At 59.0% G+C, this 56268-nt stretch carries 54 protein-coding genes and 6 tRNA genes (2 of these 60 cut by a window edge); 22 read left to right on the top strand and 38 right to left on the bottom strand.

Translation table 11 applies throughout. From position 1 onward, the window contains the following. Positions 1–436, bottom strand: the beginning of a protein-coding gene (locus BUA41_RS08515) for a LysR family transcriptional regulator (RefSeq protein ID WP_072821745.1). It extends 476 nt beyond the left edge of the window; only the first 436 of its 912 coding nucleotides appear in the window; it begins with the start codon at positions 434–436; its stop codon lies beyond the left edge, outside the window. A 105-nt stretch (positions 437–541) separates the two neighbouring features. On the opposite strand from BUA41_RS08515, the gene BUA41_RS08510 reads away from it, so the two are divergent. From BUA41_RS08510 to nhaC, 6 genes are read left to right on the top strand one after another with little or no spacing between them, the layout of a single operon-like run. Continuing rightward, the gene (locus tag BUA41_RS08510; protein WP_072821743.1) at positions 542–1909 is read left to right on the top strand and encodes an aminotransferase family protein; all 1368 of its coding nucleotides are present in this window, start codon (positions 542–544) and stop codon (positions 1907–1909) included. 14 nt (positions 1910–1923) lie between these two features. Next, entirely contained in the window at positions 1924–2625 is a 702-nt protein-coding gene (locus BUA41_RS08505) for a CoA transferase subunit A (protein ID WP_072821741.1), read from the top strand. Further along, a complete protein-coding gene (locus tag BUA41_RS08500; protein WP_072821739.1) occupies positions 2615–3268 on the top strand; it encodes a 3-oxoacid CoA-transferase subunit B in 654 nt (217 codons plus the stop codon). The genes BUA41_RS08505 and BUA41_RS08500 overlap by 11 nt, the downstream gene beginning before the upstream one ends. Then, on the top strand, positions 3268–4548 hold the full coding sequence (locus BUA41_RS08495; RefSeq protein ID WP_072821737.1) for an ArgE/DapE family deacylase: 1281 nt from the start codon (positions 3268–3270) through the stop codon (positions 4546–4548). Before BUA41_RS08500 ends, BUA41_RS08495 begins: the two co-directional genes overlap by 1 nt. Further along, complete coding sequence (locus BUA41_RS08490) at positions 4545–5723, top strand: acetyl-CoA C-acyltransferase (RefSeq protein WP_072821735.1); 1179 nt, start codon at positions 4545–4547, stop codon at positions 5721–5723. The genes BUA41_RS08495 and BUA41_RS08490 overlap by 4 nt, the downstream gene beginning before the upstream one ends. Before the next feature lie 35 nt (positions 5724–5758). After that, the gene (gene nhaC / locus BUA41_RS08485; protein ID WP_072821733.1) at positions 5759–7207 is read left to right on the top strand and encodes a Na+/H+ antiporter NhaC; all 1449 of its coding nucleotides are present in this window, start codon (positions 5759–5761) and stop codon (positions 7205–7207) included. 85 nt (positions 7208–7292) lie between these two features. On the opposite strand, the gene BUA41_RS08480 is transcribed toward nhaC, so the two are convergent. The 3 genes from BUA41_RS08480 to BUA41_RS19725 form a co-directional block, all read right to left on the bottom strand. Continuing rightward, entirely contained in the window at positions 7293–7874 is a 582-nt protein-coding gene (locus BUA41_RS08480) for a histidine phosphatase family protein (protein ID WP_084671314.1), read from the bottom strand. A gap of 114 nt (positions 7875–7988) precedes the next feature. After that, positions 7989–10115 (bottom strand): TonB-dependent copper receptor, encoded by a 2127-nt coding sequence (locus tag BUA41_RS08475; protein ID WP_072821731.1) that lies wholly within the window; start codon positions 10113–10115, stop codon positions 7989–7991. 92 nt (positions 10116–10207) lie between these two features. Beyond that, positions 10208–10600: a DUF2946 family protein gene (locus BUA41_RS19725; RefSeq protein ID WP_072821729.1), complete on the bottom strand. Its 393-nt coding sequence runs from the start codon at positions 10598–10600 to the stop codon at positions 10208–10210. Positions 10601–11230: 630 nt separating this feature from the next. On the opposite strand from BUA41_RS19725, the gene BUA41_RS08465 reads away from it, so the two are divergent. Continuing rightward, positions 11231–12421 carry a tyrosine-type recombinase/integrase gene (locus BUA41_RS08465; protein ID WP_072821727.1) on the top strand — a complete coding sequence of 397 codons (1191 nt, stop codon included), beginning with the start codon at positions 11231–11233 and terminating at the stop codon, positions 12419–12421. A 99-nt stretch (positions 12422–12520) separates the two neighbouring features. On the opposite strand, the gene BUA41_RS08460 is transcribed toward BUA41_RS08465, so the two are convergent. The 13 genes from BUA41_RS08460 to BUA41_RS19230 form a co-directional block, all read right to left on the bottom strand. Beyond that, positions 12521–13072 (bottom strand): hypothetical protein, encoded by a 552-nt coding sequence (locus BUA41_RS08460; RefSeq protein WP_072821725.1) that lies wholly within the window; start codon positions 13070–13072, stop codon positions 12521–12523. A 520-nt stretch (positions 13073–13592) separates the two neighbouring features. Further along, entirely contained in the window at positions 13593–13742 is a 150-nt protein-coding gene (locus BUA41_RS19235) for a hypothetical protein (protein ID WP_175546950.1), read from the bottom strand. A gap of 213 nt (positions 13743–13955) precedes the next feature. Then, a complete protein-coding gene (locus BUA41_RS08450) occupies positions 13956–14285 on the bottom strand; it encodes a hypothetical protein (protein ID WP_072821721.1) in 330 nt (109 codons plus the stop codon). Positions 14286–14309: 24 nt separating this feature from the next. Next, a complete protein-coding gene (locus BUA41_RS08445) occupies positions 14310–15281 on the bottom strand; it encodes a restriction endonuclease (RefSeq protein WP_072821719.1) in 972 nt (323 codons plus the stop codon). A gap of 63 nt (positions 15282–15344) precedes the next feature. Continuing rightward, positions 15345–18392 carry a type III restriction-modification system endonuclease gene (locus BUA41_RS08440; protein ID WP_072821717.1) on the bottom strand — a complete coding sequence of 1016 codons (3048 nt, stop codon included), beginning with the start codon at positions 18390–18392 and terminating at the stop codon, positions 15345–15347. Next, the gene (locus BUA41_RS08435) at positions 18392–20281 is read right to left on the bottom strand and encodes a site-specific DNA-methyltransferase (protein WP_072821715.1); all 1890 of its coding nucleotides are present in this window, start codon (positions 20279–20281) and stop codon (positions 18392–18394) included. The genes BUA41_RS08440 and BUA41_RS08435 overlap by 1 nt, the downstream gene beginning before the upstream one ends. A 34-nt stretch (positions 20282–20315) precedes the next feature. Further along, positions 20316–20984 (bottom strand): DUF4391 domain-containing protein, encoded by a 669-nt coding sequence (locus BUA41_RS08430; protein WP_072821713.1) that lies wholly within the window; start codon positions 20982–20984, stop codon positions 20316–20318. Beyond that, entirely contained in the window at positions 20981–24346 is a 3366-nt protein-coding gene (locus BUA41_RS08425) for a helicase-related protein (protein WP_084671305.1), read from the bottom strand. Before BUA41_RS08425 ends, BUA41_RS08430 begins: the two co-directional genes overlap by 4 nt. A 269-nt stretch (positions 24347–24615) precedes the next feature. Next, positions 24616–25629, bottom strand: coding sequence for a hypothetical protein (locus BUA41_RS08420; RefSeq protein ID WP_139249089.1), 1014 nt, complete (start codon positions 25627–25629; stop codon positions 24616–24618). 102 nt (positions 25630–25731) lie between these two features. Beyond that, entirely contained in the window at positions 25732–27195 is a 1464-nt protein-coding gene (locus tag BUA41_RS08415) for a YfjI family protein (RefSeq protein ID WP_084671302.1), read from the bottom strand. A 159-nt stretch (positions 27196–27354) separates the two neighbouring features. Then, positions 27355–27486: a helix-turn-helix transcriptional regulator gene (locus tag BUA41_RS19485; RefSeq protein ID WP_371829240.1), complete on the bottom strand. Its 132-nt coding sequence runs from the start codon at positions 27484–27486 to the stop codon at positions 27355–27357. A gap of 967 nt (positions 27487–28453) precedes the next feature. Continuing rightward, positions 28454–29590 (bottom strand): YagK/YfjJ domain-containing protein, encoded by a 1137-nt coding sequence (locus BUA41_RS08405; RefSeq protein WP_072821705.1) that lies wholly within the window; start codon positions 29588–29590, stop codon positions 28454–28456. 474 nt (positions 29591–30064) lie between these two features. After that, positions 30065–30379 carry a hypothetical protein gene (locus BUA41_RS19230; RefSeq protein ID WP_175546949.1) on the bottom strand — a complete coding sequence of 105 codons (315 nt, stop codon included), beginning with the start codon at positions 30377–30379 and terminating at the stop codon, positions 30065–30067. 145 nt (positions 30380–30524) lie between these two features. On the opposite strand from BUA41_RS19230, the gene BUA41_RS08390 reads away from it, so the two are divergent. From BUA41_RS08390 to BUA41_RS08360, 8 genes are all read left to right on the top strand, one after another. After that, on the top strand, positions 30525–31493 hold the full coding sequence (locus tag BUA41_RS08390) for a DUF932 domain-containing protein (protein ID WP_072821699.1): 969 nt from the start codon (positions 30525–30527) through the stop codon (positions 31491–31493). 89 nt (positions 31494–31582) lie between these two features. Continuing rightward, the gene (locus BUA41_RS08385; protein ID WP_072821697.1) at positions 31583–31768 is read left to right on the top strand and encodes a hypothetical protein; all 186 of its coding nucleotides are present in this window, start codon (positions 31583–31585) and stop codon (positions 31766–31768) included. An 11-nt stretch (positions 31769–31779) separates the two neighbouring features. Next, on the top strand, positions 31780–32517 hold the full coding sequence (locus BUA41_RS08380; protein WP_072821695.1) for an ERF family protein: 738 nt from the start codon (positions 31780–31782) through the stop codon (positions 32515–32517). 60 nt (positions 32518–32577) lie between these two features. Next, positions 32578–33189, top strand: coding sequence for a lambda exonuclease family protein (locus BUA41_RS08375; RefSeq protein ID WP_072821693.1), 612 nt, complete (start codon positions 32578–32580; stop codon positions 33187–33189). Between the two features lie 11 nt (positions 33190–33200). Next, a complete protein-coding gene (gene radC, locus BUA41_RS08370) occupies positions 33201–33698 on the top strand; it encodes a RadC family protein (protein WP_072821691.1) in 498 nt (165 codons plus the stop codon). Between the two features lie 142 nt (positions 33699–33840). Then, complete coding sequence (locus tag BUA41_RS19225) at positions 33841–34005, top strand: hypothetical protein (protein WP_175546948.1); 165 nt, start codon at positions 33841–33843, stop codon at positions 34003–34005. A 200-nt stretch (positions 34006–34205) separates the two neighbouring features. After that, positions 34206–34646, top strand: a complete 441-nt coding sequence (locus tag BUA41_RS08365) for a LexA family protein (RefSeq protein ID WP_072821689.1) — start codon at positions 34206–34208, stop codon at positions 34644–34646. Then, on the top strand, positions 34643–35938 hold the full coding sequence (locus BUA41_RS08360; RefSeq protein ID WP_072821687.1) for a Y-family DNA polymerase: 1296 nt from the start codon (positions 34643–34645) through the stop codon (positions 35936–35938). The genes BUA41_RS08365 and BUA41_RS08360 overlap by 4 nt, the downstream gene beginning before the upstream one ends. Positions 35939–35972: 34 nt before the next feature. Here the strand turns inward: BUA41_RS08360 and BUA41_RS08355 are convergent, their stop codons facing one another. From BUA41_RS08355 to BUA41_RS08300, 12 genes are all read right to left on the bottom strand, one after another. Continuing rightward, positions 35973–36344: an ASCH domain-containing protein gene (locus tag BUA41_RS08355; protein ID WP_072821685.1), complete on the bottom strand. Its 372-nt coding sequence runs from the start codon at positions 36342–36344 to the stop codon at positions 35973–35975. Then, positions 36322–37377 (bottom strand): N-acetyltransferase, encoded by a 1056-nt coding sequence (locus tag BUA41_RS08350; protein ID WP_072821683.1) that lies wholly within the window; start codon positions 37375–37377, stop codon positions 36322–36324. Before BUA41_RS08350 ends, BUA41_RS08355 begins: the two co-directional genes overlap by 23 nt. A 153-nt stretch (positions 37378–37530) precedes the next feature. Beyond that, complete coding sequence (locus tag BUA41_RS08345) at positions 37531–38184, bottom strand: SOS response-associated peptidase (protein ID WP_072821681.1); 654 nt, start codon at positions 38182–38184, stop codon at positions 37531–37533. Positions 38185–38289: 105 nt separating this feature from the next. After that, complete coding sequence (locus BUA41_RS08340) at positions 38290–38811, bottom strand: hypothetical protein (RefSeq protein ID WP_217652787.1); 522 nt, start codon at positions 38809–38811, stop codon at positions 38290–38292. Continuing rightward, on the bottom strand, positions 38808–39848 hold the full coding sequence (locus BUA41_RS18925) for a hypothetical protein (RefSeq protein ID WP_139249088.1): 1041 nt from the start codon (positions 39846–39848) through the stop codon (positions 38808–38810). Before BUA41_RS18925 ends, BUA41_RS08340 begins: the two co-directional genes overlap by 4 nt. A gap of 633 nt (positions 39849–40481) precedes the next feature. Further along, positions 40482–40569, bottom strand: a tRNA-Ser gene (locus BUA41_RS08330). Positions 40570–40662: 93 nt separating this feature from the next. Next, a complete protein-coding gene (locus BUA41_RS08325) occupies positions 40663–41178 on the bottom strand; it encodes a YiiD C-terminal domain-containing protein (protein WP_072821677.1) in 516 nt (171 codons plus the stop codon). Positions 41179–41180: 2 nt separating this feature from the next. Next, positions 41181–41741 carry a nitroreductase family protein gene (locus BUA41_RS08320; protein ID WP_072821675.1) on the bottom strand — a complete coding sequence of 187 codons (561 nt, stop codon included), beginning with the start codon at positions 41739–41741 and terminating at the stop codon, positions 41181–41183. 64 nt (positions 41742–41805) lie between these two features. After that, the gene (gene queF, locus BUA41_RS08315; RefSeq protein WP_072821673.1) at positions 41806–42642 is read right to left on the bottom strand and encodes an NADPH-dependent 7-cyano-7-deazaguanine reductase QueF; all 837 of its coding nucleotides are present in this window, start codon (positions 42640–42642) and stop codon (positions 41806–41808) included. A gap of 66 nt (positions 42643–42708) precedes the next feature. Beyond that, positions 42709–43482 carry an ABC transporter permease gene (locus tag BUA41_RS08310; protein ID WP_072821671.1) on the bottom strand — a complete coding sequence of 258 codons (774 nt, stop codon included), beginning with the start codon at positions 43480–43482 and terminating at the stop codon, positions 42709–42711. Continuing rightward, positions 43479–44441, bottom strand: coding sequence for an ABC transporter ATP-binding protein (locus tag BUA41_RS08305; RefSeq protein WP_072821669.1), 963 nt, complete (start codon positions 44439–44441; stop codon positions 43479–43481). Before BUA41_RS08305 ends, BUA41_RS08310 begins: the two co-directional genes overlap by 4 nt. 76 nt (positions 44442–44517) lie before the next feature. Further along, entirely contained in the window at positions 44518–44946 is a 429-nt protein-coding gene (locus BUA41_RS08300; protein ID WP_084671299.1) for a MarR family transcriptional regulator, read from the bottom strand. Positions 44947–45022: 76 nt separating this feature from the next. On the opposite strand from BUA41_RS08300, the gene BUA41_RS08295 reads away from it, so the two are divergent. After that, on the top strand, positions 45023–45583 hold the full coding sequence (locus tag BUA41_RS08295; protein ID WP_072821667.1) for a Yip1 family protein: 561 nt from the start codon (positions 45023–45025) through the stop codon (positions 45581–45583). Between the two features lie 43 nt (positions 45584–45626). Here the strand turns inward: BUA41_RS08295 and BUA41_RS08290 are convergent. The 5 genes from BUA41_RS08290 to BUA41_RS08270 form a co-directional block, all read right to left on the bottom strand. Continuing rightward, positions 45627–45702: transfer RNA gene (locus BUA41_RS08290), tRNA-Glu, on the bottom strand. Positions 45703–45806: 104 nt separating this feature from the next. Then, a tRNA-Gly gene (locus BUA41_RS08285) sits at positions 45807–45881 on the bottom strand. A gap of 39 nt (positions 45882–45920) precedes the next feature. Then, positions 45921–45996, bottom strand: a tRNA-Glu gene (locus tag BUA41_RS08280). 12 nt (positions 45997–46008) lie between these two features. Continuing rightward, positions 46009–46083, bottom strand: a tRNA-Gly gene (locus BUA41_RS08275). Between the two features lie 35 nt (positions 46084–46118). Beyond that, positions 46119–46194: transfer RNA gene (locus BUA41_RS08270), tRNA-Glu, on the bottom strand. Between the two features lie 156 nt (positions 46195–46350). Between BUA41_RS08270 and msrB the strand changes: the two genes are divergently transcribed. The 5 genes from msrB to BUA41_RS08245 all read left to right on the top strand — a co-directional run bounded on the left by msrB (position 46351) and on the right by BUA41_RS08245 (position 51945). Then, positions 46351–46752: a peptide-methionine (R)-S-oxide reductase MsrB gene (gene msrB, locus BUA41_RS08265; RefSeq protein WP_072821665.1), complete on the top strand. Its 402-nt coding sequence runs from the start codon at positions 46351–46353 to the stop codon at positions 46750–46752. 78 nt (positions 46753–46830) lie between these two features. Beyond that, positions 46831–47769 carry a ribosome biogenesis GTPase YlqF gene (ylqF, locus tag BUA41_RS08260; protein WP_072821663.1) on the top strand — a complete coding sequence of 313 codons (939 nt, stop codon included), beginning with the start codon at positions 46831–46833 and terminating at the stop codon, positions 47767–47769. A gap of 97 nt (positions 47770–47866) precedes the next feature. After that, complete coding sequence (locus tag BUA41_RS08255) at positions 47867–49099, top strand: pyridoxal phosphate-dependent aminotransferase (protein ID WP_072821661.1); 1233 nt, start codon at positions 47867–47869, stop codon at positions 49097–49099. A gap of 123 nt (positions 49100–49222) precedes the next feature. Then, positions 49223–50122, top strand: coding sequence for a protease HtpX (gene htpX / locus BUA41_RS08250; protein ID WP_072821659.1), 900 nt, complete (start codon positions 49223–49225; stop codon positions 50120–50122). A 212-nt stretch (positions 50123–50334) separates the two neighbouring features. Continuing rightward, positions 50335–51945 (top strand): BCCT family transporter, encoded by a 1611-nt coding sequence (locus BUA41_RS08245; protein WP_072821887.1) that lies wholly within the window; start codon positions 50335–50337, stop codon positions 51943–51945. Positions 51946–51985: 40 nt separating this feature from the next. Here BUA41_RS08245 and BUA41_RS08240 read toward each other — a convergent pair whose 3' ends face one another. Together BUA41_RS08240 and pdxB are read right to left on the bottom strand one after the other, a co-directional pair. Further along, positions 51986–52789: an MOSC domain-containing protein gene (locus tag BUA41_RS08240; protein WP_072821657.1), complete on the bottom strand. Its 804-nt coding sequence runs from the start codon at positions 52787–52789 to the stop codon at positions 51986–51988. Positions 52790–52847: 58 nt separating this feature from the next. Next, positions 52848–53999: a 4-phosphoerythronate dehydrogenase PdxB gene (gene pdxB, locus BUA41_RS08235; RefSeq protein ID WP_072821655.1), complete on the bottom strand. Its 1152-nt coding sequence runs from the start codon at positions 53997–53999 to the stop codon at positions 52848–52850. Positions 54000–54108: 109 nt separating this feature from the next. Between pdxB and BUA41_RS08230 the strand changes: the two genes are divergently transcribed. Continuing rightward, positions 54109–54387 (top strand): hypothetical protein, encoded by a 279-nt coding sequence (locus BUA41_RS08230; RefSeq protein ID WP_072821653.1) that lies wholly within the window; start codon positions 54109–54111, stop codon positions 54385–54387. Positions 54388–54407: 20 nt separating this feature from the next. Here BUA41_RS08230 and BUA41_RS08225 read toward each other — a convergent pair whose 3' ends face one another. Continuing rightward, positions 54408–54737: a glutaredoxin family protein gene (locus BUA41_RS08225; RefSeq protein WP_072821651.1), complete on the bottom strand. Its 330-nt coding sequence runs from the start codon at positions 54735–54737 to the stop codon at positions 54408–54410. Continuing rightward, a protein-coding gene (rlmKL, locus tag BUA41_RS08220) for a bifunctional 23S rRNA (guanine(2069)-N(7))-methyltransferase RlmK/23S rRNA (guanine(2445)-N(2))-methyltransferase RlmL (RefSeq protein WP_072821649.1) crosses the window boundary here: on the bottom strand, positions 54734–56268 show its 3' portion. It continues 658 nt past the right edge of the window; the window shows 1535 of its 2193 coding nt (coding positions 659–2193); its start codon lies off the right edge, out of view — the gene reads right to left on this strand; the stop codon is at positions 54734–54736. Before rlmKL ends, BUA41_RS08225 begins: the two co-directional genes overlap by 4 nt.

The raw sequence follows: 56268 nt of genomic DNA, 5'->3' as shown, positions 1-56268 counted from the left end.
GACTGGACTCCACCTCCCGGAGCACATCGTGGCTCGACATCATGTCGAAGCTGATGCTGAAGCCGCGACTGTCCTCGAGCAAGGCGCCTATCAGACGCGGCACCAGCCCGAAGGCCAGACCGGGAATGGCGGCGATCCTCAAACGCGAGGTGCCGAACTCCTTGAGTGCCAGCACGCTGTGTCGCAGCTCTTCGATGTTTCCCATCAGCCGCAGGATCTCCTCGTAGAGCTCTCGCGCTTCCGGCGTCGCCACGAGCCGGTTCTTCTCCCTCAAAAACAGCTCCAGCCCAAGGTTCTGCTCCAGTTGCGCGAGGGAACGACTGACTCCTGACTGTGTGATGCCAAGGGTTCTCGCTGCCTGAGAAGCCGTTCCCGCCTCGAACAGGGTCTTGAAGATGGCCAGCGCCTTCAGGGAGTGGATATTGACTTCAGGCATGACTAAAAATCATCGAATAAGGTAAAAACATCATATATTGAAATAGCTTGTAAAAGCTACCTAGACTGAGGGCACGCCAGAATACAACGACAACAGGATCACAAGATGACGACCTCACCCCTGTTCTACCAGGCGGGTCCCGAGATGCCAGAAGTCAGTCATGGACGTGGCGTCTTCCTGTGGGACACGAATGGCAAGGAATATCTCGATGGCTGCTCCGGCGCCATCTCCTGCAACCTCGGCCATGGGCGACAGGACATCCGCGACGCCATGCTGGCCCAGCTCGACCGCGTCGCCTTCACCTACCGAACCCAGTTCGAGAACGCGCCCGCCCTCGCGCTTGCCCGCCAGCTGGTCGGCATGACCGACGACGCGCTCGAGAAGGTCTTCTTCGTCTCCAGCGGCTCGGAGGCCGTGGAGTCAGCCCTCAAGCTGGCCCGCCAGTATTTCGTGGCCTCGGGCGAGTCGCAACGTCGCCGCTTCGTATCGCTGCGCCCCTCCTATCATGGCAGCACGCTCGGCGCCCTGGGCATGACCGGCTACCAGCCCCTGGAAGCACCGTTCAGCGACATCACGATGAGCTCTCTCAAGGTGTCCGGCCCGGACTTCTATCGGCAGCGAGACGCCGACCGCGAGACCCATGTTCGCCGCGTCCTCGAGGAGACTCGCAACCAGATCAAGGCAGTCGGGGACGAGACCATCATCGCCGTCGTGCTCGAACCGGTGGGCGGTGCCAGCACTGGGGCGCGCCTGGTCGACAAGGCCTACCTGGAAGGCATTCGCCGGCTCTGTGACGAGATCGGTTGCCTGCTGATCTTCGACGAGGTGCTGTGCGGGGTGGGCCGGACCGGCACCTGGTTCGCCTACCAGCAGTGGGGGGTCACCCCTGACCTGCTGGTCACGGCCAAGGGGCTCGGGGCCGGCTACTACCCGGTGGGCGCCATGCTGTGTCGCGAGGAGATCGTCGAGGCGGTCATGGCCAGCGGCGGGTTTCAACACGGCCACACCTATGCCGGCAACCCGCTCGCCTGCGCGACCGGCCTTGCCGCTATCGAGGCCATCCGCGACGAGCACCTGCTGGACAACGTCGATGCCCGCGGCCGCCAGCTCCAGCGGGGGCTCGAAACGCTGCAGTGCCGTTACCCGTGGGTCGGGGACGTGCGTGGCCTTGGCCTGCTGTGGGGCGTGGAGCTGGTCATGGACCCGACGGAAAAGACGCCCTTTCCCGCCCAGGCCAACCTCTTCGCCAGGGTCACGGCGCTGGCCAAGGAAGAAGGGCTGCTGATCTACCCCCGCCGGCCTCTCGACGGTCTGGCCGGCGATCATTTCCTGGTCACCCCGCCTTTCACCATCAGTGAAAGCGAGGTCGTGCTACTGCTCGAGCGCCTCGAGCGCACATTCGCACGGCTTGACCGGGAGGTCGTGTCGCCGCTGCTCGAGGACAGCGCCCCTTCCACCACCATCGGCATATGACAGGCTGAAGCTCCATGACACTGATCAATCAGAAATACACCTCCATCGAGCAGGCCATCGCCAACATTCCTTCCGGAGCCTCGATCATGATCGGCGGTTTCGGCTCTCCCGGAACCCCCTTCGCCCTGCTCGACGAACTCCTGGCCCAGGGGCAATCGGGTCTGACCCTGATCAAGAACGATGCCAACGAACCGGACATCGGCATCGGTCGTCTGATCCGCGCCGGCCGTGTCGACCGGCTGATCACCTCGCACATCGGGCTCAACCGGGTGGCCATCGACGAGATGAATCAGGGCCGCCTGGCCGTCGAGATGTATCCCCAGGGGCTGCTGGCCGAGAAGATTCGCTGTGCCGGTGCCGGTCACTACGGTTTCCTGACCGACATCGGCCTGGGCACCGAGATCGCCGGTGCACGACGCGAGATCGAATGCGAAGGCAAGACCTGGGCCATCGAACCCGCCATCCATGCCGAGTTCGCCCTGGTCCATGCCGACCTGGCCGATGAATACGGCAACCTCGTCTACCGAGGCACCGCAATAAACTTCAATCCCCTGATGGCCATGGCCGCCGATCATACTATTGCCCAGGCCTTCCAGGTCCAGCCACCCGGCAACTTGCCACCGGAGACCATTCATACGCCTTGCGCCTTCGTGAGCCAGGTCGTGCAGGTGGAACTTGCCAGCAGCGAACAGGGGAGGCGCGCCCATGCCGTCTGATCAGGAGAGAATTCTTGCCCGTGCCGCCCGGGAAATAGACCCCGGGCAGATCGTCAACCTCGGCATCGGCCTGCCGACCCGGCTGTTCCATTATCTGCCAAAAGAGATGGAGGTTCTCGTCCACTCCGAAAATGGCGTGCTGGGCTGTCAACTCTTGACCGAGGGCAGCGAACCCGACCTCGAGATGATCGATTCGGGTGGCGCTTACATCAGTACACGCCCTGGCGCCAGCGTCTTCGACAGCGCCCTTTCTTTCGCCATGATCCGGCGCAGCCGGGTGGATGTCACCTTCATGGGTGCCTTCGAGGTCGATCAGCAAGGCAATCTGGCCAACTGGAAGATTCCGGGCAAGTTCTCGCCGGGTATCGGCGGTGCCATGGAGCTGGCCCAGAAGGTCAAGAAACTGGTGGTGCTCTGTTCGCACAACGACAAGCACGGCAATCCCAAGATTCTCAAGCAGTGCCGCCTGCCGCTCACGGCCCCTCGCTGCGTCTCTCGCATCATCACCGAGAAGGCGGTGATGGAGGTCACCGAGACCGGTCTGCAGGTCGTGGACATCGCCGAGGGCCTCGACGTGGACGCCCTGCGCGATGCCACCGAGGCCGATCTGATCATCGACGAACATCGTCTGGGGAGGTTCTGATGCTCGACGCTACCGAAAAGACCATTCTCGAGCGTTGCGAGGCGCTGATGGACGACACCCTCGCGCTGACCCGAGATCTCGTGCGTGGCTACAGTGTGCTCGGCCAGGAGCAGGGTGCCCTGAGCACCATGGAGCATTGGTTCGAGCGGCTGAACCTGCCGGTCGAACGTGTCCCGCTGGATGCCCCGGGCTTTGACCGCCACCCGCACCGTGCACCTGTGCCGTGGAGCAGCAAGGAGCGCTACAACCTCGTCTCGCGCCTCAACCCGAACGCCGACAAGCCCCATCTGGTGCTCAACGGCCACCTGGATGTGGTGCCCGCCGAGCCGACCGACATGTGGACGCGATCTCCCTGGGAGCCCTGGGAACAGGACGGCTGGCTGTATGGCCGCGGCGCCGGGGACATGAAAGCCGGAATCGCTGCCATGGTCATGGCCGTGCAGGCGGTGCGCGAGGCGGGTGTCGACATCGACTTTCCGCTGACCCTGCAGACGGTGATCGAGGAGGAGTGCAGCGGCAATGGCGCCCTCGCCTGCCTGCATCAAGGCTATGGCGGTGACTTCGTGCTGATCCCCGAACCCTTCGGTGCGCAGATCTACACGGGGCAGATCGGGGTGCTCTGGTTCCGGATCCGGGTCAATGGCGTGCCGGCCCATGTGCTGGACACCACGTCCGGTAACAATGCCATCGAGACGTTGCACTCCTATCTGCCGGCGCTGAAGGCGCTGGAGGAAGCGCTCAATGCCCCACCCCGCCCGTCGCCCTACGACACTCACGATCATCCGTTCAATCTCAGCATCGGCAAGATCGAGGGCGGCAACTGGGCATCGAGCGTGCCGGCCCATGCCATCCTCGAAGGGCGGATCGGCTTTCCCCCCGGGCTGCCCCCCGAGGAGGTCATGACCCGCCTTCGCCGGGTCGTCGCCGAGCATCACGGGACCATGAACGACGGCACACCGGCCCCGACGATCGACTTCCATGGTTTCCGCTCGGAGGGCCATCTGGTCGATCTCGAGACCTCGGGGATACGCCTCTTGTCACGCTGCCACGAGGACCTGGTCGGCGCACCGCCGGCGCATTACCTATCTACCTGTACCACCGATCTGCGGGCCTTCCATGTCGAGGGTGGCATCAATGGCACCTGTTACGGTCCGGTGGCCCAGCGCATCCATGGTGTCGACGAGTGCGTCGAGATCGACTCCATCCGACAGGTGCTGACCACCTATGCGCTCTTCATCAGCCGCTGGGCAACCGACGCGACCAAGGAGATCGCATCATGAACACTGCCTATATCGTCGATTACGCGCGCTCGGCCTTCACTCGCGCCCATCCCCGCAAGCCAGAGGTCGACGCCTGGTCGGGGCAGCGCGGCGATGTCCTGCTGGGCCAGGTCATCGAGGCGCTGCTGACTCGCAGTGGGATCGACGGCAACGCCGTGGAGGACCTGAGCGTCGGCTGTGCACTGCCGGTCAAGGAACAGTGGAGCTTCGGAGGCCGCTACCCCCAATGGCTTTCGAGGTTGGGCGTCGGCTGTGCCTCTCGCCAGATCGATCAGCAGTGCGGCTCCAGCCTGGCGGCCCTGCGCGGCACGCTACGCGAGATCCAGGCCGGGGTCATACAAGCCGGCCTGGCGGGCGGTTTCGAGAACATGTCCCGGGTCCCGATGGGGCCCAGCCTGTTCCAGGAAGGGGTACTGACGGTCCCCGAGGCCCTGAAGCGGGTGGACTGGCTCGACCTGGACGTGGCCATGAACATGGGCCTGACCGCCGAGCGCCTGGCCCGGGAGGCGAACATCGCCCGGGAGTCCATGGACGCCTTCGCCCTGCGTTCCCATCAGCGCGCCGCCCGGGCCGAACACGCCGGCTGGTTCGATGGCGAACGCCTGGCTCTGAGCAATTCCGCCGGCGAGGTCGTCGCGGAGGATGCCAACATTCGCCCCGACACCAGTCTCGAACGACTGGCCGGGCTCGATCCCGCCTTCATCGAGGATGGCCGGATAACCGCTGGCAACAGTTCGCCGCTCACCTCGGGTGCCGGGGCGGCACTGCTGATGTCTGAACGGGCCCTGCGCGACCACGGCCTCACCCCACTGGCACGGGTGGTCCAGGTGGCCGACTGCGGTGTGGCTCCCGAACGCATGGGCGCCGGTGCCGAGGCGGCCATCGAGCGTGTACTGAGCGCTGCCGACCTGCGGGTCGAGGATATCGACGCCTGGGAGATCAATGAGGCATTCAGTGTCGTCCCGCTCTACGCCATGCACTCGCTGGGCATCGATCCCGAGCGGGTAAACGTCTTCGGTGGCGCCCTGGCGCTTGGACACCCGCTGGGTGCCACCGGCATCCGTCTGGCCGGCACCCTGGCCCGCGTTCTGCAAGACAGGCAGGGACGCTATGGGTGTGCGGCCGCCTGCATTGGTGGCGGCCAGGGGATCGCCCTGATCCTGGAGCGCTGCTGAACGACATCCCTCGCAAACTCCCGAAGGAGATAAACATGACAACTACAACAACCAACGACTCGACAGTACGCCCCTCGTTCCTGGGGGCAGCCAGCGGCATCGGATTTCTTTGCTTCATGATGTTCGCCCAGATCTTCATCCTCGGTGAAGACTGGGTAACGCATATTTCGCTGATCTTCGCCATCGTGGTCTGCGCCACCATCGCTCTGGCGTCAGGCTTCACCTGGCGCGACATACAAAGGGGCATCCTCTACGGCTGCGAAATCGCCATGCTGCCGATGCTGATCCTGATGATGGTGGGGGTGCTCGTCGCCAGCTGGATCGCCTCGGGCACCATACCCTCGCTCGTGTATTACGGCCTGCAGCTCATCTCCCCTGCCTACTTCCTGTTCACTGCCATTCTCGTATGCGCCATCGCTTCCCTGGTCACGGGCAGCTCCTGGACCACCGCCGCGACCTTCGGCATCGCCTTCATGGGTATCGGCAGTGGCCTGGACATCCCCGCCCCAATGACGGCCGGGGCGGTCATTTCCGGGGCGATCTTCGGCGACAAGATATCCCCCGTCTCCGACTCGACCAACCTGGCAGCGGGGGTTGCCGAAGCCGATCTCTTCGACCACATCCGTTCCATGCTCTATACTACCGGCCCCGCGCTTGTCATTTCAGCGGCCTTGTTCTTCTTCCTCGGCACTGGATACAGCAGCGGCGATATCGACACCACGAGAACCGACCAACTGCTTCAGGGCATCCAGGAGAATTACTGGGTCAGCCTGCTGGCCTTCATACCTCCACTCATCGTGGTGGTGCTGGCCTATCGCCGGGTCAGCGCGCTTGCCGTCATGGTGATCGGCAGTCTGCTGGGCGCCGGCATGGCGGTCGTCACCCAGGGGGTGGGGATCGGCGACATGATGAACTACATGAACTACGGCTATGTGTCGGAGACCGGCATCGAAGCGGTGGACGAGCTGCTCAGCCGTGGCGGCCTGCAGGAAATGATGTGGACCATCTCCCTGGGCTTCATCGGCCTCAGCCTCGGCGGACTGCTGGAAGAGACCCGCATGCTGGAAGTCCTGCTCGGCAAGATGAACAAGCTGGTGGGCAGCTCGCGAGGGCTGATCACGACCCATGTCGTGGCGTCGCTGGCCACCAACCTCTTCTCCGCGAGTCAGTACATCGCCATCATCATTCCCGGTCGAATGCTGGTGCCAGCCTATCGTAAGCTCAAGATCCTGCCTTCCGTCTGCTCACGCACCTGCGAGGATTCCGCCACCGTGACCTCTCCTCTCGTGCCCTGGGGCCTGGGCGGGGCCTATTACATGGGCGTATTGGACGTGTCGGCCTGGGACTACATGGGCTGGACCTTCCTTGCCATCATCACGCCCCTCATCGCCGTGGCGTACGCCATGTTCAATCTCTTCATCTGGAGAGAGGGAGAGCGCAACGACATCTATACCTATAACCAGCAGGGGGCGCAGCCCGGCTGATCGCGCCTCGCTGCCGGCAGATGCTTGCAGGGGTCGCCGGGACATGCCGGCGACCCCTGTCCGAACCGCCATCAAAAACAAGCACTCATCGGGGCGATATACGCCCCACCACGCGCAAGTCACTGCCTGAAGGCTGTACCACGACGATCTCCCCGGAGCCGGGGTAGACGCCGGTCAGGGCGGTGATGTTGACCTGATGCGTGACGAGTACCGACACTCCCCCGCCCGCTTTCTCGGCAAGCATGCTGCGTACCTCGTCGCTCTGCCGGGGCCCTCGCTCGCGTCGGGTGAAGAAGGAGTTCAGCCCAGGCGTGGGGACTACCTCGCCCAGGTCGAGCAGCCGGGCCGTTTCCAGACAGCGGCACCATTGGCTGGAATAGACATTCGCCCCGACGATACCGTTTTCACGAAACCGTTCGCCGATAGCGTGCGCCTGCTCCCGCCCCCGAGGGGACAGGTTCCGCTGGGTCGAACAGTCATCGAACCGGAAGTCGGCGGGGTCGCCGGTGCCCGGCGCCATGGCATGGCGCATCAGCGCCGCGTGGCTGCCATTCGCCAATAGGGCCCACAAGGCCTCCTCGTCCGGCTCTTGCTGGGCATGAGCACCGGCGGCAAGTGCGAAGGCAATACAGAAACATCGCAACAGCGAGAAAATTCGAAGCGCCATGTGGCCCTCCTCGCTCGATCCTGGCCCGGACCGGTTACACCACCATCGTTTGCGTGGTTTTACTAGGCTTCTGCAGAACTCCAATTGCGCCCACCTGACGGTGGGCGCACGAGGCTAGAAATGAAAGTCCAGTTTAGCCCAGAGCATGCGACCGGGCTCATTGATACCACTGTCCAGATCGGCGGGATAACCGAAGGCGGCATTGCCGGCAAGGTTCAAGTGCTCGGTATATGTATTGTCGAACACGTTGTCCACGCCTGCGCTGACCGTCACATTCGCGCTGAACTCGTAGGCACCATTGAGTGAGAACACGCCAAAACCGGCTGACTCTTCCAGATCCTGGCCGACGACATTGCCCTTGTTCAGCGCCACCCGTGTTTGCGGTGCCACCAATCGCCATAACGCACCCACGGAGTAGGAGTCTCGCGCATAAGTCACACTCAACCGCGACTCGAGAGGAGGAATCTGCGGGAGCGGCTCATCGTCCGTTGCGTTGCGTCCCCAGGCATAAGCCAGCGTCGCCTGCGCCGTCCAGTTTTCCGTGAAGTCATGGGCAGCGCCGAGTTCGGCCCCGGCGATCTGGGCATCCACATTGCCGACGCGAGTCGTCCCGGTGCCGCCTGCCGCATAGTCAAACAGGATGAAGTCTTCGATATACCCCAGGTAACCAGAAACCCAGGCGCGTGTTTGGGCAGCATGATACTGTGCGCCGATGTCGAGCTGAGAGGTTTTCTCGGGCTCGAGGCCGTCGAAAGCATTCAGGCTGCCGGAGGGGCCGGCGAGACCGGGCTTGAGTTCCCAGTAATCGGGGAACCTTTGAACATGACCGATGCCCGCGTACCAGGTAGCCGGAGCCGCCTCAAGATCCTGCTCGTAGCGAACGAAACCACTCGGCAGGGTGTCATGGCGCGTATCACCGGCCGTCGCCGTGTCGTCGCTTTCGTCCGTGACCCGATAGCGATCCAGTCGCGCACCGCCAATGACTCGCTCACGATCCCCCGCATACCAGGTCAGCTCGCTGAACAGCCCATACTGTGTCTGCTCGTAGTCCTTTTTCCAGGCGAAGTTTTCCGGAGCGACATACTCGCCTGCCATGTCGTAGGACGACTTTCTGCCCCGATGCTCCTGATGCTCCTGATGCTCGGCATCGACGCCGGCCACCCAGGAGACATCGTCCCAGTCCCAGGTAGAGGCAAGACGAGTACTGCGCGTACGACGATCCAGCTCCGACGCCATCTTGCTGCCACCCATGCTCATGCCTCCGCCCATGTTCATGGAACTCGGCTCTCTGAGGGTGAAGTTGTCCATGACGTGGTCGGCATAGGCATAGTTCGCCTGGAACTCGAGCTTGCTCCAGTGATCACCGAGGTTCTGTTTTTCGAACCGCAGACCGGCTGTTTCCCGCAGGAACCGGCTACCGTCCATTCCTCGCCCGGCATATCGTGCTTCGCCGTCGCCGCGCCCCGCCGTCACTTCAAGCCAGGTGTCTTCATCGGGGGTCACGCCGACCGCGAGATCGCCATTCCATTTGTCCCAGGCTGACGGCACGGTATTACCATCCCCATCCTTGTAGTCATTGGCCTCGGACTGGCTGCCTATGGCGCGAACATAGCCGTCCCTGTTCCCGGCGGCGGCATCCACTCGCCGATCGAATCGCCCGTAAGTCCCTGCCATGACACTGCCATCGACACGCACGCCGGGGTCGTCGAAAGCCTCGGGGCCACGGTCGAAGCGCACCGTCGCGGCAGAAGCGCCGGGGCCCCAGAGCACCGATTGCGGCCCTTTCACGACGATCAGGCTGTCATAGCTCTCCGGGGAAATATACGAAGTCGGGGCATCCATCCGCGAGGGGCACGCCCCCAGCATCTGGCTGCCATTGGTCAGGATTCGCAAGCGCGAGCCGAACATGCCTCGGAAAACGGGGTCACCGTTGGTACCGCCATTGCGAATAGCTGAAAATCCTGGAATGGTCTTCAGATAGTCGGCGCCATCACTTGCCGGCGCAGGCTGCCTGGGCTGTCGCGGGTCGGTCTCGACCGTGATCGGAGAACTGAGCGGCACGGCTGTAACGATCATGGGCTCAAGTTCACCGATCGGGACCTCCGTGATTGCCGCCAAGGCCGGAAAGGCCATTACTGCCGAGGCAAGCGCTACGCCAAGCGCCAGCGGTCTAATCATCAATTGTCTGGATTCATTTGAGACACGCGCAGATGCCTTGTGTCCATTTTTCTCAGTGGACATGCTATTCCCCTTGAACTCCTTCACTTCATCCGGTCATGCGTCGCCGAATCGATCGATGACCGAGAACCGGAATGTGCTGTAGATGATGACGTTCAAAGAGAAATGGGCGGAGCCCTGGCCAGAGCGCTGGGAAAGCTTGGGGAGCAAACCGCCGATGGCCGAGGACAAGCAACTTCTCCATCAGAAGGCTTGAAGGCGTCTCGAGCAACCTTGGGTGTCACTACATGCGCAGTGGGAAAGTGCTGCCAGAACGAGCAATAGCCACATTGGTCGAACCAGGTAAGCGCGACTTCGGCTTGGGGGTTTACCGGTGCAGCATGATCAGGCATGCCCGCATGGGACATGCCTGCCATGGAACTGTCATGACGATCTCCAGCTTGAACTTGGGAGATCAAGGGTCCCAGAAAAACGATCGCCATCGCTGCAAGTGCTAGATAGGCAGCAAAGTAGTGGTGCAGCGATTTCCTGGAACTGAGTCGTAGCATTACCATCATCTGGGTGAGCGAGGAACATGGCCGCGGGTTGCTACGGCTCGGCGAGCGCAGATGATAAACAAAAAGTTTCCTGGCAGCCTGCGATATGCTGGACGAATTGTCGCAACATGGGGAGAGCCCCGAGCTGGCAGCTTTCCAGCAGCATCTGGCTAATCCCGACTATGCGGGATGGGTTTGGGTAACGATTGAGGCCGAAACGACCTTTAACCCAAGGGAAGAAAACCGGCCATTAAGCCGGTTGATTCTAGATTCGTGGCGGGGTCGGGATGAACGGCTCGCTACGCGAGGCCGTTTGTCGGCGCTCGAAAAATCGAGCGCCTCGGTGCGAACCGGAGGGTTCTCATCTGCCTCCCCCTCACCGTGTCTTTTTCCAGCCATGAAAAAACCGGCCATTAAGCCGGTTGATTCCAGATTCGTGGCGGAGGGGGAGTCCGCATACATTGCATCCAGCAAGCTCCAGCTAAGACCACCAACATACTGATTATTTTGCATTATTCTCCTTTTTCTGTCCAGAGACGTCTAATTCAGTCACGTTGAAGCCAGCCCATGAGTGTGGGTCAAAGTGTGGGTCATGTTGTGGTAGGCTGCTATGCATCACGCAGCAGGGTAATGAGGGAGCGCATGGGCAAGCTCACCAGCAAGGCGGTTCAGAAGCTCGCAAAGGAAGGCAAGAAAGGCATGACCGGCGATGGTCAGGGGCTATACCTGCAGATCACCGCCGGCGGCTCGGTCAGCTGGATCTATCGCTTCAAGCTACAGGGCAAGCAGCGTTACATGGGGCTCGGCAGCTATCCGGACGTCAGCTTGGCTTTGGCACGTGAGCGTGCTGGGGATCACCGCAAACTGGTCAAGAACGGCCAAGACCCCATGGAAGTCAGCGTCGAGCAGGAGCAACCAGGCGAGACGACGCCCACCTTCACCAGCTGTGCCGCTCGCTACATCAAATCTCACCGCCGCAGCTGGCGGAACGCCAAGCACGCGCGGCAGTGGGTCAGCACGCTCAAGGCTTATGCCCGCCCGGTGATCGGTTCCATGCCGGTCGATGAGGTCACCACCCAGGACGTCCTGAAGATCTTGTCGCCGATCTGGACCAGCAAGACCGAGACGGCCAAGCGTGTGCAAGGCCGTATTGAGAACATTCTCGACTACGCCGCAGCGCACAGCTTCCGGGACCCCGTAAATCCTGCCCGCTGGCGTGGTCACCTCGACAAGCTGCTGGCCAAGCCGGCAAGGGTCAAGAAGGTGACACACCACCCCGCCATGCCCTACGAGGATGTCGCTAGCTTCATGGCCGAGCTTCAAGGCTTAGCCAGCATCTCCTCCAAGGCACTGCAATTCCTGATCTTCACAGCTACACGCACTTCAGAGGTCCTGCGCGCTGATTGGATGGAGATCGACCTCGACAATGAAACCTGGACGATCCCAGCTGACCGGATGAAGGCACGCCGCGAACACCGTGTGCCGCTGTCACGGCAAGCAGTGGAGCTGTTGGCCCAGCTGCCGAAGGTACAGGGCAATACACACGTATTCCCCGGCGCTCGCTATGGTCGCCCTCTCTCCAACATGGCCATGCTGCAGCTGATGCGCGGCATTGGGTATGGCGTCGGTGGCGAGCGTGGCGACTACGTACCCCACGGCTTCCGCTCGAGCTTTCGCGACTGGACGGGCGAAGTCACCAGCTATCCCCGCGATGTGGCCGAAATGGCGCTGGCTCACACCATCGAGAACAAGGTGGAGGCCGCCTATCGCCGAGGCGATTTGTTTGAGAAGCGCCGGGCGATGATGCAGGAATGGGCAGACTATATTGCCTGAACTAGCGACTCCAGCATTTGCTCTTCCCGCATGCAGGCAAATCATAGGGCTGCTCAAGCAACTTTGAGAAGCGAAGGACAAATTTTTCGGCATCGAGTGTTATTCGTCTGGATCGCTTGACTGGATAGAGAAGCTATTTATCCAGCGTTCTTTCTCGACGATGTGCTCGTGGATGTAGATATACCGCGCTGCCTTGGCACTCAGCACGGACAAGCAATCACTGATATAGCCTTCAGGCACTTGCATCCAAGCGTTCCAAGCAGCGGCGCGACGCTCACGCCTGAGCCTTGCCACTCCCTTCGGGCACTCAAAGACTGGCACAGGGTAGCCACGATACGTGCGGTACCGCGGAGAACCATGTGAGTCACGTTGCTGAATATCTTCCACTGTGTCCGTAAAGCCGGGGGGGCTTGGAGTCGCAATCAGCGTGAACACGAACTTCTCTCCCTTCCGTTCCTCGGGGTAAAAGCACTTTCCTCTCACTTCCAGCTCGGTACGGGCTTCCATCACGCGAGAATTGAGATCACTCCATAGAGGGTTCATTCTTAACCGATGATTTATCCCCAGCTCGACCTGAAAGTCGTACCCAGTCAACCAAAGGTAGAGGATATCGAAAGTATCCTGACGCTGACGTCGTGCCTTCCCCGACATTACACCACCCTCCTCGACTCCACTGGTGAAGCAGGTTCCCCCAAATCACCGTTATATCTCGGCAGCACAGGTGAGGCGGACCATGCGAGCGTCATGAGCAATAACAGAGCAGTGGGTCAGAAAGGAAGAAAAAGATTATCGTTGACGGCCCACCTCCGGTGAGATTCTAGCCAACCCTGGTATTGGTGGGCCCGAACGACATGCTTAACTAGTATGGCATTCCCGGCTGCAGTAGAAGCAGCCATTAGACTGCCTATAATGACTCCGCCGAGCCTCCGCGACCGCAGAGGCACAGTTTGAAAACTCTCCTAAATACCGCCGATTAGCCGTATCTGGGAGAAAACTGCACTCCAGCTTGTGCACTTCGTGATCTCCATTGGGTTGGGCGTTAGAATTCACGTAGTATCGTGCCATAAGGCTCTCCATATCAGCAGATTTGCTCAATTAGCGTAGACCATTTTAGCGAATCATGCTTAGTCATCGGAGAATGGGTCGTATTAGGTTAGGTGATGCGGCAGTCTCATGGATCTAATGGCGCATCCTCTCCGATCAGCACCGGTCGCTTGTTCTGCCAAACGACAACATAGTGGCCAAGCCGGCGCTTTCTCTCGATCTCTGCAACAGCTACTGCTCGAAGACAGTCCAGCATCTCCTTGGTTTCATATGTCATGGCGACCTCCCGCCCCTCAGCCAAAGAAATGTTGGAGAGAGGCGTGACTTGGCGTTCTTTTGACCTATTCTGATTATGCATCCGAGCTGGAACCCTCTGTTGTCATTTGTTTCATATCGCCAACTGGAGATATCGGAGCTGCTTGGATTCAATTTTTTAAAGATCAAAATAGTCCTGACCTTTACCCTGAATGCTATTTGATAGCTGGCTAAATTACTCCGCGAGCTGGCTGGCTTCCTCCGGCGTGACCCACTCCACTCTGAGCTTTTCCTTATTCAGCTTAACCACCCCTTGTGTAGCATTTGGCTGCTCATGCTGAGCACGGTAAACCAAGAGGGAGTCAAGCAACTCCATCAAGTGATACTTGAAACCTGAGTCGTTCAGGGACTTGTAGTGTCCCTCATCAAGGCACCAGGTCGCTTTTCCTAGCCGGCCATCGTCATCAGCGAAAAACACGACATAGCCGGCTGCCAAGCTTTCAGAAAGGTATGTCGATGCTAGTTGGTCTAGCCGACGCTGGTCGAACTCCGAATCATAGCCCATTAAATTCCCTCCAAAGCAATATTTTTAAAGCAGTACGGGGACATCGGATAGCCCAAGCCGACTTCGTGTGACAACCGACAAGTTTTGGCAATGTTCAAAGAGCCAATCGACAAAGTCAGCCCCATCCATTATCTGGATGTCATCTTTTTCCGCCAATGCCTTGGTGCTTTCCCCTGAGATCGCTGTCGTGATCAGCCAGCGCTGAGCGTCGTCCTCATCAATTGCGGCGAGTTGGCGGATGCCGTGAGCTCCAGTAGTACCCTGATGATGCTTTACTTGAATGAGGAGCTTGGTAGGATTGAACCGATCCTTCCGGTAAGCTTCAATGTCAGCATCTGCAATGCCTTCATAGTGCCTCTTACTAGGCCGGTGAACGTCATACCCTTCCAGCTTCAAGAGCTCCATCACCAGCATTTCCATTCCATTCCCGCCTCCAGAAAGGAAGGTGCTTCCTTCTCGGATACGCTCTAGCAGAGTTTTCTTGAAAGCTTCAATTGCTTCACTGTTCTCAGCTTCATGCTGGCTATTGATGTTGCTAAAACCACCAGATTCTAGCCGCGCATATAGAGTTTCCAGCTCGTCTGAAAACTCATCAAGTGATGCAACGGCCATCCGAATTTTCAATCGAGTTTCAAGAGCGGTAGAAAGATCGTCGCGAGGAATCCGTTTTATGGTCCCATCTGGACCTCGCAAGTATTTTGCACCAACCCGGTTTTCTCCATAGCCTACCTCTAATCCAAAGCTCTTCTCACCAGTGGCTCGGGCAAGCAGGATAGCGCGAGCGACGGGCACTACTATCAAGTCACCGGCACGAATATTAAAGAATCGCCGAATTTGGTTCCCCTTTCTACCCACCTCGATGACTTGGTCACGAAATGCTGTCATGAGAGATTCGGCAGAAGAGTGCTCAGAAAAATTCACTTGAGACCAGCCATATCCGGCTTGATCTATTTTTGCCAACTCAAGCGGGCTTCTGACCAATATCACTCTAGCCACACAACTTTCCTTGTCCCAACTTCGGCATAAAGCCAGGCCACAGCAGGGCCTGGCAACATTTATTTATCTTACTAGATTCATCAGCTTGTCATAGGAGTCCACAACATCATACTTCACCTTCGCCGTGGCGATGGTGTCGAAGAATTCCGTGGCGCACTTTATCTTGGCTTGCTCGATTTCACGTAGCTCTAGCGATGACATGCTGCCCTTGGTCTCGGCAACGAAGTAGACGTGCTTGACGTCGTTCTCATTGAAGGCGATGGCCCAGTCAGGGTTGTAGTTGCCCACTGGCGTCGGGATGAAGAAGCTCTTCGGTAGCTTGGCGTAGACCACTACCTCCTTGCCGGTATCGAGCTCTTCAACGAATTCCCGCTCGATCTTGGAGTCGGTCACTACGTAGTCATAGACGTGGCGGTTGGCCTTGTAGGCTCGATCCAGCTGGTTCTCCGGCTTCTCGATGGTGAAGATTTCCCGGCTGTGCTGCTCGTTGATGGGGTCGTAGCTGATGTGCTCGACCACCATGCTGGCCTTCTGCTCGTTAATCAGCCTGGCAGCCTGGGCCATAAAGTCCTCGGGGTTCATCTGGTACTGCTTGAAGGTCTTCGGCTGAACCTTGGAGAGAATCACCGCCACGGTACGCCGCGTCAGCTGCGTGGCCTCGGCCAGGCGGCCGATCAGGTCGTACTGGACCGCCGAGTGAAGCGAACCATCATGCTTGACACGCTCGCTCTCGTTGACGGTGAAGGCCTGCCCGCTAGTCATGTCCTGGTAACTGGCTTCGGCCTTCTGCGTGCCACGCTCCACCTGATACTCCAGGCGCTTTACGCTGAGCTTCAGGTCCAGATAGCCCACGCATTTCTCGATCAGCTCGTTCGAGTCGAAGCTGACCGAGTAGGCCGCCTTGCGGTTGATGCGCTCCCAGAGCTCTTGAAATTCCTTCTTGTGAAAGTTGTCGTTGAGCGGGTTCAGCTTGGCCTTTCGGCCGTCCTCGATGTGCGGCAGCTGGGCGTTGCTGAAGACGCTGTCGATCAGCTGGAAGACCTGCTGTGCATGGGGCTGCAGCGCCTCCGGCAGCTCGGCCAGGGTGCCGTCCTCCTTGGCTTGGTGGTAAGCCTCGGTGATATGGTCGGCGTTATCCGTGTAGTCGTTCTTGAGCAGGTAGCGGTAGATCTCCTTGGCCATGGCGGGCGTGACCTCAACCTCGCCATCATCCGACACGAGCAGCTTGCCGGTGAAGTAGGACTCGTCTGCGACCCGTGGGCGCTCAGAGAGGTCATTGCTGATGTCGCGCTGCAAGGCGGTGACAAAATCCTTGTAGCTCTCGCTGGCGACCACCGTCAGCTCGTTAATGTCGTGCACCGTCATGGGATCGTCCATGCGGTCACCCAGCTGGTTGACTGCCAGGCGCAGACCGCGCCCCACCTCCTGGCGCCGGGAGATGGTGTTATCGCTGTGCTTCAGCGTACAGATGACGAACACGTTGGGGTTGTCCCAGCCCTCCCGCAGCGCGGAGTGGGAGAAGATGAAGCGCGTGGGCTCTTCGAAGGACAGCAGGCGTTCCTTGTCCTTCAGGATCAGGTCGTAGGCATCGACATCGTCCGTCTCGTTCGAGCGTGCCTTGGTCTTGGGGTCGACGAGGCGCTTGGACTTCTTGTCGATGGAGAAGTAGCCGTTGTGGGTGTCCGAGGCGCTGATGCCCTTCAGGTAACGGTTGTACTCGCTGTTTTCCAGGGTCAGCACCTGGTTGAGCTGGTGGTTGTACTCCTCCTCGAAGATACGGGCGTACTCGCCCAGCACCTCACCGCTCTCATCGTACTGGCGGTACTTAGCCACCTCGTCGATGAAGAACAGGGTGAGCACCTTGACCCCCTGGGAGAACAGCAGCTGCTCCTTCTTGAAATGCGCCTTGACCGCCTCGCGGATCTGGATCTGGCGCAGCGCCTTCTCGGTGACGTCGACGGTTACCTCCCCGGCGGTGAGCTCGACGCCGTTGGTGAAGCTGAGCTGATCGACCCGAGCGTCGATATCCGAGACGACGAATCCCTTGTACTGGTCCAGCCCATCCGACAGCTCATGCAGGTTGTCGCCCTTGCCCAGCTTGCGGCGCTTGCGCTTCACGCCGCTGGCCGACTTCTCCTCGTACTCGACCCAGGCCACAGGAGGCTTGTTCTTGGCCGTCTCGATATTCTCCAGGTAGAGGTAGGCATCGGTGCCGGTGAGGCCCTTGGTGGTGACACCATGCACCGAGATCTTCTTCACCAGCTTCTGGTTGTAGGCGTCCAGGGCGTCCAGGCGGTGAATCTTGTTGTAGGTCGTCTTGTGGGTCGCCGAGTAGCGCACGATGAACAGCGGGTTGAACTCGCTCAGTGAGCTGAGCGTCTTGCCCCCTTCCATCTTCTGCGGCTCGTCGAGGAACAGGATCGGCCGGTTGGCCTTGATCACGTCGATGGGGCGGCGCGACTGGAAGTCGTCCAACTCATCGTAGATACGGCGGTTATCGGCGCCACGGGAGTTGAAGGCCTGCACGTTGATGACCATCACGCTGATGCCAGCATCCGAGGAGAAGCTCTCCAGGTTGTGCAGCTGCTTCGAGTTGTAGATGAAGAAGCGCGCCTTCTCCCCGTAGCTCTCCAGGAAGTGGTCGGCGGTGATCTGCAGCGATTTGTACACACCCTCGCGGATGGCGATGCTGGGCACCACCACGATGAACTTGCTCCAGCCGTAGCGCTGCTTCAGCTCGAACATGCTCTTGAGGTAGACGTAGGTCTTACCGGTGCCGGTCTCCATCTCCACGTCCAGATTGTAGGGGCAGCCGGTCTTGTCATCCTTTTTCAAGCCGTCGGAGAGCGGCAGGTTCTGGCGGCGCTGCACGGTCCGGATGTTGTTCAGCAGCTCAAGCTCCGTCAGCTCCAGCGCGGCGTTCTTGAAACCGGCGTCGTCGGGGTCAGGTGAGGCGTACATATCCCGCTGCAACGGCTGCGCCAGGGGCGCGGCCTCGCCCGGATCGATACGGTAGCGGATACCGCTACTAAAGGGCTGGCCGGCAAAGCAGTCCGCCAGCGCCTCAACTGCCCGTGTCTGATATTCCTGCGTCTTGAACTGGAGCTTCATCAGATCACCTTGACGTCGGTATTGGGCGACTTCTGGGCGAAGATCTGCTCGACGTTGATCTTGACGCTGTCGCTGGCAAAGCCGGCATCACGGAATACCACGCGCAACGGCTCGTACTTGGCGAGCTGCTTGACGAATGCCTCGTCGATATCCAGGTCGAAGCAGGCGGCCAGGGCCATATGCTTCTCGTCTCCATCGACGAAGAAGACGGTTTTTCCATCAAGCTCCTGGCGGGAGATGGGAAGCGAAAGATCTACCCCCCAGTCCAGAAGGACCTGGAAGAGAAGGTCTTCGGGAAAAACATCATCACGAACATTGTCGACCATTCCTTTAAGAGATTCTTGTAAAACCTCTCCCGGCTCATAGTAGACACTTTTCATATTTGACGGTCCAACTTTTAGCACTCTTACGCCAAAATCAATCCCATGGCTTGTACTCAAGCCAGATGACAACTCCCTTCCAGCTCGCTTAATCCTATCTAAAGCCACCTCTGAAATAGTTCTGTAGCCATTCTTGTAGGCATCACTATTTTCAGAGCATGGCTCATCAAGCTGAACAAGAATAAATTTACGCTCACCCGAGTCTGATTTATTCAGCCTCATCAATGCATGAGCTGTAGTTGCCGAACCGCCAAAAAAATCTAAAACCACATCATCTTTATCTGTAGACACCCTTAAGGCAATCTCTAAAAGATCAATCGGCTTCGGGGTATCAAAAACCGACTTACCATCAAACAATTTTTTCAGATAGTTCTTTGCCTGCTCATTAGTTGCAGCATCTTGAGCAAACCAAATAGATTCAGGAGTAAGCCCCCTTTCCTTATCATTTAGATAAGTTTTAATCCTCGGAACCCCATTCCCCTCCTTACCAAACCACAGCCTACCTTCTTCTTCCGCTTTTTTCATAACCTCTTCTGTATAAAGCCAGCAACGTCCACTTTCGAGCTCATGCCTTGTCCCATTTGGGGCAACAAAAGTATAAAACTGGCTCTTCGTACCATGGCCAGCTTGTGCCGTAGCAGGGTCCGACTTCCATGGACCACGAGGGTCATTATCTGGATTTTTATAATTCGCAAGTGCCTTTTCACTCATTGGCAGCTGTTTGAGGACACGACCACCATGACTAACATTCTTACAATAGCAAACTAAATAATCGTGCCTTGAAGAAACAACCTTTCTGTTCTCTCTGTTAGTCCTTTTCTCCCAGACGAAATTTGCAACGAGATTCTCTTCACCAAAAACCTCATCACAAATCTTTATTAGATTCGCCAGCTCATTATCGTCAATAGAGATGAATATCAACCCGTCATCACGCAGCAAATTTCTTGCGAGCCTGATTCTCCCATACATCATCGATAGCCAGTCAGAGTGACGACGCCCATTACTTTCAGGATTTGCGACTAACTTCCCCTGTGCCTCGCCAACTTGATTAGACGACAAAAGATAGTCTTCGACAGAAGAGGAGAAGTCATCTCGATAAACAAAGTCATTGCCAGTGTTGTATGGAGGATCAATATAGATCATCTTTACTTTGGCAAGGTAAGTTTCCTGAAGAAGCTTCAGGGCCTCTAGATTATCTCCCTCGATAAACAGGTTCTTGGTGGTATCGAAGTCCACGCTCTCTTCGCGACAGGGGCGCAGCGTCTTGGCAATCGGAGCATTGGCCGCAAGGAGGGCTTCCCGCTTGCCGGGCCAGTTGAGGTGGTAGCGTTCCTGAGGACCGTCGACGATATGGTCAGAGAGCTCCTGGCGCAGCTGGTCGAAGTCGATGGCTTGTTTCATCCGCCCCTGCTCATCCCGCGCTTCGGTGACGCAGCTGGGGAACAGCTCGGCCAACTTGTCGATGTTGGCCTCGGTCAGGTTAGGAGAGTGCATTTTCAGCTTGTCCATGGTGTCGCGTGTCTCCGGACCTCTGCGGTCGTGATCAGGTGTCATAGTCGGCAATTTTTTCGCGGATCGAGCGCAGCTCGGCGTTGATCTCGACCTTGCGGTTGAACTGTTTCGTGTTGCGCAGGCGCTTCTCGAGGGTGGCTGCGTCCTTCTTGAGGGCGTCCAAGGCCCTCAAGCGCTCCAGCTGGTCCGGCAAGGCTTCGCCCTGTCGAGCCGGCGCTGGAAGCAGGCTACGCAGCAGCTGCTGGTAGAGCTGCTTCAGGTCGATGGCCGTGGGAAGCGGCTGCCGGGGCGACTCGGCTGGCAGCCAGTCGCTGCTGGCGTAGTGGTCATCCAGTACCCATTTGCTGGGGTCAGCCTGGCTGGGCCGCTTGTAGGCGGCGCTGACACGGATGCCGCGAGCGCCGTGCAGCTCGAACAGGATCGGGAAGGGAATGGCGCGGTCGATGGCCTGAAGCACGTCTCGATGCAGGTCCCCGCCCTTGAGAGTGACCACGAAGACCTGTAGTTCGGGCACGTCGTGGGTACCAGGCAGGTTGAGCGTGTTATGGGCCAGCTTGGCATGCCAGGTGATCTGGGCGACGTCGTCCCGCAGGCGGTCCCTGAGCTTGGTAGTGGACCGCACATGCGCCAGGATGCGCTGCTTAGCGACCACACGACCGAGCACGGTCTTGGCAGGGTACTGGTAGAGCGGTGCCGTCATGATTCTTTCTTGCTTTCCCTGCTGGCCGTATGGTGCTCCGTGCCCATGTCGATGGTCGAGCCCGCGTCACGAATGACGATGAAGGCAACCAGCTCGAAGTCGTCGAGCCCTTCGATGGTATCGACCAGTGCCGTGGTCTCGCCACCGCTGAACAGGCTATCGATGTCCCTATCCTCCTTCACCTCGATCATTGAGCGGATGGCCTGATCCAGTAACGCAGAATAGGCCCGCATCTCCCGGCCATCGTGGGTTTCCTCGTTGAAGGCGCGATAGACGGCTTCGACGGGCTCGCCCAGCCCCTTGCACGCAGTGCGGGCCAGGTCGAGCAGGCGCTTGACCTCGGTGTAGTCGCTGATCACTTCGCCGGTATGGCTGATGTAGACCAGGTAGAAGGGATGCAGGCGGTTCTGCTGCTGCAGGCCACTCCCTTGGTGCCCTACATGCTGATTGAGATTGCGCAGGGTGAAGATGACCCCGGGCTGCAGGCCCCTCTCGGGGCGGGCTGGCACCACGGTATGCAGCCCATTGGGAATACGGCTCAGGTCGCCGTTCTCCTTCATATAGCCCAGCAGGTCCATGCGGAATTCATTCAGGCCCAGGTCGGTGATCGACACGCCGGACTTGAGGTCTTCCATCTCCACCACTTCATCCTGCAGGCGGCGCAGCTGCTCGCGACGGTAGGCGACGTCGTTGGACTGGGCATTGAGCACGTTATCGTCGCCGGTGGCGGTGACGTCGGCGATCACCATGCGGTTCTCGACGCGCTCCTTGAGGTTGATGTACTCGTCCAGGCTGATGTCCGGCCAGTAGTTGACCAGCTGGATGCTGGCGTTGGGCGAGCCGATGCGGTCGATGCGCCCGAAGCGCTGGATGATACGCACCGGGTTCCAGTGGATGTCGTAGTTGATCAGGTAGTCGCAGTCCTGCAGGTTCTGCCCTTCCGAGATGCAATCCGTCCCGATCAGGATGTCCAGCTCGCGGGGCTCACCGGGGTATACCACGGCCTTGCTTTTGGCCTGTGGGGCGAACAGCGTCAGCAGGCCTTGGAAGTCGTAGTGCTGGCGACTGTTGGGCATGGCCCCGATGGTGGATTTTGGGGCATCGCTGCCGGTTACCAGGCCGGTGTGCACGCCCTGGCTCTCCAGCAGAGCAGGCGCCAGGTTGTCGTAGAGGTACTTGGCGGTATCTGCGAAGGCGGTGAAGATCATCACCTTCCGATTGCCCTGATTGATCGGTGAGGCCAGCTTGCTGGCGATCTGCGTCTTGAGGTGCTGCAGCTTGGCATCGTCGGCTGGGGTGACCTTGGCCATTTCCTCCAGCAGCAGTTCGATCCAAACCAGGTCGGTGCTCAGGTCATGCTCCCAAGAGGGCAGGTCCATGTCCTCCAGGCTGATCTTGACCTTCTTGCCCACCGTGGTATCGCCCGGCATGGGAATGCTGTCGTCGTCGGGGTCGGCGTCTTCGAAGGACGCAGTGATATCCGCGAAGCTGTCAGAGCGCCCGGTCTGCTTGAAGGCCGCGATCTTATCCAAAATGGTCTGGTAGCTATCCTGTAGCCCTTCCAGGGTCAGGCGAAACGCCGCCACCGAGCTCTCTAGGCGCTTGAGCAGGTTGGTCGTCATCAGGGCCTGCAGGCTCTTCTCCCGGTCCACCTGCTTGAAGCTGGATCTCCCGCTGTACACTTCGGTGTCGTACATTTCCTCGTACTTCTTGAGGCGGCTGGGCAGGATGTAGCTGATCGGAGCGTAGACGGAGAGCTTGAGCTGGGAGAGCTGCTGGAAGATCTCGTTGAAGCCGATCACGTCGGCCCGGTGAGTAAGCGGGCAGTGAAACGAGAGCGGCTTGCGTCGCTCCGGGAAGCTGCCGATATCGCTGGTGTCGTAGAAGGTTTCGATATGCCGACGTGAGCGGGCGATGGTGACGCTGTCCAACAGCTCGAAGAAGTCGAAGTCCAGTGCCTGCAGGATGGCGCCCGTGGTGCGCTTCTCCGGCGGGAGGGCCGACCACTCATTGAAGGTGGCCTGGGCGCGACGGAAAATGCCCTCGATGTCCTTGGCGCCGCTGAGATGGCGAGTCAGGTTCTCGGTTTCGCCTTCGTAGGCCAGGGCCAGCTGGTTCTTCAGGTCGGTGAAGCGGTTGTTGACCGGCGTTGCCGAGAGCATCAGCACCTTGGTCTTCACCCCAGCACGGATCACCTGGTTCATCAGCTTCTGGTAGCGGGTCTCGCGATCCTTGTAGACGTCGTTGTTGCGGAAGTTGTGCGACTCGTCGATCACCACCAGGTCGTAGTTGCCCCAGTTGACGCGATCCAGCGGCATGCCGAAGGATTCGCCGCGGGTGCGCTGCAGGTCGGTATGGCAGAGCACGTCATAGTTCAGGCGGTCCTGGGCCAGCACATTGGTGGTCAGGTTGCGGTTGTAGGTCAGCCAGTTGTCGGCGAGCTTCTTGGGACACAGTACCAGCACGGAGCGGTTGCGCAGCTCGTAGTACTTGATGACCGCCAGAGCTGTGAAGGTCTTCCCGAGCCCTACGCTGTCGGCCAGGATGCAGCCATTGTAGGTCTCCAGCTTGTTGATGACCCCGGTGGCCGCGTCGCGCTGGAAGTTGAAGAGCTTCTGCCAGATGACGCTGTCCTGGTAGCCGGTGCGGTCGTTGGGCAGCACGTCCTCGCTGATGTCTTCCAGGAACTCGTGGAAGATGTGGTAGAGCATCAGGAAGTAGATCCGCTCCGGCGGGTTTTCCCGGTAGACCGAGGCGATATGCTCGCGCAGCCGTTCAGTGACATCCTCGAGCTTCTCCTCGTCCTGCCACAGCTGGTCGAAGAGGGCCATGAACTGAGAGGTGTGGGCAGGCTCTCTGAAACGGGTAACGAAGTTGGAGACCGCATTGCCCTGCTGGTAGCCCAAATCCACCGCCGTGAAGCCTTGTAGCGGCATATAGACCGTATCGCCGCCTGAGGCTGCAACGCCGGCAAAGGGCTGCATGGCCGCCTGGCCACGGTTGGATCGAAAGCGGGCCTTGCGGCGCATCCAATCGGCGCACTCACGAGCAATGGCCCGCTGGGTCAGCTTGTTCTTGAGCTGGATCTCGAACTCGCTGCCGTGGACGCTTCGCTCGCGCTCCGCCTTGGGGATGTGGAACTCGCGGTGCTCCTTGCGGAACTTATCGCTGGCCTGGTCCGGGACGAAGGTGGGCGAGGTGAAGATGAATTCGACCGAGTCCAACGCCTCCAGCTCCTCCTTCAGCGCCTCGTAGGCGAAAATTGAGAAGCTGGAGGCCGCGATCTTGAGCCGGGCACCGGGCTGCAGGGTATCCTTCAGGTCGTCGCCGAGCAGCCGGCTGACGTTGTCGACGATTTCCATAGAGCAGCTCCCTTGCGATTCCCTAGCCGCCTCTGCGGGCGGTTCCATCATTCTGATTGGGCAATACCCCCAAGAGTATATCAAGGAGGCGGCATGGCAGCCTCAATGAGAAAGTGCAACATTTGTTCCATCCTGCATTGCGCCGCCATGGCTCACCGCTATTGCCACCTTTTTGCTGAAGACCGAGCCCTTATCATTCAGATGCGAGCCAGCCACTCGCCACATGAAAGGGCGCGTAAACACGTAAAGCAAAAGCGGGAGCTTAATTATCAACTCCTTCCCCTAAACGGGGTTCTTTTAACAATACCGGAAATCGCATAGCCCAGTTTTTGTGTAACTTTACCCGCCTTACCTAACTCAGGCACCAGGGTTTTCTCTTGCGCATAAAGCCGATCACGCTCGTACTTCCTCTTCGCAGCAACATCTACCATCACCATAAGTTTTGTAGCTTTCGACTGGTTACGCCGCAAATCCTCTTCGCTTACACCAAACAGAGTTAAATCGTATAAACAATTGTTATCCGGATCGATTATTTCACATGCTTTTTCCACTGAATACTTTGGCGCCACACCATCGCCCCAACGCTCTTCGAACCACTTCGCAATGGTATTTTTACCTTCTCCTTTTTTCCATTCTTCCTCTATCTCTTCCAATACACCGTTGCTATAAAAATGTTCGAAAGCAATATTTAAATCTATTAAAAGCTGTGTTGACCAAGGCCCAGCCTCGTACTCAGAAACGCTGTCCTTCTCGGGGAAGAAACGTTCCCAGTGAATCTCCAACCCATCAACCTCGCTCTTTAGAAAGAAAACTCTTTCTTCCCCCAGCTCTATCCCCTTCTGGCTCAAGCTGCCACCAGTAAAGATGAACTCATTCTCATCATATGCCTTCCAAGAAAAAACATCACCACCTCTTTCACACACAGCACTCACGGGGCAATCAATAGAGACCTCTTTGCTGTAAAGATTAATACGAGCCGCCTTTAATGGTTTCTTTGCATATAGCGATCCCGTCGACACCACACCTACAGCATCTTCATCACATAGCGTGAAAGCATTATACTCAGAAAGGTCCAGCCTCAATGGGTCTTCCTGACCAACACCAGAGCAGCGCCCCCTACAATCTTCTTTTAACCGAAAACCCAAAGAAACTTTTCCGTAAGGGCAAACAATCACTGTCAATCCTTTCGAAGACACTGACTCAAGCAGCATCTTTTTTGTGACAGCAAAGTCCCTCATCACCTCACTTAATGAAAGGCACACATCTTGTCGACTAGAAAACATCTCAACCCCACAACCAAAAACATCCTCTCTAACAATTGTAACCCAAAAAATCTGAAAACAAAATAAATCCGAGCCCTAGAGGGCTCGGACACAACTAATTCATCACCTCGCGGAGTTACAAAGCCACAGGTCATTGCGCGGCCAGTTTGGAAAAAGGTCAACTATTTCTTTTTTTCCAAAGAACTCTCTCCCAATCTCTCCATTGTTCATCATCATATCCAATATCAGACCCAGCTTAGAAGATTTTCTTAGCCTATTGGGCCCATACTGCCTGATATGATTTTTTTGGATATATCTTACGTTTTGATTTCGCTTATCGTTCATCCAAGCTTGAAGAGCCATATAGTCCTCCTGCTCTTCAGAAGAAGATTTGAAAAGGCGAACAAACTGGTCAGAAAACCAAAAGCATACCATGATGGCTCGCTCTAGCTCATCTAGGGAGACCTCTCCTTCCAAACCACTGTCCGCACAATGTAGCAACACTGCCACCCTAGCGATATTATCCGCTAGCTTCGATGCGTGATCACCACACTTCTCGAACGTTCCACCTGGAAAAATCTCCCTCTCAATAGCATTGGCAATCACAAACCAACGCTCTTTAGCAGATAAAGAAAAAGCTATTTTCTTACGTTCACCGCCGCGCCCCTCGCTTGCATCGACGTTTCTGTCTAAATAATAATCGACAAAATCATTATAAACCTCTGACGAACTATCAGAGATAGCCTCAACGGGACGAGTGCCTTGTGTCGAAGCTGGAAAACAAATCATCGTCCTGGCAAAGAAACCTATGCCACGCGCACTTTCACCTTTCTGTGAAACAAATCGACGCATGACACTCGGCTGAACCTGAACATACATGGTTAACCTTGGCTGTATAACGAAGCTCTCCGTTGTTTTTCTATCAACACGTATAGAATCTCCACTCCAAAGACTGTTCCATACGGAGAGCTTTTGAGATGCCCGCCCCGTAAAGAAATGCTCACCTTCGCTAGAGCGCAGTATAGCCGACTTCACCCCATTTTTATAAAAATAACTCAGCGCAGCTTCTGGGGTTGCATCAGACAACGTTTTAAAAGGAAGCAGAGAAGGACACGCAGGCTTGCTCTTCTCATGATCGTATAATTTTTTAACAGCCTCCTCATTCTCCTCAGCATCAAATTTCGAGCACTCTTTAATTAGCCTCCTCTTTCGCTCCTTCCAAACTGACAGTTCAACTTCATACTCCGTCATCAAAGCTTCCCTTTCCACCTCAATTTCCAGCTCTCTCTCCTCTATCCGATCAAAAAAGAACTTCTCTATAGCTGTCTTCCTCTCTCCTGACTCTGCTACGCCAATAAAAAAAACCACAGGAGGAACGATTTCCCCATTTGGCTTTTCCACATCAACCAAGTTTTGCACCATGTACGACATGGCCGAAAGAGCACCTTGCACTACTAATGCTCGCGGAGCTTTAGTTGCCATGCCTGCTTGATAAACTCGATCATTAAGAGCACCCTGAAAAAGGTCTACAGGGCAATCATCTAATACAGGAGGAAAGACCCCACGGTTTACGGAAGGCAGCATCATACTAGGACCTCGGTCACGAAGAATTTTTCCTTTCGCATGGGGGTGAGAGTCAACCGCTCATGGTTGACTAAAAGCTTTCTTGACTAACTCAAGAAAACACGCTCACCCCAAAGCTATACCCAAATTTTTAAAGAGCGAATCATCCAAAAACCTTTTACCTTATTCCCTCTGTTGCCTTCTCTTTTCAAGCCATGCCAATACTTCACTTTTATCCCAGCCAACAGCGGAAGCTCCCAAGCGTATCTGCTTTGGAAAATCAGGATCGTATCGCTCTGAGCTTTCATTCAACATTTCGTAAATCTTGGATCTAGACAGGCCAATGAATGTTGCCAGCTGTCTCATACGCAGAATCAAGGGTTCATTCGTCGGTGCCATGCTGTTACCTCCAACATATCTAGCCTTCACGGTCATCCACATCGAAGTGGAATGCCATGAAGGCTAGCGCACATAACCAACTGAATCACCGAGACTTTTTCGTCACACTCTCGAGTGACGAAAGACAACGAAAGAAATTTATTGACAAGCCCAAGGTTCCATGATCTCAACCGAGAACCACCTGAAGGGGCAGCGAGAGGGCATATCGACCGGCTATTGCGCTACTTGTAGCGGCGTATAGCAGAGAATGAGGGCTATAGCTGCATCACCAAAGAACAAGGAACGAACAAAGCTGCTACTGTCAACCCCAATATTTCTGTCACTGCGCCAGGTCTCTGTGCCTTTCCCAGCTGGTCACGATTTTTCACAGTGATACTCATCGACCCAGCGCTCCAACAGGCTTTGACCTGGCCCACGCGGATAGCGACGCCCTTGCAGCCACTCTTCCAGCGTTCGGCAGGGAACGCCCAGCTCGTCGGCCATCTGGGCTTGAGTGATCCTACGTTGTTTGCGCAGGGCCGCCGCATCTCGCAGTAGGCGTCGAAGGGGCTCTTGGCGTTCAAGCTTGGCCAGACGAGCGGTATCGTCCGCTGAGTAGACAGAAGGATCGAGTCGACTTGATCCTGTTTGCCTGCTGCTGGATGGGTGAGGGGTGCCTGTATCAAGAACTTCTGGCCAGCCAGGGATAGTGTGCATACGTTTCTCTCTACGAAAGGAGGTGCGAGGGCCCGCCGTGACGGGCCAGGTGATCGGTTAGAGATCGGATGAGCAACCAGGTGCAACGTCACCGAAATGTCTCTCTTTGGCCTGCGGAGGCCTGATTTCCCGGGTTTTTCCCGTTAGTGCGGGGGTGGTGCACATCATTGGCCGTCGGGCCACCCGCTCAGAATGGCAGCGACGAGAAGGCGCTTTCGGATTCACGGGGACGACCGAGGCTAGGCCCTCCAGATAGCTGCGATACAGCACTGCTCTGAAAGAGCCTTCCCTGAACCGCCATCACCGCATAGTCGTCTACCTTGGTCTGATAGCGGGCGATGTGATCCAGCCCTTCCTTCTTCGTGTGATCGTGGTACCAGATCTTCCCCACAGCGCTGTGCTTGTATGAATTGGGTCTGCTGTTGCAGTTGTAGTAGACCCCCTGACTACCGGTGATTGATCGAGACCAGAGCTCGCCAATCTGCTGAGCCAGCTTGATGTCCTCTCTGACCTGGTGACCGTCGAAGAAGAACAGCCAGTGGTAGTGGAAGCCCTTTTTGGGTCGCCACTCGAGTTTCCATGAGTAACCGACCAGATGCTCAAATAGGCTACTGTCGTGGAAGCGCCGACAGAGAGTTTCGCGGTGATGCCGCGCAGTATCGTAGTTAATACCAGGGCCATCCATCTCGCTGTAGGCGAGGTCCAGGCGAATCACCTGGAGGCAGCTGTAACGGCTGAACAGCGAATGGATCACATTCCACAGCCGCTTGTAGTTGTTCTGGCTATTGCGCTGGTTACGGCGGCATTCGTAGGCGAAGTCCGGCTTACTCAGGGCGTGGTACCAGGCCCCCAGACGCTGGTTGAGCTCCATGACTACCTCTTCAGCATCGTCTCTACTCATGGTGGGCGGGCAATAAAACGCGGCTTCATGCAGATAAGCGCAGCTGGCGAAGGCTCTCAGGAAGCGATCAGCGTAGGGGCTTGGCCGGTAGTGTTGGCCAATCTCCGTTTCCTGGAATAGCGCGACCAGCACGGCGTAGACAGTGGTCAGCGTTTCCAGTACCGGGTCAGGCGCGAGCCTTACCCACCCGCTGCCAAATGCATCAGGCTGGATCAGCTGTTCGCCATTCAGCACGTGACGGGTCTTGGACAATTCCTTCAGGTGACCATCCGCACTGATCAGGTCCATCAGCCAGTCATGGCCAGGCGATGTGACCGTGTCCTGCCCCCAAGCGTTGGTCATTGGGTGATTGCCGCCTATGCCATGGACCAGGTCCAGCATGGCGTCATCGGTTAAAGCGTCGGGGTCGATCTCTAGGTACATGAGGAAGGCTCCAAGCAAGTGGGTCGTGAGTGTTCTGCTCGTAGCATCCCCTTGATATGTAAAAAGTTACGTCAATGAGTGGGCTATGACGATAACGGGCCTCACTCTCTACAAGATCGCTTGGTAATCTCTTCCAGCCTGGAAGGTGACTTGGCTTCGCCGTCACCTCCTCTGCAGATGACCTAATAGGAATACCCCTTTCACACCAATAACATATACTCCCAAAGGGCCGCCTCCCCCCTCACCAAGGCCTTCAGGGGAAATCGATACCGAACGAACAAGGAATGCAGGGCATCGTCTCCCAAGCCGCTGAAAAAGTTAGTGTCACTGATAGTGGGTTTCCAGCCGTTACGCCGAGACGTCCACTGGATACGATTCAACCAATTTTCAGCCCTGTACTACCTCCTTGAAGCCATCGATGGATGGCTTCGATTCCCGTTCTTTCCCTGCTTAGGAGGCAGTGCAATGCCGATGTCATGTCCCAGCTGCGGCGCGTCTCGGATCGTGTCGCGCCATCATGGTCGGAAGGTAGGTGGCACCACGGGTGCCGTGGCCGGCACCGCCAGTGGCGCGGCCGGCGCCTGGAGTGGTGCCGAGGCCGGCGCGTTGGTTGGCGCAGTAGGCGGCCCGGTAGGAATCGCCGTCGGCAGCATCGCCGGGGCAGTATTCGGTGGGTTGGTCGGTGGTACGGCGGGTGGCGTCGCCGGGGCCCGTCTGGGCAGCGAGCTTGATAGCCAGGTGCTCGACAATCTCGAGTGCCGTGCCTGCGGCCACACCTTTCGTCCTCATGTTGATTGATCCCTGACGGTCTGTCTCACGAGTCCATCGCTGCGCGGCGATGACCCCACGATTTTCTCTCTACAAGTTCACGGTCGGCCTGCTTCCTTGGGGAGCGGGCTGTTATGCCGTGCGCGACTCACAAGGAGCTTTCCCCATGGCACACCTGATCGAACAAATGGCCTACGTCAGCGATACCCCCTGGCATGGCCTGGGCCAGCAGCTATCCCGTCACCAGCCGCTGGAGGTCTGGCGGCAGCAAGCCGGCATGGACTGGCACATCGAGGAATCCCCAGTGCGCTTCATCACCGATGGGGCCGGCCATCTGGGCAGCATCCACTCCTTCCCGGAGCAGAAGGTGCTCTATCGCTCCGACACCCGGGCCCCGCTGTCGGTGGTCTCTCAGCGCTACAAGGTGGTCCAGCCGGAGGAGGTCCTGGAGTTCTACCGGGACCTCACGGAATACGCGGGTTATGAGCTCGAGACGGCAGGCGTGCTCAAGGGTGGTCGAAAGTTCTGGGCACTGGCCCGCAGCGGCCTGGGCGGGGCCTTGAAGGGCCAGGACCAGGTCAACGACTACCTGCTGCTGGCCACCTCCTGCGACGGCTCCCTGGCCACCGTCGCTACCCCGACCTCCGTGCGTGTGGTCTGCAACAACACCCTGACCATCGCCGTGGACGGTACTTCGCAGGGCGTGAAGGTGCCCCACAGCACCGAGTTCCGCCCTCAGCTGGTCAAGCAGCAGTTGGGGATCTCCGTGTCCCAGTGGGACGACTTCATGTACCGCCTGAAGACCCTGGCCGAGCGGAAGGTCAGCCAGGAGGAAGCGAGGACCTACTTCCAGTCGGTGATCTGTAACGCCGAGGCGCCGCTGGAAGACCCCTCCAAGTTGCCCAACGTTCGCGCCCTCAATCGTGTCCAGAAGCTCTATCAGGGCGAGGGGCGCGGCTCCCAGCTGTGCACGGCGCAAGGCACCGCCTGGGGGCTGCTCAACGCGGTCACCGAGTACGTGGATCACGAGAAGCGTGCCCGCAGCAACGACTACCGTCTGGACTCCGCCTGGTTCGGCCAGGGCGCCGGCATCAAGGACAAGGCGTTGGAGTCAGCCCTTGCGCTGGTGGCCTGAACGGCGTCCTGCGTTTTCCCCCTGTTTTCCCTCATCACGGCATAGCGCCCGGCCCTCAAGGCCGGGCGTTGCTGTTTCTGGAGGTATCGATGCAATCGCCCATGACACTCGAGATTTGCCACGCCCTGACTCAACTGACCCGTCAGCTGCTGGAGGCTGACGAGCACGCGACCGAGACCCACGTGCTGGCCAAGGGTCAGGTCTATCGCGTGGCCGTATCCCTGGAGCCGGTCCCGACCGAGGAGCTCCCTGACGTCATCCAACGCTATCGATAACGGAGGCCACCATGGCAACCCCCATTCATCCCAAGACCGCCGAGCAGGCACCGATCGCTCAAGCCACCCAGGACAGCACCGCGATCATCCAGGTGATCGAGCGGGCCGCCCTCAACCCCGAGGTCGATATCGACAAGATGGAGCGCCTGCTGCAAATGCAGGAGCGGGTGCTCGACCGCCAGGCGCTGATGGCCTATAGCGCCGCCATGGCGGCCATGCAGACCGAGCTGCCGAGCATCGCCGAGCGTGGCAAGACCAACAACGGCCACTACGCCACCCTGGAAGACATCGTCGACACCGTCAGGCCGATCATGAAGAAGCATGGCTTCGCGGTGAGCTTCCGTATCCAGACCCAGGAGCGGGGCATCCAGGTGACCGGTGTGCTGATGCACAAAGACGGCCACCGCGAGGAGACCAGCATGCTGTTGCCGGCCGATACCAGCGGCAGCAAGAACGCCGTCCAGGCGTTCGGCTCCTCCACCAGCTACGGCAAGCGCTACGTGCTGTGTGCCCTGCTCAACATCACCACCCGCGGCCAGGACGACAACGGTCACGCCGCCGCCCCGGTCAAGCTGGTCACCCCCTTCCAGGCCGGACAGATCCGGCAGCTGATCGCCGCCTGTCCCCCGGCGACTCAGGAATGGTTCGTCGGCAAATACAGCGACGCCGAGCAGGTGCCCCGTAGCGACTTCGACAAGCTGCGTGCCTCCCTGCAGAAGCGGGCGCAGCCCAACCATCAACATCACTGACCGGCCAGCGAGGGGAGGTCCCTCGCTGGTCTATACCATGTTATCGAGAAGGAGATCGTCATGCAGATCCTGACACTGGAACAGGGCACGCCCGCATGGCATGCCGCCCGGCTCGGCATCGTCACCATGTCCGAGCTGAAGACCCTGCTGGTCAAGGGCAAGGGGCCAGGGGGCTTCGGTACCGGTGCGATGAGCTACATGCATCAGCTGATCGGCGAGCGCATCACCGGCGAGCCCTCCGATACCTTCCAGGGCAATGCTCATACCCAGCGCGGGCATGAGCTGGAGCCAGTGGCCCGGGAGCTCTATCACGAGGCCGCCGGCCTGCCCCAGCTGGAGCAGGTCGGCATCATCCTCAATCATGGGGTGGGCTATTCGCCGGATTGCCTGGTGGGCAGCAACGGCCTCGTCGAGATCAAGACCAAGCTGCCCAAGTACCAGATCGAGCTATTGCTGGCCGACGAGCTGCCCCAGGAGCACGTCGCTCAGTGCCAAGGCGGGCTATGGGTCAGCGAGCGGGAGTGGATCGACTTCGTCAGCTACTGGCCGGGCATGCCGCTGTTCGTGAAGCGTGCCTATCGTGACGAGGCGCTGATCCGCACCATCGCCGAGCGCGTCGAGGCTTTCCACGAGGAGCTGGAGCGCCGCATGGCCATGGTCATGGCGGCCTGAGGAGCAACACCATGAACCACCGCAAGCTGAGTGCCGGCGAGACCGCCGGCACCTATCGCATCACCGACACGGTGACTGAATCGGAGCTCTTAAACATCGCCAAGGCATTCGCTCGTCGCCGACTGGCCAAAGGACGCAAGATCACCCAGCCAGCTCTCGCGTTCGAGTACCTGCAGGTGCTGCTGCAGGACTACGAGCACGAGGTCTTCAGCGCCCTGTTCCTCGACAGCCAGCACCGTGTGATCAGCTTCGAGGAGCTGTTCCGCGGTACCATCGACTCGGCCAGCGTCTACCCGCGTGAAGTAGTCAAACGGGCCCTGGCCTGCAACGCTGCCGCGGTGATCCTGGTTCACAACCACCCTTCGGGCGACCCCGAACCCAGTGATGCCGACCGACGCATCACCCAGCGGCTGAAGGAAGCGCTGGGACTGATGGAGATTCGCGTCATTGATCATTTGGTGATCGGCCTGGATGCCTGCGTGTCGTTTGCCGAGCAAGACCTTGTGTAAAGTGCATACGTTAAGCCCCTCCCTGATGGAGGGGCTAGATGCTCAACAAATATTTTTTTATTAGAAAACTTGAATTTTCCGGCTTTTGCCCCAACGACTCGCACCTCAACTAAAACATTTCCTTTGTTAGGAGGCATACGCAATGGCCACGATCCACCCAGACGTATGGCAAGAAGCCAAGAGAGCATTGGGGTTAGCAGAAATTCCTGACGACGAGCTGACAGTTGATCTGATTAAATTGATTGAAGATTATATTAAGGAAAACTACGATAAAGATGTATACATTGATGAAGATGACAGTGTCTAGTGTCGTCTCAAAGGGTGCTGGATATCTATCCAGTACCCGATAAACATTTCTTCCTGCCAATTCGTGATCCTGCCACCAGCCGCGCCATACCGGACCCGGCCGCCTGCGCCCCCGGCGTGTTGTTCATATTAGCGTTTGCCTAAAGGTGTGCTGTTGTCGAATACTGTATAAACGAACAGTCTTTGACAAGAGGCACCGCCATGCGCGATCCCGAGATCCGCCATCCGCACCCGGCACCGCCGTACCGCGCCCTGCCCCATCCGCTGGCCACCATCCGCGCTGGCATCTCCGGCTTCCCCTCGCCGGCGGAGGACTACGTCGGCCGCACACTCGACCTCAACGAGCGGCTGGTGAAGCGCCCCGCCGCAACGTTCTTCATGACCGTCACCGGCGACAGCATGGTCGAGTTCGGCATCCAGGACGGCGACACCCTGGTGGTGGACCGCTCGATCGACGCCCGCCCCGGGCACATCGTCGTCGCCCTGGTCGACGGCGAGGTGATCGTGAAGCGCTACGAGATGATCGGGAAGCGGCCCTACCTGTGCTCCGGCAACAGCCAGTACGCGCCGATCCCGCTCGCCAACCTCGACTGCCAGGTATGGGGCGTGGTCCGCTCGGTCATCCACGAGTACGCCGTATGATCGGGCTGGTGGACTGCAACAACTTCTACGTCAGCTGCGAGCGCGTCTTCCAGCCGCGGCTCGAGGGCCTGCCGGTGGGCGTGATGTCCAACAACGACGGCTGCGTGATCGCCCGCTCCAACGAGCTCAAGGCCCTGGGCGTCGAGATGGGCACCCCGGCCTTCGAGCTGCAGCAGTGGGTCAACCAGGGCCGCATCCATCTGCTCTCGTCCAACTACGAGCTCTATGGCGACATGAGCGCCCGGGTGCGCGAGGTCCTCGAGGAGTTCTCCGCCGGCGTCGAGCCCTACTCCATCGACGAGATGTTCGTGAGATTCGACGGCTTCGACACGGCCACCACCCAGGCCCTGGCGCGCACGCTCTACCGCAACGTGCGCCAGTTCACCGGCATCCCCGTCTGCGTGGGCGTGGCGCCCACCCGCACCCTGGCCAAGCTGGCCAACCGCGCTGCCAAGAAGCTGCCCGAATTCCAGGGCGTGTGCGTGATGCACGCCGACGGTGACGACACCCGCCGCCTGCTCGAGCGCACCGCCCTGGGCGACGTCTGGGGCGTCGGCCGCCGGCTGGTCGAGCGGCTGGCCATCCAGGGCATCGAGACCGCCTGGGATCTCCGCCTGGCCGATCCCAAGACCATTCGCCGGCGCTACTCCGTCACCCTCGAGCGCACCGTGCGCGAGCTCCAGGGCACGCCCTGCATCGAGCTCAACGACGACAGCGAGCCCCGCCAGCGCATCATGACCTCGCGCTCCTTCGGCCGCCTGACAGGCGAGCTGGGCGAGCTACAGGACGCCATCCGCCAGCACGCCCAGCGCGGTGCCGAGAAGCTCCGCCAGCAGGACAGTCACGCCCGCGCCGTGCTGGTGTTCCTCAAGACCAACCGCCACCGGCCCGACCTGCCCCAGTACTCGCCCAGCGTGGTCGTCGAACTGCCAGAGCCGACCGACGACAGCCGGCCGATCCTGGCCGCCGCCCAGCAGGGGCTCGAGGTGATCTATCGCCGCGGGTATCGCTTCATGAAGGCCGGCGTGATGCTGCTCGATCTGGTAGATGTCAACCGCGAGCAACTCTCGCTGCTCGACACACCCGAGCGAGAAGCCCAGCGCGAGCGCGACCACAAGCTGATGACCACCCTGGACGAGCTCAATGGGAAGATGGGCAAGGGCACAGTGCGCCTGGGCGTGCCGCGAAAGAACGCCGCCTGGCATCTGCGCTGCGCGCACCGCACGCCGCGGTGGACAACACAGTGGAGCGAGCTACCAAACGCACAGGCGGGATATAAAAAACCCCGATGAATCATCGGGGTTAAAGGGAAGAAGCAAGCTTGGATCAGAGATAACGATACGACTGAGGCGCCACCCCGTTAGGGATCACCTCGTTCAATGCGCAAGGCGTGTCATAGCGACGAGGGTTTTTGACCTTGATAGCAAACCCTTTGTCTTTGCCAGAAAAGTAGGAACGGAAGAAATTGTGGCTGATACCGGCATTTTCTTTCGTTTCTTTCCAGAGCTTCCGTGGTTCCATGGCAAGGACGCCATCCACATCGAACTCGCCCACAACTTTGCCCACGGGCATAGTAGCATAGATCACTACCTTTTCAACACCTTCACGTTTGAAGATCGATTTACGAAACTCAAAATGCTTACTGCCATCCAAAATTGACTCAGCATATTCAGGCTTAATTGACAATAAGACTTTCATTAACACCACCTTCAAGAAGAATGCTTCTTGCAACTTCAGCGTCGAGAGAAACAACACCCCAGTAAATATTTTCAGGAATCTGATGATTGTCAATCAAACTCCCCCTGGTGATCCTCCTTTTCATAGCCACATTATAGCTGAATCTGACGATAAAAGGATACCTTTTTGTAGCATAAAGATTCTTCAATTCGTCTTCATCAAAAACGCTATAGGGGTTGCAATATCGACGAAACTCATCATAGCCAGAGAACTCATGTATATTCTTAATTTCCTCGACCACGCCCGCAGAAGTCACGACGGAGCGATACCTCGCTGGACCACGCTGGTCGGACGTCCGGTACATAAGAAGTACGTCACCTGGACGAAACTGCGTAATATCTCGCATTGCTGCAAGATAAACTTTGTGAATACTATTCGAGTGAGATATATCCTTCACGACATCGAAGCTTTCATTATTCAGAATCGAGTCGGGAAGCATCCGGGTGTGATACTCAGGATGGATGGCTAGTAGAAAGCAGCGCCCATGCCTCATATCCAGCATCGGATAATTCTGGAGAGGAGTCGGATGCTCTAGGGATGTTCGCTTTAGAAAAACGCGCTCAACACCATTGTGACTCGGCTTTTCACCATAGTCATCAAACCCATAGCGCTGCAGAAGATTAATCAACCCATCATGCTTCTCGAACACCGTGACGTATATCTCGGCAAGTCCATTCTCAACGGCATGATCAAATATCTTTTTCACGAACCTCTCGCCAAGCCGCGTGCCATGCGCATTGATCTTAAAGGTGCCAACCTTAAGCCTGGGCGAGGCAGGCAAAGCAGGATTGATATCATCAACCGCTTCATCCTCTCTCTTCAAATAGAGAAAGCCATCGATCATCCCTGAATCGTTATAGAAAACATAAGCGGAGTGCCCTTGTGCCGCCTTTCGAGCGAACCAGTCGGAAAATTCCGAGTAGTCTTGCTTCAGCGAATCAAAGAAGGGGTCAGAAAAGTTAATCTCTGCGAATGGTTGAAAGTACATGCTCATGCCAACAGCCCTGTCGTAGATGATGTGCGCTTTGCTAATAATTTTGTAACAGGGTCATCCTGTGTCGAATGATCCTTAGCCCCAACCTTATAATGTCTTTCACTGGAAGGGAATGCCTACAACAGTCAAGCGGCTATATAAGGTAAGGCGATACTATGCAGGAACGATCAGGCTCGCGTTGTCGTTGCCCGGCCGATTGACCCGCGTGCTCACGGGCCAGTGGGTGATCCGCTCGGCGGGCAGATGATGGGCGACATGACGGATCGTCTCGCGATCGGTCAGGTGGGGATCAATCCAGGGTTCGAGGCTATCCGCGTCCAGTGCCAGCGGCATGCGCGAGTGGATCTCCGCCGCCACCCCGCGAGCCGGCTCGGTGAGGATCGCGCAGCCGGGCTTGCCGTCTGGCCGCTCGCTCCAAATGCCCGCCAGCCAGATCGGCTTGCGATCCCCGCGGCACAGGAAATGCGGCTGCTTCCTGCCATCAACCGGCAGCCACTCGTACCAGCCATCCGCCGGCACCAGACAGCGGTGATGGGCGAACGCCCCGCGGAAGTAGTTGGAGGTAGCCACCTTCTCGATAGTGGCGTTGATGGGCTCGGGCGCCTTGTCCTTCGCCCAGTGCGGCCGGTAGCCCCACCACACCTCATCCATCACCAGCGGCGTGTCATCGCTGGGATGGCGCACCGCGGTGATCCAGGCGCCCGGCGCCACGTTATAGCGCGGAGTAAGCTCCTCAGGCTCCAACGGCAAGCGGAGGGCCTGGGAGAGCTTGGGATAGGGGCTATAGAGAGCGAAGCGGCCGCACATTTAGAATTCCTAAATCTGCTGATTTCCATATGGGAGCATAAGTACTTTATTTACCTAAAGAATCAAAACCCAAAATGCCTTTCATTTTATTCAAAGACAAGCTTCTTATTTTTTCTTTTTATTAGAAAGATATGCGGCTGCATTTGCGTCATCTAAAGCTTGTTGATCTGATGCATTCTTTAGCAGAAGCGCTGGTATCAGAGTAACCAATACCGTCCAAATCTGCCAGAATGTCAAAGTAATCAAGATTCCATAAGAAGCTTTCCTCATAAGAACCTTGTGCTGAAGAAAAAAGTCTATCTCTTTAACGATTGGCGCCAGAACACCAATAAACAAAACCGCACACAAAATAACAGTAGAGTGAACGATAGGCGAAAACAACTTATCAATACCTTCACCAACTTTCACTTTTTCGCCAAAGGGCTCCTTAATAATCCCTTTCATTCTTTCCGGGTATATTATCGCAAACCAAGCACCTACAACTGCAAAAATAATAGCCGCTGTAGTTCTCAAAGACTCAAAAAGAGGCCATTGCTCAGAAAAAGGAATGCCTCCCCCTAAGCACCAGCCTGCATACCCTCCTGAGGCAAGAAGAAACAAAGCTATAACTCTCAGCCAAATATTCACTTTATAAGCCTCAGGATATACTGTGACTTTTTATTCAACTCTTGAATAAGACTATTGGAATCGATAACCTCGGCATTTTGCCTACTCACATCAAGATCAAAGCCATCTCTAGCTATTGAACCGCTCAGCCAATAGATTTTATTCATCTCACCCTTGATTTTAAACCCATAATCATCCCACTGGACCTTGCTATTAGAGTTACTCTTTTCCCAGTCCTTGATAAGCGCCTCGAGTTCTTGGCGCGTCAAATCAATTGGCATCTGATAGTTAACATTTATACCACTAGCAGGCAACTTGGAAGAAATATTTATCCCCCTACGGAAAGCATCCATCATTCTCTGAAGCAACTGCTTATCGGCAGTATTCTTCATTTCAAGATTAGTCTTTCTGACGACCTGCTCAATCATAGCATGGTTATCAAGAATATGATCGGTATTTCCTGGCTTTCTAAACAAGCTTGACGAAAACTTTGGATGTAGATTCAGATGCTTATCAGACAGGTGACCAGCGTAACCTTTAGACTCAAATGTGCCGTCAGCCTTTAGATTAAAAACCACATGCTTTGAGAAAGGATCAATAAAGCTTTTTACATACTTTTCCATAACTTTATGCCCAGTTGTAGAGTGATCAAACTGAACACAGGCAAATACTCTTTCTGAAGGGATAAACCAGAAATACGTTGCAAATCCTGGTATAGTCCCTTTCTTAGTACCATTCATTGTAACGCTTGCCGAACCCACGCTTGAGTTGGGATCAACAGAAGGGACAGATCCTTGCTGAGTAGGCGTCTGATTCCAAAGAGTCAAAAGGTAGTTATTACCAGCTTTTTTGATATCCAGCAAAAGCGAAGGTAAGAGATCATTACCTTTAGGAACTTGATAAGTGGCCGTTTGAGCGACCCCCTTCCCTGACGACCATGAAAGGAGGTCATCCAAAATGTCAACAGTATCACCTAGGAATGGAGTATGATCTCCCCATTTGTACAACCCACAAGAATCAACTTTATAGAAAGTTAGAGTAGCCTTTTCGAGTGCCATATCTTCCCTGAACGCCTAAAATTTATAACTTTTTACAAACAAACATATCGGAACGAGACAAAGGATTTTCCAGCGTATTGAACTAAGTTATCCGCCCAATCCGAATCTCACACCGCCTCAAGATCTCCATGTCCTTCATGTCCTGCGGCTTGATCCATTCCTTCTCGTAGCGCAGGTTGTCGCTGATCAGCAGCCAGGCGCCGCAGGCCACACGCTGCCCGCGCTTGATAAGCCTCTCGCCATGCACGAGCAGAGGAACGCCTACGTGGGGCAGATCGCGACTGCAACTCGTCCTCTTGTCCGAGACACCAACACCAGTCCCACTGTGTCAGCTGCGTGGGTGTATCCGAAGAGAAAGCTAGAAACGCTATGTCACCACTCCCAAGCTCATGGCTGCTCACAACACTTAGGACGACAGTACCGAAAGGCTGAACGGCTGTCATGCCTGAATTAGGAAATGGCTACCCAGATGAAGCATGGCGGCAGGAAGAGCGACAGCACGAGGAGAAAGACCGTTCAAGGACGTCTTGAAGGAGCCTATGGAAGCCAGGTGCTAGGTGTGGGTCAAAGTGTGGGTCAAAAAGATACAGACAAAGAAAAAGCCGCTGAAATCAGCGGCTTAATCAATATTCGTGGCGGAGGGGGAGGGATTCGAACCCTCGAAGCCTTTCGACTTACACACTTTCCAGGCGTGCTCCTTCGACCACTCGGACACCCCTCCGCATTTTGGTTCCTTCGCGAGCGTTTTCCGCTCCTTGAGAACGGCGCACATGGTAGCGAGCTAAACCCGCGATTGCAAGCCGCTTTTTCGGGTTCAGGCCGATGGCGGCGCTGGAAGAACGGCATAGTCGCCTTCGGCTTCCAGGCACAAGGTGTCGTTGGCATAGAGGCGCTGCACCAGGACAATCCGCCCTTTTCCCTTCGTGTCCAGGCGTTCCTGCAGGCCCCTGGGGCCCTCGGCGTCCCGGGGCAGGCATTCCAGGCGATAATCGGCGGTCACCGGGGCGAGGAAGCGCTGGCTGGCGGTGGCCACGACCACGTCCTGCAACAGGCCACGGGAGCGCAACCACAGCGTCGTCCAGCACCAGCCAATGAGGGTGGCCTGGGCGGTCAGCGAGCCGCCGAAGCCGGTGCCCTTGTCGTTGAGGTTGGGTTCGAGTTCCAGGTTCCAGACCAGTGCATCGCCCTGCCAGGCCATGCCGTTCAGCCCCAGTTGGCGCACCAAGGGGATGGCCTCCCCCAGCCAACGCTGAAACACGGCGAGATCGTCGCCCTGCCCCGCTGCAGGTAGCGGCAAACGTGGGTGTGGTACACCGGCCTTGCGCACCATGGTCAATCCCAGCGCTCGACGAAGTCATCGGGGTCACGCTCGGGCAGCGGCTTGTTGCGACCCCCGGGCTGGCCGAGGTAGAGAAAGCCGACGATCTGGTCGTGCTCGGCGAGCCCGAGGCCCTGGCGCACCGTCGTGTCGAAGGCATAGCCGCCGCTGCGCCACATGCCGCCAAGGCCCAGCGCCTGGGCGGCGAGCAGAATGCCATGGGCGGCACAGCCGGCCGAGATGATCTGCTCGATAGGCGGCACCTTGGGAAAATCCGGCGTGACCTTGGCAATCACGGCGATGATCATGGGCGCACGGCGGACCTTCTTGCGCGCCGCGTCCATGGTGCCGTCATCGGTGTGGGGGTTGGCCTGGTACTCGGCCTTGGCGAACAGCTCGCCCAGCCGATCGAGACCCTCGCCGGAAAACTCGATGAAGCGCCAGGGCGTGAGCTGCTTGTGATCCGGAGCACGCAGTGCGGCGCGGTAGAGCGCATCGAGCTGCTGGCGATCCGGCGGCGGCCCTGTCAGCTTGCCCATCGAGTTGCGCTCGTGCAGCAGCGTCATCGCATCCATGGCGTCTCCCTTAGACTAGACGAGAATATTTCTCAGCTCTTGCAAACGACTTTAACGCAGGTCGTCACTGCCTTGCCAGCCGCAACGGCTGCGGTGGGCGCTCGCCGGGCGTGGCACGCCAGGGGCTGATATCCAGGCCACCGCGACGCACGTAACGTGCCAGCACCAGCAACCGCTCGGGCCGCACCCGCGCCATCAGGTCGGTGAAGATATGCTCGACGCAGTGCTCGTGGAAGTCCTGATGCTGGCGGTAGGAAACAAGGTACCTGAGCAAGCCCTCACGATCGATCCTCGGGCCGCGATAGCGGATCAGCACGCTGCCCCAATCCGGCTGGCCGGTGACCGGGCAATTGGACTTGAGCAAATGTGAGTGCAGGCTCTCTTCGACGATCGCGTCGCCGGTGACCAATAGCTCGGGTCGAGGCGTGTAGTCGCGGATCTCGACATCCAGGCCGTCGATGCACTCCCCCGGCAGGCGGCGCGGCATCAGCGTCTCATCGTCGACTCCCAGAAGCGTGACCTCGACGTCCGCCCCGGCGGCGTGGGACAGATCGCGAACCAGCGCCTCCCGCACCTCGTCGCGACCGGGGAAATGGCTGTGGTTGAAGCTGTTGAGATAGAGCTTCCAGGACTTCGACTCGATCAGGTTCGGTGAACTCGCCGGCAGGCGAAAGCGCGCCACGGCGACGATCGGCTTGCCCTTGGGGTCGAGCCAGGAAAGCTCGAAGGCATGCCATTCGTCCTCGCCCTCGAACGGCAGATCGGCATCGTCGATGCCCAGCGGCGCCCGATTGGCGGCCCGGGCGATGGGGTACAAAAGCGTCGGGTCGTAGCGCTCCGGGTAGGCGGACTCGCGCCCCAGGGGTGCGTCACGCAACGTATCGGGTCGATCGGTGTTCATGGATTCCTTGTTCATTTTCGGGGCAGAAAGGCGCCGGACAAAGCGGGCGAAGTGTTCGCCCGGGCATCAGCTGCGGATGCCCTTGCCGCGCTTCAACATCCACAACGCCATCACGAAGAACACGACGATGAAGGCCGCGATGGCCAGCAGTGCCCCGCCGACCGGGATGTCGGAGACCCCGAGGATGCCATAGCGGAAGGCGTTGACCATGTAGAGGATGGGATTGGCCATCGACACACCCTGCCAGAATTCCGGCAGCATGTTGATCGAATAGAACACGCCACCCAGATAGGTCAGCGGCGTGAGCACGAAGATCGGCACGATGGAGATGTCGTCGAACTTGTTGGCGAGCAGCGCGTTGATGAAGCCGCCGATGGCAAACAGCGCTGCGGTCATGGTCACCACGCCCAGGGTCACCAGGGGGTGGTGGATCGTCATCTCGGTGAAGAAGAACGACACCCCGGTGACGATCAGGCCAACACCCAGGCCTCGGGCCATGCCGCCCAGCACGAAGCCGGCCAGGATGACCCAGTTGGGCATCGGCGAGACCATCATCTCCTCGACGCTGCGCTGGAACTTGTTGGAGAAGAACGACGAGGCGACGTTGGAGTAGCTGTTGGTGATCACCGCCATCATGATCAGCCCGGGCACGATATAGGCCATGTAGCTGATGCCATCCATCTCACCGATACGCGAGCCGATCAGATTGCCGAAGATGATGAAGTACATGGTCATGGTGATGGACGGCGGCAGCAGCGTCTGCGGCCAGATGCGCGTGAAGCGTCGCACTTCCTTGACCACCAGGGTCCACAGCGACACCAGAATCTGGCGAGGATTCACGACTGCACCTCCGCTTTCGCCGCTTCCCGGACCCGGGCGTTGTCGCCCTCGACCATGGAGACGAACAGCTCCTCGAGCCGATTGGCGCGATTGCGCATCGAGACCACGTTGACGCCCTGTTCAGAGAGCTGCATGAAGGCGTCGTTGAGGCGCTGCCCTTTCCTGACCGATAGCGTCAACTGGGCGCTTTCCACCTGCCCTACCTCGAAACCCTCAAGCATGGGCGCCTGCTCGATCGGTTCGGCCAGATCGAGCACGAAGGTTTCCGTGTCGAGCTCGGTAAGCAGGCTGCGCACCGAGGTGTTCTTGACGATCTCGCCATTGTTGATGATGGCGATATTGCGGCACAGGCTCTCGGCTTCCTCGAGATAATGGGTCGTGAGGATGATCGTCGTGCCTTCCTCGCGGTTGATACGGCGCATGTACTCCCACATGCTGCGGCGCAGTTCGATGTCCACGCCGGCGGTGGGCTCGTCGAGGATCAGCAGGCGGGGGCCGTGAATCAACGCGCGAGCGATCATCAGGCGGCGCTTCATCCCGCCGGAGAGCATGCGCGCCGGGCCGTTGCGCTTGTCCCACAGGCCCAGGTCCTTCAGCAGCTGATTGCAGCGCGGCTTGGCTTCGCGCAGCGGCATGCCGTAGTAGCCTGCCTGGGCCAGGATGATGTCCTCGACCTTCTCGAACTGGGAAAAATTGAATTCCTGGGGCACCACGCCCAGATGGTACTTGGCCCGGGCGAAGTCCCGGTCGATGTCGATGCCATAGATCGACACCTTGCCTGCGGTCTTCTGGACCAGAGAACAGACCACGCCCAGGGTGGTGGACTTGCCGGCGCCGTTGGGGCCCAGCAAGGCAAAGAAATCGCCCTCGGGCACGTCCAGATCGATGCCCTTCAAGGCATGGAAGCCGTTGCCATAGACCTTGGTCAGCCCACGAATGGACAGTGCCGGTTCGGCCATGGGGAAAATCCCTGTCGCATGATGATTGGACGGTGAGCCTGATAACATCAGGGCATAGTGACAAAATTCAAGGTTCTTATGGATTCGGCCAGCCCGGTAACTGGAATTCATCTTGTAGAAGGTGCAGCTCCGGCTGGTGCAGTTCGGCGATATGCTCGGCGAGGCGGGCCCCCTTGGGCAACAGGTGCACCTCGATGCGGCGACGATCCCCCTGCCCCTGGCGCCGCTCCACCAGCTCGGCCTCCTCGCAGCGATCGATCAGCGCCACGGCGCCGTGATGCTTGGCCTGCAGGCGCTCCGCCAGTTCGCCCACCGTGGCCCATTCACGCCCGGCGAAGCCTCTCAGGTGCAACAGCAACTGGTATTGCAGCGGTGTCAGCCCGCTGGCTCGACAGATGTCCTCGCTCTGGCGCAGGAAGCAGCGCAGTCGGTAACGGAAGTGCGAGAGACGCTCGAAATCATCCTTGGCCAATGAGGGCCGGGTCGCAGGGATAGCCGAAGACATGCTGTGCTCCTTGACAGGTGACGTGGGCCGGTCTAGACATATCATATTATGATACAAAAATCGATCGAGGTGACTCATGACGCCTGCAACCTTCTTCCAGCTACCCTTTTCATCCACTCATGGCTGGGCGGAGTTGTCGAAGCGACAACCTTCCGTGACTCGATTGGTACTGTTTCTCGTACTGCCGATGTCGTTCATTCCACCCCTCATGCTCTATTATGCCGGCACCCATTATGGCGACGCCTTTCTGGCAGGTTTCGGCGACAAGCAGTGGCGCTTCATCACGACGATCTTCTTTCTCGCGGAACTGCTGACCTTTGCGGTGATGGGCTGGCTCATCTATGAGGTCACCAACACCGGCAAGCAGGCCATCAGTATCCATGACGCCTACCTGCTGGCAGCCCTGGCCCCTATCCCGTTATGGCTCTCGGCCCTGGCCCTGCTGATACCCAGCCTGACCTTCAACGTCATCGTGGCCCTGGTGGCGCTGGGGATATCCTGCAGTCTCGTCTACCACGGTTTGCAAGGGCTGGCACGCAAGCAGGAAGAGATGGAAACCCTGTCGGCCACCTACACGATCATGGCCGCCAGCGTGCTGGCGTGGGGATTGCTGATCGCGATCGCCTGGGCGTACTAGATGCACGCTTCTGAAACAGAGAGGCAGGGGCACGAAGAAGAAGTGGCGTCCCATAGGGGGTTCGAACCCCTGTTACCGCCGTGAAAGGGCGGTGTCCTGGACCACTAGACGAATGGGACGCATGGAAGACATGGAGCGGGAAACGAGATTCGACCGGGTGGCGCTCCACCGGGCTGGCGCCCCAGCTCGCGACCCTCGCTTGCCTTTCTTTGCCGCTGACGCATGGAGCGGGAAACGAGATTCGAACTCGCGACCCTCGCCTTGGCAAGGCGATGCTCTACCACTGAGCTATTCCCGCAAAATTGTGCACGCTACTGCGAAACCGCAGGATCGGAAGTGGCGTCCCGTAGGGGGTTCGAACCCCTGTTACCGCCGTGAAAGGGCGGTGTCCTAGGCCACTAGACGAACGGGACACATGGAAGGCATGGAGCGGGAAACGAGATTCGAACTCGCGACCCTCGCCTTGGCAAGGCGATGCTCTACCACTGAGCTATTCCCGCACTGCTTCCACCGATCCGGCGCCTCGAGAAGGAAGTGGCGTCCCATAGGGGGTTCGAACCCCTGTTACCGCCGTGAAAGGGCGGTGTCCTGGACCACTAGACGAATGGGACGCATGCCTGCCTCGTCGAGGTGGCGCGTATATTAATTAGCGGGATGATGGGTGTCAAGCGTGACTCGGCCGGCAAAAATGCCGCTGGAAAATCACCCCGTTCTCGTTGTCTCATGGCGGTGTGCCAAGGACCTGACAGGCAAACGGGAGAATCCCAATGGGCAACAAGATCCAGAAAGACGACGCACAATGGCGCGAACAGCTCAGCCCGGAGCAATACCGTGTCACAAGGCAAAAAGGTACCGAACCCCCGTTCAGCGGTGATCACCGGGTGAGCGACGAGCACGGCATCTATCATTGCGTGTGCTGTGGTGCGGCGCTGTTCGAGAACGAGCACAAGTTCGATTCAGGATGCGGCTGGCCAAGCTTCGACCGGCCGCTGGCCAAGTCGGCCATTGAGGAGCATTACGACGACTCCCATGCCATGCGCCGCATCGAAGTGGTCTGCTCGCGCTGCGATGCCCACCTCGGGCATGTCTTCCCCGATGGTCCCCGGGAGACCACCGGGCTGCGCTACTGCATCAACTCCGTGGCGCTGGATTTCCACGCTGGGGAATAGCCTTGCCGCCGATCACACCCGGGCGCCGATCTGCTAGGATAGGCGCCCGTCTTCTCATGCGCTGCTCAAGGGTCTGATATGCTCGGCTGGTACCCAGGACACATGAACAAGGCGCGCCGCCAGATCAAGGAAGCGCTGCCCGAGATCGACGTGGTGCTCGAGGTGCTCGATGCCCGCCTGCCCTACTCCAGCGCCAACCCCATGCTCGCCGAGCTCACCGAGCACAAGCCGGTACTCAAGATCCTTTCCCGGGCCGATCTGGCCGATCCCGCACGTACCGACGAATGGGTCACCCACTTCGATGCCCAGGAAGCGACCCGCGCCCTGGCCGTGACCACCACCAATGCCCGCGAGCTCAAGCGCATCCCCAAGCTGTGTCACGAACTGGCCGGCCGGGTACGTGCCGACCGCGATGTGCGGGTCATGGTCATGGGCATTCCCAATGTCGGCAAATCGACGTTGATCAACGGCCTGGCCGGGCGCAAGATCGCCAAGACCGGCAACGAACCGGCAGTCACCAAGCGCCAGCAGAAGATCCGGATCGACGGGCGCATCGCCCTGACCGACACGCCGGGCGTGCTATGGCCGAAGATCGAGGACCAGGCCAGCGCCTACCGTCTGGCCGCCAGCGGGGCAATTCGCGATACGGCAATCGACTACCTCGACGTGGCGATGGTCACCGCCGCGGAGCTTGCCAGACGCTACCCCGACGAGCTGACGGCGCGTTTCAAGCTCAAGACGCTGCCGCCCTATAGCCCCGCCTCTCAGTCAGCCGAGGTGGATGTCGACAGCCCGCGACATGCCGACCTGCTAGCCCTGGCCGGCTTCGATGGCCAGGCCATCGTCAAGGAGATCGCCAGCAAGCGCGGCGGTCTGCGTCCGGGCGGCGAGATCGACCTGCATCGTGGCGCCGAGGTGCTGCTGCACGAGTTGCGCGACGGCAAGCTCGGTCGCCTGACCCTGGAAACCCCCGCGGACATTCCCGCCCCCCGCCTGGAGGAAGCCGCAGCGGAATAGGCGCGGTCTCGTGCCCAGTTGGTGCTTTGGCGACATCGCCGCATCGAGTATGCTGTGTCTGCCCCGCGCCCTGTTTAAAGTCGCCAATGGAACCTTCATGCCTACCCCAACCCGCCTCAGGAAATCGCAAAAGCTCGACAACGTCTGCTACGACATCCGCGGCCCGGTTCTCGAGCATGCCCAACGGCTCGAGGACGAGGGCCAGCGCATCTTGAAACTGAACATCGGCAATCCCGCGCCGTTCGGTTTCGAGGCCCCCGAAGAGATCCTCCAGGACGTGATGCGCAACCTGGCCACCTCCCAGGGCTACTGCGATTCCAAGGGGCTCTATTCGGCGCGCAAGGCGATCATGCAGGAGTGCCAGCGCAAGGGCATTCCCGGAATCGGCATCGAGGACATCTACATCGGCAATGGCGTCTCGGAACTGATCGTGATGGCCATGCAGGCACTGCTCAACGATGGTGACGAGGTGCTGATCCCGGCCCCAGACTACCCGCTATGGACCGCGGCGGCCAACCTCTCGGGCGGACGGCCGGTGCACTACCTGTGCGACGAGCAGGCCGGCTGGACACCGGACATCGCCGACATCCGCGACAAGGTGACCAGCCACACCCGCGCCCTGGTGCTGATCAACCCCAACAACCCCACCGGGGCCGTCTACCCGCCGGAGGTGATCAAGGAGCTGTTGGCGACCGCCCGAGAGCATGACCTGGTGGTGTTTTCCGACGAGATCTACGACAAGATCCTCTATGACGAAGTCGAGCATGTCTCCACCGGCGCCCTGGCCGAGGAAGATCAACTGGTGGTGACCCTCAACGGCCTGTCGAAGAGCTACCGCTGCGCCGGCTTTCGTTCCGGCTGGATGATCCTCTCGGGCAATATCGCCAAACAGCAGGCCAGGGACTTCATCCAGGGCATCAACATGCTCGCCTCGATGCGCCTGTGCGCCAACGTGCCGGCCCAGCACGCCATCCAGACGGCACTCGGGGGGTATCAGTCGATCAACGACCTGATCCTGCCTGGCGGGCGCCTGCGGGCCCAGCGCGACATCACCCATGAGAAGCTCAACGCCATCCCCGGGGTGTCCTGCGTCAAGGCCGAGGGCGCCCTCTACGCCTTTCCGCGACTCGATCCCAAGGTATTCAACATCCACGACGATGAAAGGCTGGTGCTCGATCTCCTGTTGCAGGAAAAGATCCTGCTGGTACAGGGCACTGCCTTCAACTGGCCCTCCCCCGATCACGTGCGCATCGTCACCCTGCCCTGGGCGGATCAGCTCGAGGACGCCCTGGATCGCTTCGCCCGCTTCCTGTCTCGCTATCGCCAATGAATTCGCTCACTGGTGAGGCGAGGCTTGAAACTCGGTACGCCGGGACGCATCTAAGTGGCCAATAAGAAATTGAATTCCCTGCTTCTTGACGACCTGATTTCAGAAAAACGAGGGTAGCAAACCATGTTGCGCATCATCCTGTTTCTGGCCACCAACCTGGCGGTAATCCTGGTGGCGAGCATTACCCTGCGCCTGCTCGGCGTGGAGCCTTACCTGAATGCCAACGGGCTGAACATGAACAGCCTGCTGATCTTCTGCTTCGTGTTCGGCATGGCCGGCTCGCTGGTGTCGCTGTTCATCTCCAAGTGGATGGCCAAGAAGAGCACCGGCACCCAGGTCATCGACACGCCGCGCAACGACACCGAGAGATGGCTGCTCGACACCGTTGCCGAACTCGCCCAGCAGGCCGGCATCAAGATGCCCGAGGTCGGCATCTTCCCGGCCCAGCAGTCCAACGCCTTCGCCACCGGCTGGAACAAGAACGATGCGCTGGTCGCGGTTTCCGCGGGCCTGCTCAACCGCATGCGTCCCGAGGAAGTGCGCGCGGTACTAGCCCACGAGATCGGCCACGTCGCCAACGGCGACATGGTCACCCTGGCACTCATCCAGGGGGTGCTCAACACCTTCGTCATGTTCTTCGCCCGGGTCGTCGCGCAGGTGGTGGATAGCTTCCTGCGTCGCGACGACAGCGGCGGGCTGGGCTTCATGGGCTATTTCGCGGTGGTGATCGTTGCCGAGATCGTCTTCGGCCTGATCGCCTCGGTGATCGTCGCCTGGTTCTCGCGCTTCCGCGAGTACCGCGCTGACGCCGCCGGCGCCACACTGGCCGGCAGCGGTGCGATGATCAACGCCCTGGCACGACTCAAGGCCGAGACCCAGATGCCGGACCAGATGCCCGACACGCTGACCGCCTTTGCCATCACCACCGGCCAGAGCCGCAAGATCATGGAGCGCCTGTTCGCCAGCCACCCGCCGCTGGACGACCGTATCCGCGCCCTGAAGGAGTCCGCCTACCGCCAGTAGGCGCCGCGGTTCCAGCCCCACCTTCCGACTCCGGCCTCGTGCCGGAGTTTTTTTCGATGCGTCAGGCCAGGACATGACGCGTCTCGACGCGATGACTTTCCACTTCTATGGTTACTTCAAGCGTCCAGGCGTATGCGCTGAAGGCGAACCATTCGATACCACGCCGCGAGAAGACAGGGGTTGGTTGTCGACAAGGACAGGTGAAGACGATGATGGAAGCACTCGCGCGAAAGCTCAGACTTAGAACCGATCCGACCATTTTCTTCGTCTCGGCGGGCATCATGGTGGTCTTTCTCATCACGTTGCTCGTGATCCCCGAAACCATCGAACAAGCCTTTGGCGCCGGACGCACCTGGATCGTCACCAACCTCGGCTGGTTCTTCATCTTCGGGGTCACCAGCTGGGTGATCTTTCTACTGTGGGTGGCGATGAGTCGCTACGGGGCGATCCGCCTGGGGGGCAACAACGCCACGCCGGACTACGGTAACGTCTCCTGGTTCACCATGCTGTTCGCCGGGGGCATCGGCACCGTCTTGATGTTCTGGGGCGTGGCCGAGCCGATCTCTCACTTCTCCACGCCCCCCCATCCGGACGTCGAACCCTATACCGTGGAAGCCGCCGACGACGCCATCGGTTTCGCGATCTACCATCTGGGGCTGCATACCTGGGCGATCTTCACCCTGCCGGGGCTGGCGTTTGCCTATTTCATCTATCGCTATGACCTGCCGATGCGCTACAGCTCGGTGTTCTATCCGCTGATCGGCGATCGCATCTACGGACCCATCGGCAAGACGCTGGACGTATTTGCCGTCCTCGGCACGCTGTTCGGCGTCGCCGTGTCCATCGGCCTGGGCACCCAGCAGATCAACGCCGGCTTGAGTGAACTGTTCGGTATCCCGAATGCCGTCACCCCCAAGGTCATCATCATCATCATTCTTACCACCGTCGCTGTAAGTTCGATCGTGGCCGGCCTGGATGCGGGCATCAAGCGGCTGTCCAACATCAACATCGGCATGGCCGTGGGCCTGATGCTCTTCGTGCTGTTCACCGGCTCCACCGTGTTCCTGCTGCGCGCCGTGGTCGAGACCTTCGGCCTCTATATCTCCAACCTCGTGCCGATGGCGTTCTGGAACGACACCTTGGCCCAGTATACCCAGGAAGAAGGCGGCTGGGGCTGGCAGGGCAACTGGACCGTCTTCTACTGGGCCTGGACCGTGACCTGGTCACCCTTCATTGGCATCTTCGTGGCGCGCATCTCCCGGGGTCGCACCATTCGCGAATTCGTCCTCGGGGTGCTGTTCGCCCCCTCGATCTTCACGCTGATCTGGTTCTCCATCTTCGGCTGGTCGGCAATGCAGATCGATGGCATCGGCGAGGATACGCGGGCCGCCCTCGGCGAGCAGGCCGGCGTGCTGTCCGCGGCCGTCCAGGACAGCATCCCGCTGGCGATGTTCGCCTTCTTCGAGCACTTCCCCTTCGCGACCATCGTGCAAGGCCTGGCGGTGCTCATCGTGGCGATCTTCTTCGCCACCTCGTCGGACTCGGCGTCCCTGGTCGTCGACATGCTGTGCACCGGCACCCCGGACCCCGGACCCGTGCACCAACGACTGTTCTGGGGGATCTCCGAAGGGGTGCTGGCCGCCATGCTGATCGTGCTCGCGGGTGAAACCGGCCTGCTCGCCCTGCAACAGGTCATCACGGTGATCGGCCTGCCGATCTTCATTCTCGCGTTTATCATGATGATCGCCCTGTTCCGTGGCCTGACCCATGAACATATCAACAAGATCACGGTGGGAGAGCCGCCCAAGACCGAGGAGCTTTAAGGTCGGGGAAGAACAGGGCTTATGGACAAGCTTCAGGGAGTCAGCCCAGCACCTCCACCGGCATGCCGACTTCGAGTTCGCCCCCGGTCAGCACGACCAGGTTCTGGCCGAACTCGACCTCGCCGGTCAGGCCGCGCCGATAGTTTGCCAGGGTGCGCAGGGGCTCGCGCCGGGCGATGAAGGTGCCGGTGCCGGGATCGACGGTGATCATGGCGCAGCGTGTGCAGGGCTTGCGCACGGCCAGTTCCACCTCGCCGATACGCAATAGATGCCACCCGTCCTCGGCAAAGGCCAGGCTGCCGGTCACTACCAGGTTGGGACGAAACTGGGCCATGACGTGCTCGTCCGAGGCGCGTTCATTGAGATCCGCCAGCGACGCCTCGCCGATCAGCATCAAGGGATAGCCGTCGGCGAAGCTGACCCGCTTGCCGATCGCCTGCCGGTAGCGCGGCGAGCGCTCGCCCAGCCACAAGAAACGTGCCGGCTCGCCAAGCGCCTGCTCGCACCACCGATCCGCCTCGGGCGTGGTCGTCAACGCCCGGAAGCCATCGTTCCATACCTGGGTGGCGAAGGGGGCTGTCTCGAACTGCGCGTAGTTGAGCGCCAGTGGCTCCAGTGCCGGATGATGCAACACGATGCCATCGTCATGAAACTGGCCGCGGATCGTCACCAGCTGGGGGTGGGTGCGCGCGGTGAGAAAGACGCCGTCGGGCCTTGCCAGCATGAAGCGACGGTCACCTTCGAGCCCTTCTTCACCGACGAGCGCTCGCTCGAGGGCCTCGCCGGCGGTGGATTTGACCGGGTAACGGTAGAGCGCCGACAGGTGCGACGATTGGGAGGCCATCGGACATGCTTCCTGGCAGGGCGAATGCTCGCGACGAACTCAAGGGTGTCCCAAGGGGCTACTTGTTGGCAAGCTTGGGCTTGAAGCCGAAGCCTTCGATGGCATCGCGAAGGTCGCCGGTGTTCTTCTTCAGGTCCACGCGCAGGGTCGAGAACTCACGACGCACGGGATATTCGGCCCGGTAGCGATCGAAGGCTTCGGCCAGCCCCAGCCGGCGGCGATAACGCTCGAAGCCCAGCATGTCGCGACGCACGTCGTAGCACGCCCGTACGCATAGCGACAGCGCCTCCATCGGCGGCGCCCACCCCGACAGCACGATCTTGCGCAGCCAGTTGTCCGGCTTGATCTGGCCCAGCTTGCGTCGGGCCGGCAGGCCGTAATGACGCATCATGGCCTGGTAGACCAGCTCCGTGCCGCGCATCTTGCCGTCCAGGCTGTAGCCGGCGATATGCGGCGTGGCGATATCCACCAAGCCATAGAGGGCCTCGTCGATGGCCGGCTCGTCTTCCCAGACGTCGAGCACGGTGCGCAAGTCCGCCCGCTGCTCGAGGCGCCGGCGCAACGCCGCGTTGTCCAGGCAGGCGCCACGACCGGCATTGATGAGCAGCGTCCCGGGCGTCATTGCCTCGATGCGCGTCGCGTCGATCAAATGACGCGTGGCATGCTCGCCCTCGTCGGTCAGCGGGGTATGCAGGGTGACGATATCGGCCCGCTCGATCAGGGTGTCGATGTCGACGAAATCGTCGCGGCCTTCCTGTTCCGCCCGAGGCGGATCGCAGATCAGGCAGGTGACGTCGAGTTCCTCGAGCCGCCGTCGCAGGCGATCTCCCACACTGCCGGCGCCGACGATGCCGACCGTGCGGTCGGTGAGCACGAAGTCCTCCTCCTCGGCCAGCATCAACAGGCTGGAGAGCACGTAATCGACCACGGATTCGGCATTGCTGCCGGGGGCGCTGGCGAAGCCGATCTGCCGCTCCCGCAGATAGTCGAGATCCACATGGTCGGTGCCGATGGTACAGGTACCGACGAACCGCACCCGCGACCCTTCGAGCAACCCGGCATCGACCCGAGTGATGGAGCGCACGACCAGGATATCCTTGTCACGCACGGCCTCGGCAGTGATCTCGCGTCCCGGCAGACGGACGATCTCCCCCAGCTCGCCGAAGAATTCCTCGACCAGGGGGACGTTCTGATCCACTAGAATGCGCATCGCCTCTCTTGCTCCTTGTTCACGGCCGGCGGGCGGTTACAATACTGCACGCCATCTTAGGCCGCGCCTTCGAGCGCCACAAGGGTAAACCACCGCCACAGGAGCCCCCGTGATCGTCCGCTGGGAAAGTGACCATGACTACGTGCTCGTGCATGTTCATCAGGACATGTTCGGCGACTGGATCTTCAGTCGGGCCTGGGGGCAGATCGGCACCCAGTTCGGCGGTCTCAGGCACCAGGTAGCGGAGAGCCATGCCCAGGCGTTGATGTGGCTGGACGATGTGGCGCACATCCAGGCGTCGCGCGGTTTCCGCAAGGTACTCGAAACCAGCGACGAAAGTCCCGAAGGGCGCAATGCAGTGCGTCAATTGTCGCTACTCGGCGTCTGAGGAACCAGCCTCGGGGGGGGCTAACCGAGAAAGCGCCGCCCGTTGACTCGCCTCGCCCCTGCCGGGCGCTCATCCGGTTCGCGCACTGCTTCGTCGACGGCCGCCGCCAGCAAGTCCCGGGCCTCGAGCCAGGCGGAAAGTCGCTCCTTCTCGAATCCCCGTTCCAGCTCGTTGCCCTGCCCGTCCACGAGCACCGGAATCCGCGTACCATAGCGCTCGATCAGGACGTCGCTCTCGGCGATCTCGACACGTTCGAGTTCGATGGCACCGCTGCCCAGGCACGCCAGTTCGGTCTCGAGTTGCTCGCAGAGGTGACAACCCAGGGTGGTATAAAGCGTCAGTCGGCTCATGCATCCTCGCGGTGACGAATCAGGAAACAGTGGTGCAAGTTGGGGCGCCGCTGGAAGTCCGGGTCGAAGGTCCGCGCCGAGATGTCCTCCACCACATGGCGCCTTGCCACCTCGTCATCGAGCCGGAAGCGGCGTTGGTTGTTCGAGAAGATCAGCGTTCCCCCGGGTGCCAGACGTGCCATGGCGAGATCCAGCAGACGTCCATGATCGCGCTGGATGTCCAGATTATCCTCCATCCGCTTGGAATTGGAGAACGTCGGGGGGTCCAGGAAGATCAGGTCGAACTCGCTGCCGGCGGTTTCCAACCAGTGCAGGCAATCCTCGCGAACCACTCGATGGCGGCTGGAATCGAGCCGGTTGAGCGCCAGGTTGTCCCGGGCCCACTCCAGGTAGGTATTGGAGAGATCGACACTCACGCTGTCGCTGGCGCCGCCCTCGTTGCCCCCCAGGGCGGCCTGCACGGTGGCGGTGCCGGTATAGCAGAACAGGTTGAGAAAGCGCTTGCCGGCAGCCATCTCGGCGATCATGCGCCGTACCGGGCGATGGTCGAGGAACAGGCCGGTATCCAGGTAGTCGCGCAGGTTGACCCACAAGAGCGCCTTGCCTTCCCGTACCTGGAAGCGCTCGCCGCTGCTGTCTCGCTTCTGATACTGGGACGTGCCCGTCTGACGCTCGCGCTGCTTGAGGTAGACGCGATCGGGGCGCACCTCAAGCACCTGGGGAATAACCCCCAGCGCATCCATCAATCGGCGCTGGGCCTGGGCGGCATCGATCGATTTCGGCGGCGCGTACTCCTGGACATGCACTCGATCACCATAGACATCCACCGCCAGGGCATACTCGGGCATATCCGCGTCGTAGAGTCGGTAACAGGTCTCGCCGCTCTGCTTGAGCCACTTCTTGAGTCGCTTGCGATTCTTCTCCAGGCGATTGGCGAACATCTGCGCACCCGAGGCGTGTTCCGGTGTGGCCTCGTCCGCCTTCTCGCCCGGTTGTTCCCCGGCTGGTTCGGGCACCGGGATCATCAGCAGCTTGCAGTCCAGCGCACCGTTCTTGAAGGCATATTGCTTGTGTGCCCGCAGCCCGGTGCGATGGCCAAGCTCCGGGTTGCCGGTGAACAGCGCCAGCATCCAGCCGGGAAACGCGCGGCGCACCCGCTCGCCCAGGGCCGCATAAAGCGGCACCAGTTCCGGCAACTCGCCGATGCGCTCGCCGTAGGGTGGATTGGTGATCAACAGGCCAGGCCCGTCGCAACCCTCCGGCCGAACGAGCCTGGCCACGGAACCGCCGCGAAAGTCGATCAGCGCGGGAATGCCCGCGCGCATGGCATTGCTTCGGGCCGCCGACAGGGCCTGGGGGCTCTGATCGATGCCGTAGAGACGCGACTTGATGCGCCGGCGTCCCAGGCTGGCCCGTGCCTCGGCCTCACGCCTGAGCTCACGCCAGAGCGTCTCGTCATGCCCCGCCCAACCGTGAAAGCCGAAACGCTCGCGATTGAGGTTCGGTGCGATATCCGCCGCCATCAGTCCGG

Source organism: Modicisalibacter ilicicola DSM 19980, assembly GCF_900128925.1.
Taxonomy (GTDB): domain Bacteria; phylum Pseudomonadota; class Gammaproteobacteria; order Pseudomonadales; family Halomonadaceae; genus Modicisalibacter; species Modicisalibacter ilicicola.
This window is presented reverse-complemented; position numbering and strand designations above follow the sequence as displayed.

Excerpts from the sequence above, each read along its gene's own strand:
- BUA41_RS08510 (WP_072821743.1), top strand. The coding sequence starts at position 542 with ATGACGACCTCACCCCTGTTCTACCAGGCGGGTCCCGAGATGCCAGAA.
- BUA41_RS08505 (WP_072821741.1), top strand. The coding sequence starts at position 1,924 with ATGACACTGATCAATCAGAAATACACCTCCATCGAGCAGGCCATCGCC.
- BUA41_RS08500 (WP_072821739.1), top strand. The coding sequence starts at position 2,615 with ATGCCGTCTGATCAGGAGAGAATTCTTGCCCGTGCCGCCCGGGAAATA.
- BUA41_RS08495 (WP_072821737.1), top strand. The coding sequence starts at position 3,268 with ATGCTCGACGCTACCGAAAAGACCATTCTCGAGCGTTGCGAGGCGCTG.
- BUA41_RS08490 (WP_072821735.1), top strand. The coding sequence starts at position 4,545 with ATGAACACTGCCTATATCGTCGATTACGCGCGCTCGGCCTTCACTCGC.
- nhaC (WP_072821733.1), top strand. The coding sequence starts at position 5,759 with ATGACAACTACAACAACCAACGACTCGACAGTACGCCCCTCGTTCCTG.
- BUA41_RS08480 (WP_084671314.1), bottom strand. The coding sequence starts at position 7,874 with ATGGCGCTTCGAATTTTCTCGCTGTTGCGATGTTTCTGTATTGCCTTC.
- BUA41_RS08475 (WP_072821731.1), bottom strand. The coding sequence starts at position 10,115 with ATGTCCACTGAGAAAAATGGACACAAGGCATCTGCGCGTGTCTCAAAT.
- BUA41_RS19725 (WP_072821729.1), bottom strand. The coding sequence starts at position 10,600 with ATGCTACGACTCAGTTCCAGGAAATCGCTGCACCACTACTTTGCTGCC.
- BUA41_RS08465 (WP_072821727.1), top strand. The coding sequence starts at position 11,231 with ATGGGCAAGCTCACCAGCAAGGCGGTTCAGAAGCTCGCAAAGGAAGGC.
- BUA41_RS08460 (WP_072821725.1), bottom strand. The coding sequence starts at position 13,072 with ATGTCGGGGAAGGCACGACGTCAGCGTCAGGATACTTTCGATATCCTC.
- BUA41_RS19235 (WP_175546950.1), bottom strand. The coding sequence starts at position 13,742 with ATGACATATGAAACCAAGGAGATGCTGGACTGTCTTCGAGCAGTAGCT.
- BUA41_RS08450 (WP_072821721.1), bottom strand. The coding sequence starts at position 14,285 with ATGGGCTATGATTCGGAGTTCGACCAGCGTCGGCTAGACCAACTAGCA.
- BUA41_RS08440 (WP_072821717.1), bottom strand. The coding sequence starts at position 18,392 with ATGAAGCTCCAGTTCAAGACGCAGGAATATCAGACACGGGCAGTTGAG.
- BUA41_RS08435 (WP_072821715.1), bottom strand. The coding sequence starts at position 20,281 with ATGGACAAGCTGAAAATGCACTCTCCTAACCTGACCGAGGCCAACATC.
- BUA41_RS08430 (WP_072821713.1), bottom strand. The coding sequence starts at position 20,984 with ATGACGGCACCGCTCTACCAGTACCCTGCCAAGACCGTGCTCGGTCGT.
- BUA41_RS08425 (WP_084671305.1), bottom strand. The coding sequence starts at position 24,346 with ATGGAAATCGTCGACAACGTCAGCCGGCTGCTCGGCGACGACCTGAAG.
- BUA41_RS08420 (WP_139249089.1), bottom strand. The coding sequence starts at position 25,629 with ATGTTTTCTAGTCGACAAGATGTGTGCCTTTCATTAAGTGAGGTGATG.
- BUA41_RS08415 (WP_084671302.1), bottom strand. The coding sequence starts at position 27,195 with ATGATGCTGCCTTCCGTAAACCGTGGGGTCTTTCCTCCTGTATTAGAT.
- BUA41_RS19485 (WP_371829240.1), bottom strand. The coding sequence starts at position 27,486 with ATGTTGAATGAAAGCTCAGAGCGATACGATCCTGATTTTCCAAAGCAG.
- BUA41_RS08405 (WP_072821705.1), bottom strand. The coding sequence starts at position 29,590 with ATGTACCTAGAGATCGACCCCGACGCTTTAACCGATGACGCCATGCTG.
- BUA41_RS19230 (WP_175546949.1), bottom strand. The coding sequence starts at position 30,379 with ATGAGGACGAAAGGTGTGGCCGCAGGCACGGCACTCGAGATTGTCGAG.
- BUA41_RS08390 (WP_072821699.1), top strand. The coding sequence starts at position 30,525 with ATGGCACACCTGATCGAACAAATGGCCTACGTCAGCGATACCCCCTGG.
- BUA41_RS08385 (WP_072821697.1), top strand. The coding sequence starts at position 31,583 with ATGCAATCGCCCATGACACTCGAGATTTGCCACGCCCTGACTCAACTG.
- BUA41_RS08380 (WP_072821695.1), top strand. The coding sequence starts at position 31,780 with ATGGCAACCCCCATTCATCCCAAGACCGCCGAGCAGGCACCGATCGCT.
- BUA41_RS08375 (WP_072821693.1), top strand. The coding sequence starts at position 32,578 with ATGCAGATCCTGACACTGGAACAGGGCACGCCCGCATGGCATGCCGCC.
- radC (WP_072821691.1), top strand. The coding sequence starts at position 33,201 with ATGAACCACCGCAAGCTGAGTGCCGGCGAGACCGCCGGCACCTATCGC.
- BUA41_RS19225 (WP_175546948.1), top strand. The coding sequence starts at position 33,841 with ATGGCCACGATCCACCCAGACGTATGGCAAGAAGCCAAGAGAGCATTG.
- BUA41_RS08365 (WP_072821689.1), top strand. The coding sequence starts at position 34,206 with ATGCGCGATCCCGAGATCCGCCATCCGCACCCGGCACCGCCGTACCGC.
- BUA41_RS08360 (WP_072821687.1), top strand. The coding sequence starts at position 34,643 with ATGATCGGGCTGGTGGACTGCAACAACTTCTACGTCAGCTGCGAGCGC.
- BUA41_RS08355 (WP_072821685.1), bottom strand. The coding sequence starts at position 36,344 with ATGAAAGTCTTATTGTCAATTAAGCCTGAATATGCTGAGTCAATTTTG.
- BUA41_RS08350 (WP_072821683.1), bottom strand. The coding sequence starts at position 37,377 with ATGAGCATGTACTTTCAACCATTCGCAGAGATTAACTTTTCTGACCCC.
- BUA41_RS08345 (WP_072821681.1), bottom strand. The coding sequence starts at position 38,184 with ATGTGCGGCCGCTTCGCTCTCTATAGCCCCTATCCCAAGCTCTCCCAG.
- BUA41_RS18925 (WP_139249088.1), bottom strand. The coding sequence starts at position 39,848 with ATGGCACTCGAAAAGGCTACTCTAACTTTCTATAAAGTTGATTCTTGT.
- BUA41_RS08325 (WP_072821677.1), bottom strand. The coding sequence starts at position 41,178 with ATGGTGCGCAAGGCCGGTGTACCACACCCACGTTTGCCGCTACCTGCA.
- BUA41_RS08320 (WP_072821675.1), bottom strand. The coding sequence starts at position 41,741 with ATGGATGCGATGACGCTGCTGCACGAGCGCAACTCGATGGGCAAGCTG.
- queF (WP_072821673.1), bottom strand. The coding sequence starts at position 42,642 with ATGAACACCGATCGACCCGATACGTTGCGTGACGCACCCCTGGGGCGC.
- BUA41_RS08305 (WP_072821669.1), bottom strand. The coding sequence starts at position 44,441 with ATGGCCGAACCGGCACTGTCCATTCGTGGGCTGACCAAGGTCTATGGC.
- BUA41_RS08300 (WP_084671299.1), bottom strand. The coding sequence starts at position 44,946 with ATGTCTTCGGCTATCCCTGCGACCCGGCCCTCATTGGCCAAGGATGAT.
- BUA41_RS08295 (WP_072821667.1), top strand. The coding sequence starts at position 45,023 with ATGACGCCTGCAACCTTCTTCCAGCTACCCTTTTCATCCACTCATGGC.
- msrB (WP_072821665.1), top strand. The coding sequence starts at position 46,351 with ATGGGCAACAAGATCCAGAAAGACGACGCACAATGGCGCGAACAGCTC.
- ylqF (WP_072821663.1), top strand. The coding sequence starts at position 46,831 with ATGCTCGGCTGGTACCCAGGACACATGAACAAGGCGCGCCGCCAGATC.
- BUA41_RS08255 (WP_072821661.1), top strand. The coding sequence starts at position 47,867 with ATGCCTACCCCAACCCGCCTCAGGAAATCGCAAAAGCTCGACAACGTC.
- htpX (WP_072821659.1), top strand. The coding sequence starts at position 49,223 with ATGTTGCGCATCATCCTGTTTCTGGCCACCAACCTGGCGGTAATCCTG.
- BUA41_RS08245 (WP_072821887.1), top strand. The coding sequence starts at position 50,335 with ATGGAAGCACTCGCGCGAAAGCTCAGACTTAGAACCGATCCGACCATT.
- BUA41_RS08240 (WP_072821657.1), bottom strand. The coding sequence starts at position 52,789 with ATGGCCTCCCAATCGTCGCACCTGTCGGCGCTCTACCGTTACCCGGTC.
- pdxB (WP_072821655.1), bottom strand. The coding sequence starts at position 53,999 with ATGCGCATTCTAGTGGATCAGAACGTCCCCCTGGTCGAGGAATTCTTC.
- BUA41_RS08225 (WP_072821651.1), bottom strand. The coding sequence starts at position 54,737 with ATGAGCCGACTGACGCTTTATACCACCCTGGGTTGTCACCTCTGCGAG.